Origin of the sequence: Micromonospora sp. WMMA1363, assembly GCF_030345795.1 — a bacterium.
Lineage (GTDB): Bacteria > Actinomycetota > Actinomycetes > Mycobacteriales > Micromonosporaceae > Micromonospora.
On sequence record NZ_JAUALB010000001.1, the window covers coordinates 1,014,866 to 1,072,536 of the forward strand.

General features: G+C 73.0%; 48 protein-coding genes, 3 pseudogenes and 1 riboswitch (2 of these 52 running past the window's edge). Of the genes and pseudogenes, 35 read left to right on the forward strand and 16 right to left on the reverse strand.

The features are described 5' to 3' along the window. From arc to QTQ03_RS04695, 8 genes are all read left to right on the forward strand, one after another. On the forward strand, nucleotides 1-1,754 hold the 3' portion of the coding sequence (gene arc / locus QTQ03_RS04660; RefSeq protein ID WP_289276888.1) for a proteasome ATPase. Its footprint begins 28 nt before the window's first position; 1,754 of the gene's 1,782 nt are visible here — the last part of the coding sequence; its start codon lies off the left edge, out of view; its stop codon occupies nucleotides 1,752-1,754. 140 nt (nucleotides 1,755-1,894) lie between these two features. Continuing rightward, on the forward strand, nucleotides 1,895-3,412 hold the full coding sequence (gene dop / locus QTQ03_RS04665; protein ID WP_353890565.1) for a depupylase/deamidase Dop: 1,518 nt from the start codon (nucleotides 1,895-1,897) through the stop codon (nucleotides 3,410-3,412). Between the two features lie 116 nt (nucleotides 3,413-3,528). After that, the gene (locus tag QTQ03_RS04670) at nucleotides 3,529-3,744 is read left to right on the forward strand and encodes a ubiquitin-like protein Pup (protein WP_289276889.1); all 216 of its coding nucleotides are present in this window, start codon (nucleotides 3,529-3,531) and stop codon (nucleotides 3,742-3,744) included. Between the two features lie 88 nt (nucleotides 3,745-3,832). Further along, a complete protein-coding gene (locus QTQ03_RS04675) occupies nucleotides 3,833-4,060 on the forward strand; it encodes an endonuclease domain-containing protein (protein WP_289276890.1) in 228 nt (75 codons plus the stop codon). Continuing rightward, nucleotides 3,979-4,818, forward strand: a complete 840-nt coding sequence (prcB, locus tag QTQ03_RS04680; protein WP_289276891.1) for a proteasome subunit beta — start codon at nucleotides 3,979-3,981, stop codon at nucleotides 4,816-4,818. Before QTQ03_RS04675 ends, prcB begins: the two co-directional genes overlap by 82 nt. 54 nt (nucleotides 4,819-4,872) lie before the next feature. Continuing rightward, complete coding sequence (prcA, locus tag QTQ03_RS04685; protein WP_289276892.1) at nucleotides 4,873-5,688, forward strand: proteasome subunit alpha; 816 nt, start codon at nucleotides 4,873-4,875, stop codon at nucleotides 5,686-5,688. Nucleotides 5,689-6,023: 335 nt separating this feature from the next. Further along, nucleotides 6,024-7,382: a Pup--protein ligase gene (gene pafA, locus QTQ03_RS04690; RefSeq protein ID WP_289276893.1), complete on the forward strand. Its 1,359-nt coding sequence runs from the start codon at nucleotides 6,024-6,026 to the stop codon at nucleotides 7,380-7,382. A gap of 56 nt (nucleotides 7,383-7,438) precedes the next feature. Further along, a complete protein-coding gene (locus QTQ03_RS04695; RefSeq protein WP_289276894.1) occupies nucleotides 7,439-7,624 on the forward strand; it encodes a hypothetical protein in 186 nt (61 codons plus the stop codon). Nucleotides 7,625-7,736: 112 nt separating this feature from the next. On the opposite strand, the gene QTQ03_RS04700 is transcribed toward QTQ03_RS04695, so the two are convergent. After that, nucleotides 7,737-8,822, reverse strand: a complete 1,086-nt coding sequence (locus QTQ03_RS04700) for a DUF3866 family protein (RefSeq protein WP_289276895.1) — start codon at nucleotides 8,820-8,822, stop codon at nucleotides 7,737-7,739. Between the two features lie 164 nt (nucleotides 8,823-8,986). On the opposite strand from QTQ03_RS04700, the gene QTQ03_RS04705 reads away from it, so the two are divergent. From QTQ03_RS04705 to QTQ03_RS04730, 6 genes are all read left to right on the forward strand, one after another. Next, entirely contained in the window at nucleotides 8,987-9,985 is a 999-nt protein-coding gene (locus QTQ03_RS04705; RefSeq protein ID WP_289276896.1) for a helix-turn-helix transcriptional regulator, read from the forward strand. Continuing rightward, the gene (locus QTQ03_RS04710; protein ID WP_289276897.1) at nucleotides 9,982-11,010 is read left to right on the forward strand and encodes a helix-turn-helix transcriptional regulator; all 1,029 of its coding nucleotides are present in this window, start codon (nucleotides 9,982-9,984) and stop codon (nucleotides 11,008-11,010) included. Before QTQ03_RS04705 ends, QTQ03_RS04710 begins: the two co-directional genes overlap by 4 nt. Before the next feature lie 10 nt (nucleotides 11,011-11,020). After that, the gene (locus tag QTQ03_RS04715) at nucleotides 11,021-11,269 is read left to right on the forward strand and encodes a hypothetical protein (RefSeq protein WP_289276898.1); all 249 of its coding nucleotides are present in this window, start codon (nucleotides 11,021-11,023) and stop codon (nucleotides 11,267-11,269) included. 207 nt (nucleotides 11,270-11,476) lie between these two features. Beyond that, entirely contained in the window at nucleotides 11,477-11,785 is a 309-nt protein-coding gene (gene tatA, locus QTQ03_RS04720; protein ID WP_289276899.1) for a Sec-independent protein translocase subunit TatA, read from the forward strand. Between the two features lie 17 nt (nucleotides 11,786-11,802). Beyond that, the gene (tatC, locus tag QTQ03_RS04725; protein WP_289276900.1) at nucleotides 11,803-12,756 is read left to right on the forward strand and encodes a twin-arginine translocase subunit TatC; all 954 of its coding nucleotides are present in this window, start codon (nucleotides 11,803-11,805) and stop codon (nucleotides 12,754-12,756) included. Between the two features lie 118 nt (nucleotides 12,757-12,874). Continuing rightward, nucleotides 12,875-13,792: a diacylglycerol kinase gene (locus QTQ03_RS04730; protein ID WP_502889690.1), complete on the forward strand. Its 918-nt coding sequence runs from the start codon at nucleotides 12,875-12,877 to the stop codon at nucleotides 13,790-13,792. Here the strand turns inward: QTQ03_RS04730 and QTQ03_RS04735 are convergent. Continuing rightward, nucleotides 13,755-14,669, reverse strand: a complete 915-nt coding sequence (locus QTQ03_RS04735; RefSeq protein ID WP_502889691.1) for an EamA family transporter — start codon at nucleotides 14,667-14,669, stop codon at nucleotides 13,755-13,757. The genes QTQ03_RS04730 and QTQ03_RS04735 overlap by 38 nt on opposite strands. 70 nt (nucleotides 14,670-14,739) lie before the next feature. Between QTQ03_RS04735 and QTQ03_RS04740 the strand changes: the two genes are divergently transcribed. Then, nucleotides 14,740-15,594, forward strand: coding sequence for a LysR family transcriptional regulator (locus tag QTQ03_RS04740; protein ID WP_289276902.1), 855 nt, complete (start codon nucleotides 14,740-14,742; stop codon nucleotides 15,592-15,594). Between the two features lie 7 nt (nucleotides 15,595-15,601). Here the strand turns inward: QTQ03_RS04740 and QTQ03_RS04745 are convergent, their stop codons facing one another. Beyond that, on the reverse strand, nucleotides 15,602-16,372 hold the full coding sequence (locus QTQ03_RS04745) for an HAD family hydrolase (RefSeq protein WP_502889692.1): 771 nt from the start codon (nucleotides 16,370-16,372) through the stop codon (nucleotides 15,602-15,604). Nucleotides 16,373-16,459: 87 nt separating this feature from the next. On the opposite strand from QTQ03_RS04745, the gene QTQ03_RS04750 reads away from it, so the two are divergent. After that, nucleotides 16,460-19,249 (forward strand): DEAD/DEAH box helicase, encoded by a 2,790-nt coding sequence (locus QTQ03_RS04750; protein ID WP_289276903.1) that lies wholly within the window; start codon nucleotides 16,460-16,462, stop codon nucleotides 19,247-19,249. 168 nt (nucleotides 19,250-19,417) lie between these two features. Here QTQ03_RS04750 and QTQ03_RS04755 read toward each other — a convergent pair. The 5 genes and pseudogenes from QTQ03_RS04755 to QTQ03_RS04775 form a co-directional block, all read right to left on the reverse strand. Beyond that, nucleotides 19,418-20,753, reverse strand: a pseudogene (locus QTQ03_RS04755) (chitinase). Nucleotides 20,754-20,936: 183 nt separating this feature from the next. After that, entirely contained in the window at nucleotides 20,937-22,004 is a 1,068-nt protein-coding gene (locus QTQ03_RS04760) for an ABC transporter ATP-binding protein (RefSeq protein ID WP_502889693.1), read from the reverse strand. After that, entirely contained in the window at nucleotides 22,001-22,825 is an 825-nt protein-coding gene (locus QTQ03_RS04765) for an ABC transporter permease (RefSeq protein WP_289276905.1), read from the reverse strand. The genes QTQ03_RS04760 and QTQ03_RS04765 overlap by 4 nt, the downstream gene beginning before the upstream one ends. Further along, the gene (gene modA / locus QTQ03_RS04770; protein WP_502889694.1) at nucleotides 22,822-23,592 is read right to left on the reverse strand and encodes a molybdate ABC transporter substrate-binding protein; all 771 of its coding nucleotides are present in this window, start codon (nucleotides 23,590-23,592) and stop codon (nucleotides 22,822-22,824) included. Before modA ends, QTQ03_RS04765 begins: the two co-directional genes overlap by 4 nt. After that, nucleotides 23,589-24,014 carry a TOBE domain-containing protein gene (locus QTQ03_RS04775; RefSeq protein ID WP_289276906.1) on the reverse strand — a complete coding sequence of 142 codons (426 nt, stop codon included), beginning with the start codon at nucleotides 24,012-24,014 and terminating at the stop codon, nucleotides 23,589-23,591. Before QTQ03_RS04775 ends, modA begins: the two co-directional genes overlap by 4 nt. Nucleotides 24,015-24,220: 206 nt before the next feature. Between QTQ03_RS04775 and QTQ03_RS04780 the strand changes: the two genes are divergently transcribed. Beyond that, on the forward strand, nucleotides 24,221-24,685 hold the full coding sequence (locus QTQ03_RS04780; protein WP_289276907.1) for a Fur family transcriptional regulator: 465 nt from the start codon (nucleotides 24,221-24,223) through the stop codon (nucleotides 24,683-24,685). Nucleotides 24,686-24,737: 52 nt separating this feature from the next. On the opposite strand, the pseudogene smpB reads toward QTQ03_RS04780, so the two are convergent. Together smpB and QTQ03_RS04790 are read right to left on the reverse strand one after the other, a co-directional pair. Continuing rightward, nucleotides 24,738-25,222 (reverse strand): annotated as a pseudogene (smpB, locus tag QTQ03_RS04785) (SsrA-binding protein SmpB). Between the two features lie 104 nt (nucleotides 25,223-25,326). After that, entirely contained in the window at nucleotides 25,327-25,839 is a 513-nt protein-coding gene (locus QTQ03_RS04790; RefSeq protein ID WP_289276908.1) for an NUDIX domain-containing protein, read from the reverse strand. Between the two features lie 350 nt (nucleotides 25,840-26,189). Here QTQ03_RS04790 and QTQ03_RS04795 point away from each other — a divergent pair, with 350 nt between their 5' ends. Further along, nucleotides 26,190-27,332, forward strand: coding sequence for a carboxylate-amine ligase (locus tag QTQ03_RS04795; protein ID WP_289276909.1), 1,143 nt, complete (start codon nucleotides 26,190-26,192; stop codon nucleotides 27,330-27,332). Nucleotides 27,333-27,388: 56 nt separating this feature from the next. Here QTQ03_RS04795 and QTQ03_RS04800 read toward each other — a convergent pair whose 3' ends face one another. Together QTQ03_RS04800 and QTQ03_RS04805 are read right to left on the reverse strand one after the other, a co-directional pair. After that, a complete protein-coding gene (locus QTQ03_RS04800) occupies nucleotides 27,389-29,173 on the reverse strand; it encodes an N-acetylglutaminylglutamine amidotransferase (RefSeq protein ID WP_289276910.1) in 1,785 nt (594 codons plus the stop codon). Nucleotides 29,174-29,370: 197 nt separating this feature from the next. Further along, nucleotides 29,371-30,156, reverse strand: a complete 786-nt coding sequence (locus QTQ03_RS04805) for a TetR family transcriptional regulator (protein WP_289276911.1) — start codon at nucleotides 30,154-30,156, stop codon at nucleotides 29,371-29,373. A 96-nt stretch (nucleotides 30,157-30,252) separates the two neighbouring features. Here QTQ03_RS04805 and QTQ03_RS04810 point away from each other — a divergent pair, with 96 nt between their 5' ends. Both QTQ03_RS04810 and QTQ03_RS04815 read left to right on the forward strand, forming a co-directional pair. Then, entirely contained in the window at nucleotides 30,253-31,176 is a 924-nt protein-coding gene (locus tag QTQ03_RS04810) for an ABC transporter ATP-binding protein (protein ID WP_289276912.1), read from the forward strand. Continuing rightward, nucleotides 31,173-32,792, forward strand: a complete 1,620-nt coding sequence (locus QTQ03_RS04815; protein WP_289276913.1) for an ABC transporter permease — start codon at nucleotides 31,173-31,175, stop codon at nucleotides 32,790-32,792. Before QTQ03_RS04810 ends, QTQ03_RS04815 begins: the two co-directional genes overlap by 4 nt. 51 nt (nucleotides 32,793-32,843) lie before the next feature. On the opposite strand, the gene QTQ03_RS04820 is transcribed toward QTQ03_RS04815, so the two are convergent. Continuing rightward, a complete protein-coding gene (locus tag QTQ03_RS04820) occupies nucleotides 32,844-33,764 on the reverse strand; it encodes an SGNH/GDSL hydrolase family protein (protein WP_289276914.1) in 921 nt (306 codons plus the stop codon). Between the two features lie 444 nt (nucleotides 33,765-34,208). Here QTQ03_RS04820 and QTQ03_RS04825 point away from each other — a divergent pair, with 444 nt between their 5' ends. The 4 genes from QTQ03_RS04825 to QTQ03_RS04840 all read left to right on the forward strand — a co-directional run bounded on the left by QTQ03_RS04825 (nucleotide 34,209) and on the right by QTQ03_RS04840 (nucleotide 39,220). Continuing rightward, nucleotides 34,209-34,739 (forward strand): CPBP family intramembrane glutamic endopeptidase, encoded by a 531-nt coding sequence (locus tag QTQ03_RS04825; RefSeq protein ID WP_289280677.1) that lies wholly within the window; start codon nucleotides 34,209-34,211, stop codon nucleotides 34,737-34,739. Nucleotides 34,740-34,906: 167 nt separating this feature from the next. Beyond that, a complete protein-coding gene (mptB, locus tag QTQ03_RS04830) occupies nucleotides 34,907-36,385 on the forward strand; it encodes a polyprenol phosphomannose-dependent alpha 1,6 mannosyltransferase MptB (RefSeq protein ID WP_289276915.1) in 1,479 nt (492 codons plus the stop codon). After that, on the forward strand, nucleotides 36,382-37,719 hold the full coding sequence (locus tag QTQ03_RS04835) for a glycosyltransferase 87 family protein (RefSeq protein ID WP_289276916.1): 1,338 nt from the start codon (nucleotides 36,382-36,384) through the stop codon (nucleotides 37,717-37,719). Before mptB ends, QTQ03_RS04835 begins: the two co-directional genes overlap by 4 nt. 82 nt (nucleotides 37,720-37,801) lie before the next feature. After that, on the forward strand, nucleotides 37,802-39,220 hold the full coding sequence (locus QTQ03_RS04840) for an MFS transporter (RefSeq protein ID WP_289280678.1): 1,419 nt from the start codon (nucleotides 37,802-37,804) through the stop codon (nucleotides 39,218-39,220). A gap of 108 nt (nucleotides 39,221-39,328) precedes the next feature. Here the strand turns inward: QTQ03_RS04840 and QTQ03_RS04845 are convergent, their stop codons facing one another. Both QTQ03_RS04845 and QTQ03_RS04850 read right to left on the reverse strand, forming a co-directional pair. Next, entirely contained in the window at nucleotides 39,329-39,532 is a 204-nt protein-coding gene (locus tag QTQ03_RS04845) for a type II toxin-antitoxin system RelE family toxin (protein ID WP_289276917.1), read from the reverse strand. A gap of 14 nt (nucleotides 39,533-39,546) precedes the next feature. After that, nucleotides 39,547-40,431, reverse strand: a complete 885-nt coding sequence (locus tag QTQ03_RS04850; protein ID WP_289276918.1) for a LysR family transcriptional regulator — start codon at nucleotides 40,429-40,431, stop codon at nucleotides 39,547-39,549. Between the two features lie 72 nt (nucleotides 40,432-40,503). Between QTQ03_RS04850 and QTQ03_RS04855 the strand changes: the two genes are divergently transcribed. Beyond that, nucleotides 40,504-41,742 carry an MFS transporter gene (locus QTQ03_RS04855; RefSeq protein WP_289276919.1) on the forward strand — a complete coding sequence of 413 codons (1,239 nt, stop codon included), beginning with the start codon at nucleotides 40,504-40,506 and terminating at the stop codon, nucleotides 41,740-41,742. 287 nt (nucleotides 41,743-42,029) lie between these two features. On the opposite strand, the gene QTQ03_RS04860 is transcribed toward QTQ03_RS04855, so the two are convergent. Further along, on the reverse strand, nucleotides 42,030-43,037 hold the full coding sequence (locus tag QTQ03_RS04860) for an ADP-ribosylglycohydrolase family protein (RefSeq protein ID WP_289276920.1): 1,008 nt from the start codon (nucleotides 43,035-43,037) through the stop codon (nucleotides 42,030-42,032). Nucleotides 43,038-43,417: 380 nt separating this feature from the next. On the opposite strand from QTQ03_RS04860, the gene QTQ03_RS04865 reads away from it, so the two are divergent. From QTQ03_RS04865 to QTQ03_RS04910, 10 genes and pseudogenes are all read left to right on the forward strand, one after another. After that, nucleotides 43,418-43,867, forward strand: a complete 450-nt coding sequence (locus tag QTQ03_RS04865) for an NUDIX domain-containing protein (RefSeq protein WP_289276921.1) — start codon at nucleotides 43,418-43,420, stop codon at nucleotides 43,865-43,867. A gap of 468 nt (nucleotides 43,868-44,335) precedes the next feature. Then, nucleotides 44,336-45,649, forward strand: coding sequence for an MFS transporter (locus QTQ03_RS04870; protein ID WP_289276922.1), 1,314 nt, complete (start codon nucleotides 44,336-44,338; stop codon nucleotides 45,647-45,649). Nucleotides 45,650-45,918: 269 nt separating this feature from the next. Then, entirely contained in the window at nucleotides 45,919-46,260 is a 342-nt protein-coding gene (locus QTQ03_RS04875) for a hypothetical protein (RefSeq protein WP_289280679.1), read from the forward strand. 270 nt (nucleotides 46,261-46,530) lie between these two features. Continuing rightward, nucleotides 46,531-46,661, forward strand: a riboswitch (cobalamin riboswitch). Nucleotides 46,662-47,030: 369 nt separating this feature from the next. Further along, nucleotides 47,031-50,699, forward strand: coding sequence for a cobaltochelatase subunit CobN (cobN, locus tag QTQ03_RS04880; protein ID WP_289276923.1), 3,669 nt, complete (start codon nucleotides 47,031-47,033; stop codon nucleotides 50,697-50,699). Nucleotides 50,700-50,779: 80 nt separating this feature from the next. Next, nucleotides 50,780-53,133: pseudogene (locus QTQ03_RS04885) on the forward strand (VWA domain-containing protein); the annotation flags it as partial. An 86-nt stretch (nucleotides 53,134-53,219) separates the two neighbouring features. Beyond that, entirely contained in the window at nucleotides 53,220-53,831 is a 612-nt protein-coding gene (cobO, locus tag QTQ03_RS04890; protein WP_289276925.1) for a cob(I)yrinic acid a,c-diamide adenosyltransferase, read from the forward strand. Between the two features lie 104 nt (nucleotides 53,832-53,935). Beyond that, nucleotides 53,936-55,300 (forward strand): cobyrinic acid a,c-diamide synthase CobB, encoded by a 1,365-nt coding sequence (locus QTQ03_RS04895; RefSeq protein WP_289276926.1) that lies wholly within the window; start codon nucleotides 53,936-53,938, stop codon nucleotides 55,298-55,300. Further along, entirely contained in the window at nucleotides 55,297-56,046 is a 750-nt protein-coding gene (gene cobI, locus QTQ03_RS04900; RefSeq protein ID WP_289276927.1) for a precorrin-2 C(20)-methyltransferase, read from the forward strand. Before QTQ03_RS04895 ends, cobI begins: the two co-directional genes overlap by 4 nt. Continuing rightward, entirely contained in the window at nucleotides 56,043-56,921 is an 879-nt protein-coding gene (gene cobM, locus QTQ03_RS04905; RefSeq protein WP_289276928.1) for a precorrin-4 C(11)-methyltransferase, read from the forward strand. The genes cobI and cobM overlap by 4 nt, the downstream gene beginning before the upstream one ends. Beyond that, nucleotides 56,921-57,671, forward strand: partial view of a cobalt-precorrin-5B (C(1))-methyltransferase gene (locus tag QTQ03_RS04910; protein ID WP_289276929.1) — the 5' portion only. Its footprint extends 404 nt past the window's final position; only the first 751 of its 1,155 coding nucleotides appear in the window; it begins with the start codon at nucleotides 56,921-56,923; its stop codon lies off the right edge, out of view. Before cobM ends, QTQ03_RS04910 begins: the two co-directional genes overlap by 1 nt.

Below are 57,671 nucleotides of genomic sequence, written 5' to 3' on the forward strand. Positions count from 1 at the left end.
GCGCCGCACGGTGGGAGAAGGAGGCCCACGATCTCTCCACGCAGGTCGCGTTCCTGCAAGAGGAACTCGCTCTGGTGCGGCGCAAGTTGACCGAAAGCCCCCGACACGTCCGGCAGCTCGAGGAGCGGCTGGCGGCCACCCAGGCTCAGTTGGCGCGGCTGACCGAGAACAACGACCGGCTCGTGAGCACCTTGAAGGAGGCTCGCGCGCAGATTGTGACGCTCAAGGAGGAGATCGACCGCCTCGCTCAGCCGCCGAGTGGCTATGGGATCTTCCTCGCGCGGCACGACGACGGCACGGTGGACGTGTTCACCGGTGGCCGCAAGCTCCGGGTGGCCGTCTCGCCCTCGCTGGACGCGGGTGAGCTCAGTCGCGGGCAGGAGGTACTGCTCAACGACGCGCTCAACATCGTCGACGCGTTCGGTTACGAGCGGGTCGGCGAGGTCGTGATGCTCAAGGAGGTGCTCGCCGGACCCGGCGGCGCCCCGGGTGACCGTGCCCTGGTGGTGTCCCACTCCGACGAGGAGCGCGTCGTGCACCTCGCGGAGGCCCTGATCGGCAGCCCGATAAGAGCCGGCGACTCGCTCATGATCGAGCCCCGGTCGGCGTACGCGTACGAGCGGATTCCCAAGAGCGAGGTCGAGGAGCTGGTTCTCGAGGAGGTGCCCGACGTCGACTACACCGACATCGGTGGCCTCCACACGCAGATCGAGCAGATCCGAGATGCGGTGGAGTTGCCGTTCCTGCACGCCGACCTGTTCCGCGAGCACCAGCTCCGCCCGCCGAAGGGCATCCTGCTGTACGGCCCGCCCGGCTGCGGCAAGACGCTCATCGCCAAGGCGGTGGCGAACTCACTGGCCAAGAAGATCGCCGAGCGGCGCGGCGAGGAGAAGCACACCAGCTACTTCCTCAACATCAAGGGCCCGGAGCTGCTCAACAAGTACGTCGGCGAGACCGAGCGGCACATCCGGCTGGTGTTCCAGCGGGCTCGGGAGAAGGCGGGTGAGGGCACGCCGGTCATCGTGTTCTTCGATGAGATGGACTCGGTCTTCCGTACCCGCGGTTCCGGCGTCTCCTCCGACGTGGAGAACACGATCGTCCCGCAGCTGCTCAGCGAGATCGACGGCGTCGAGGGTCTGGAGAACGTCATCGTCATCGGCGCCTCCAACCGGGAGGACATGATCGATCCGGCGATTCTGCGTCCCGGTCGGCTCGACGTGAAGATAAAGATCGAGCGGCCGGACGCCGAGGCGGCCAAGGACATCTTCTCCAAGTACATCCTCCCCGGGCTTCCCCTGCACCCGGACGACCTGACCGAGCACGGCGGTGACCCGCAGGCCACGGTGGCTGCCATGATCGACGCGGTGGTCCTGCGGATGTACTCGGAGACCGAGGAGAACCGCTTCCTCGAGGTCACGTACGCCAACGGGGACAAGGAAGTCCTCTACTTCAAGGATTTCAACTCCGGCGCGATGATTCAGAACATCGTCGACCGGGGCAAGAAGATGGCCATCAAGGAGTTCCTCACCTCCGGCCGCAAGGGTATGCGCCTGCAGCACCTCCTCGACGCCTGTGTCGACGAGTTCCGGGAGAACGAGGACCTGCCCAACACCACCAATCCCGACGACTGGGCGCGAATCTCCGGCAAGAAGGGCGAGCGGATCGTCTACATCCGCACGCTCGTCTCCGGCGGCAAGGGCGCCGAGGCGGGCCGGTCCATCGAGACCGCCAGCAACACCGGTCAGTACCTCTGACCGTCGGCGGCGGGGCCCGGGCGCGGAGAGCGACCGGGCCCCGCCGCCCTCCGGCGCGCCGGACGGGCGCGTCACCATCGGTCGTCACCCCGACTACGCTCGACAGCGGGACCGGTCGGGCGAGCGAAGCAGGTAGGTCGATGAGCGTTAGACGGATCATGGGCACCGAGGTCGAGTACGGCATCTCCGTGCCCGGCCAGGCTGGTGCCAATCCCATGGTCACCTCCTCCCAGGTGGTCAACGCCTACGGGGCGCGCCCGGAACTCAACCGTGGCGGCCGGGCCCGGTGGGACTACGAGGAGGAGTCACCGCTGCGGGACGCGCGTGGCTTCACCTACTCCGGTGCCGCCTACGACCCCGCGGAGGCCCTCGCCGACGAGGACCTGGGCCTGGCCAATGTGATACTCACCAACGGCGCGCGACTCTACGTCGACCACGCCCACCCGGAGTACTCCACCCCGGAGGTCACCAACCCTCGCGATCTGGTGCGCTGGGACAAGGCCGGTGAGCGGGTGATGGCCGAGGCCGCGCGGCGCGCCGCCACCATCCCCGGCACCCATCCCATCCACCTGTACAAGAACAACACCGACAACAAGGGCGCCAGCTACGGCGCTCACGAGAACTACCTGATGCGGCGGCAGACCCCGTTCGCCGACATCGTCGCGTATCTGACCCCGTTTTTCGTTACCCGGCAGATCGTCTCCGGCGCCGGCCGGGTCGGCATCGGTCAGGACGGCGGGGGAAGTGGCTTCCAGATCTCCCAGCGTGCCGACTTCTTCGAGGTCGAGGTGGGCCTGGAGACCACCCTCAAGCGGCCCATCATCAACACCCGGGACGAGCCGCACGCCGACGCCGACAAGTACCGACGGCTGCACGTGATCATCGGTGACGCCAACCTGTCGGAGATCTCGACGTACTTGAAGGTCGGCACGACCGCGCTGATCCTTACCATGATCGAGGAGAAGGCCCTCGGCCCCGACCTCGGCATCGCCGATCCGGTCAGCGAACTGCGTGCGGTCAGTCACGACCCGTCGCTCACCCACCTGATGCGGCTGCGTGACGGGCGGCGGCTCACCGCCCTCGACGTGCAGTGGGCCTACTACGAGCGGGTGCGTTCCTTCGTGGACGAACGGTTCGGTGCCGACGCCGACGAGCAGACCGCCGATGTGCTGAACCGTTGGGAGAGCGTCCTGGACCGGCTCGGCCGGGACGCCATGCTTTGCGCCGACGAGCTCGACTGGGTGGCCAAGCTGCGGCTGCTGGAGGGCTACCGGGAGCGGGAGAAGCTCGGCTGGGGATCGCACAAACTGCAACTGGTCGACCTTCAGTATTCGGACGTCCGCCCGGAGAAGGGGCTCTACCACCGGTTGGTCTCCCGGGGTGCGATGAAGACGCTCCTACCGCAGGAGCAGACCCAAACCGCGATGACCGAGCCACCGGAGGACACCCGCGCCTACTTCCGGGGCCGCTGCCTCGCCCAGTACGCCTCCGAGGTGGTCGCCGCCAGTTGGGACTCGGTCATCTTCGACGTCGGCCGTGAGTCGCTGGTGCGGGTGCCGATGATGGAGCCGGAACGCGGTACCCGTACGCACGTCGGCGCGCTCTTCGACCGCTGTGAGAGCGCGAAGGATCTGCTGGAGACCCTGACCGGCGGCTGAGCCGTCCACCACCGGGTGAGGCGGAAGGCCTGTCGTGTGCCGCGAGCGGGCGCGCGGCGGGCTTTGGTCGCCTGCGCGAGGTAAGTTCGTCGCAGACGATCGTGGAGGAGGCAGCCATGGCCACTCGTGACACCGGCGGGCAGTCGCAGTCCGGCCGCTCCCGGCAGGATGAGGAGATCGAAGACGTCGCCACCGAGGCGAACCCGGAGGTCGCCGAACGGCAGGCCGAGATCACCGAGGATGTCGACGACCTGCTCGACGAGATCGACTCCGTTCTCGAGGAGAACGCAGAAGAATTCGTGAGGGGCTATGTCCAGAAGGGTGGGGAATAGGCATCACCTCCGGCGTCGCTGCGGCGCCGGGTAGCGGGAGTTCGCCGCCCTGCTCGCGGAGCAGGGCGGGGTCTGCGCCAGCTACGGCGTGGAAGATCCGCAACACCTGGACCACGATCAGCGCGCCGGATGGGTGCGCGGGATAATCTGCTTCAACTGCAACGGTGGTCTTGGCTGGTTCCGTGACGACGTGTCGCGATTGGCCAGGGCGATCACGTACCTGAGAGGAACCACGTGGCAGCGGGTTTTGATCCATCCGGGCGTCTTCCCGATGTGTTCACCAACGCGGGGACGTCCTCCTTCACAACGTTCCTGAGCAAGGCGGCTCCCGAGATGCTGCCCGGTCGCCGGCCGCTGCCACCGGGCATGGCGGCCGACCTGGCACCGCACGCCACCACCATCGTGGCGCTCTCGACGGCCGGCGGCGTCGTGATGGCTGGTGACCGGCGGGCCACGATGGGCAACCTCATCGCCCAGCGGGACATCGAGAAGGTGCACCCGGCTGACGCGTACTCACTGGTGGGCATGGCCGGTACCGCGGGCATCGGCATCGAGCTGATGCGACTGTTCCAGGTGGAGCTGGAGCACTACGAGAAGATCGAGGGCGCGATGCTCTCACTCGACGGCAAGGCCAACCGGCTCGCGTCGATGATCCGGGGCAACCTGGGGGCTGCGATGCAGGGCCTGGCCGTGGTTCCGCTGTTCGCCGGGTTCGACCTGGCCGCGAGCGACCCGGCGCGGGCCGGCCGGATCTTCAGCTTCGACGTGACCGGCGGCCCGTACGAGGAGACCGGGTACGACGCGGTCGGCTCGGGCTCGCTGTTCGCGAAGTCGGCCCTGAAGAAGCGGTTCCGGGTCGGGCTGTCCGTCGACGACGCCGTCCGCCTGGCGGTGGAGGCACTGTACGACGCCGCCGACGAAGACACCGCGACCGGCGGCCCGGACCTTACCCGGCGGATCTTCCCGGTGTTGATGACCGCGACGGCGGAGGGCACGCACCGGCTCACCGACGCCGAGGCCGCGGCGATCGCCGAGAGCGTCGTCGCCGCCCGGATGGAGACCCCGGGCGGCTGACGCCGCCCCATCTGACAGCAGTCCCCGCACAGCGCCGTAAGGAGAACCGCCGCCGTGGCCATGCAGTTCTACGCCTCGCCCGAGCAGATCATGCGCGACCGTTCCGAGTTGGCCCGCAAGGGCATCGCCCGGGGGCGTAGCGCGGTGGTCGTTAGTTACGCCGGCGGGGTGCTCTTCGTCGCGGAGAACCTGTCCAGCGCCCTGCACAAGGTCAGCGAGATCTACGACCGGATCGGCTTCGCCGCCGTCGGGCGGTACAACGAATTCGAGAATCTGCGGCGGGCCGGGGTGCGGATGGCGGACCTGAACGGTCTGAGCTACGACCGTCGGGACGTGACCGGTCGGGCCCTCGCGAACGCGTTCGCCCAGACCCTCGGGGCGATTTTCACCGAGCAGTCGAAGCCGTTCGAGGTGGAGATCTGCGTGGCCCAGGTCGGAGCCACGCCCGGCGACGACGAGCTGTACCGGCTGACCTACGACGGGTCGGTCACGGACGAGCCGGGCCGGATGGCGATGGGTGGCCAGGCCGAGGCGATCGCCGGTGCGCTCAAGTCGAACCACCGCTCGGACATGTCACTTGCCGACGCGGTGAAGGTGGCGGTGCAGGCGTTGGGCAGCGTCGGCGGGGAGGGTGGGGCCTCGCGGACGATCGCCGCGGACCAACTGGAGGTGGCGATCCTGGATCGCTCCCGGTTGGGCCGCACCTTCCGGCGGATCACCGGCGCCGCGCTGACCGCGTTGCTGGACGGCGGAAAGGCCGAGGAGCCGCCGACGCGGCCGGAGACACCGACGGAGGCGGCGCACAAGCCGACCACGTCGGCGGGGTCGGCCGACCTGGAGGGCCAGGAGCCCGAGCACCCCGAGTCCTGAGTCCCGGCCGGGACTGGCGCGACTCGATCCGCGGGACCACGCCCCGCGCCCCGGCATCGGGATCCCACCCGACGCCGGGGCAGCCGGTGCCGGCCCACCTTGACGACGGGTGGGCCCGCGGGCCCTGCTGTCCCCCTATCAGGGGACGGGGACGGTTGCGGCGAGGCCGCGTCCGAAGCCCAGCGGCAGCGGGCCGACCGTCGATGACCTGAGGGGCGGGCTCACACCGTACCGCCGGTGGCCGGGCCGAAGCCGGCGGAGGTGGGCGGGCACCGCGCGGGAACGGGCACGGCGAGCGTTGCCCAACGGGGGCTCCGGGCGGCTAATGTCTCATCATGGAGCGGCGAATCTTCGGCCTCGAAACCGAGTACGGCGTCACCTGCACCTATCGCGGTCAGCGCCGGCTTTCCCCCGACGAGGTCGCACGGTACCTGTTCCGGCGGGTGGTCTCGTGGGGCCGGTCGAGCAACGTGTTCCTGCGCAACGGCGCCCGGCTGTACCTGGACGTCGGGTCCCATCCGGAGTACGCGACGCCGGAGTGTGACTCGGTTGCGGACTTGGTCGCGCACGACCGGGCCGGCGAGCGGATCCTCGAGGGGCTGCTGGTCGACGCGGAGAAGCGGCTGCACGACGAGGGCATCGCGGGCGAGATCTACCTGTTCAAGAACAACACCGACTCGGCCGGGAACTCGTACGGCTGCCACGAGAACTACCTCGTCTCTCGGCACGGCGAGTTCGGCCGGTTGGCCGACGTGCTGATCCCGTTCCTGGTCACCCGGCAGCTGATCTGCGGCGCGGGGAAGGTGCTGCAGACGCCGCGTGGTGCGGTCTACTGCCTGTCGCAGCGGGCGGAGCACATCTGGGAGGGTGTCTCGTCGGCGACCACCCGGAGCCGGCCGATCATCAATACCCGGGACGAGCCGCACGCGGACGCGGAGCGGTACCGCCGGCTGCACGTGATCGTCGGCGACTCGAACATGAACGAGGTCACCACGCTGCTGAAGGTCGGTACGGCGGACATCGTGCTGCGGATGATCGAGGCGGGCGTGGTGATGCGCGACCTGACGCTGGAGAACCCGATCCGAGCGATCCGCGAGGTGTCGCACGACATCACGGGCCGGCGGAAGGTGCGCCTGGCCTCCGGCAAGGAGGTCAGCGCGCTGGAAATCCAGCAGGAGTACCTGGCGAAGGCGACGGAGTTCGTGGAGCGGCGCGGCGGCGACCAGACGGCGAAGCGGGTGGTGGAGCTGTGGGGTCGGGTGCTGCGGGCGGTGGAGACCGGTGACCTGGAGCCGGTGGCCCGGGAGATCGACTGGGTGACGAAGCTGCGGCTGATCGAGCGCTACCAGCGCAAGCACGACCTGCCGCTGTCGCATCCGCGGGTGGCCCAGATGGACCTCGCGTACCACGACCTGCGCCGGGGTCGAGGTCTGTACGGCCTGCTGGAGCGGCGGGGCACGGTGGACCGGGTGGCGACCGACCCGGAGATCTTCGAGGCGAAGGAGACACCGCCGCAGACGACACGCGCACGGCTGCGGGGTGAGTTCATCCGGCATGCCCAGGAGAAGCGGCGGGACTTCACGGTGGACTGGGTGCACCTGAAGCTGAACGATCAGGCGCAGCGCACGGTGTTGTGCAAGGATCCGTTCCGGGCGTACGACGAGCGGGTGGAGCGGCTGATCGCCAGCATGTGAGGGGCGGCGCGGGTGTGCGCGGTCCCCCCTCCGGGCCCGGGTAGGCTGGCGGCGCCATGATGCCTACCGAACCGACCGGCCGGGGCTCCGAGAAGCAGAACTGGGCCGAACGCCGCCGGCAGAAGATCCGCGACGAGATCGAGCGCAACCGTCGCGGCGAGTACACCGTGCCCACCTGGGTGCTCGCGCTCGCGCTCGCGCTGATCGTGGGTGCCTGGGCCGCCTTGGCCATCTTCGCCTGATTCGTTGCGCGACGCGGTCGCGCGTGTCTGGTGCGGGGCGTCGGGTCGATCCGGTCCGCGACCGGCGGATCGGCCTACCCGGCGCGGGACGGTGCCATGCGGGCGTCGCCGGTCAGCTGAGCAGGCGGGCGGCGTGCCGGCCGGCCGCCGCGGCGGCGAGGAAGTAGACGTGGTCGGCGGCCAGACCCCGACCCATCGTCGACAGCGGCACCGGGCTGGCCCGCAGGGCGGCGTCGAGGCCGTCGACCGGCACCCGGACCACGTCGTGCCGGGCCGCGAGCGGCGCGAGCGCCGCGTCGACCGCGTCGGCGAGCGCCGGGTCGAGGCCCTCGGGCACCGCCAGCTCCGCGCGGGCCAGGGCGATCCGGCCGTACGCGGTGAGGCTGTGGTGGGACACGCCGCGGTGCCGGGGGCGGGGGTCGGCGGCGGAGATACGCAGCGACCCGACCGGCCGCCCGCCCAGCACGGCGACCGCGTTGACCGCCTCGCCGACCGCCACCCCGGAGAAGCCCCACCGGGTGCCGGTGCCGAGGTTGCCCGGTCCCTGGGCGACGACCGCGAGGTCCGCGTGCAGCACGTGCCGGGCGGCGAGCAGCCCGCTGTAGAGCGTGCTGGCCTCCAGGTCTCCGCCGAAAGCCTGTCCGACGCTGATCGTGCCGGCCAGGTGGCCGCGCAGCCCGGCGAGGGTACGGGAGAACCAGGCGGGTAGCGCGGCGCCGTCGGTGAGCAGGTAGGCCACCCGGGCGCCGGGGGCGTCCGCGCGGATCCCGGCGAGGATCGCCGGCAGCGCGGAGTGCAGGTCGGCGGTGACCACCGGCAGCCCGGCCAGGTCGTCGGCCCCGGCCAGGGCCGCCCGGTGTGGGGAGGACTCCTCGTCGACACCGAGCAGGATCGGCTGCAACGGGGTGTAGCGGGCCTTGACCAGGTGGCCCGCGTCACGGCTGTCGGCCGGCGCGGGCGGGTCCGGCGGTAGCCGGTCCGGCAGGGCCACGACGAGGGCGTACCCGCCGGTGCCGAGGCCCATCAGCAGGGCGCCGGCATTGAGCAGCACCCGGTCACCGACCTCGGGCCGGCCCACGAGGCCGGGGTAGGCGAGGGCGCGCAGCACCGTACCGTCCGCTAGTGCGACGTCCAACTCGACCGCGCCGGTCCACTCCCGCCGCACCGTCGTCACCGTTCCCGACCGCCATCGCACCATGCGGCGACGCTAGCGGTCGCAGGTGTCGGCGAGCACGTCCGGGTGGCTCCAGGCGTACGGTGAGCGGAGGTTTCCGGGCCGCCGGTGACCACGGCCCGGTGACGGTCGTGACGCGCGGTGCGATGGGTACACATGTTCGGCCGGCCGGCTGCTAGCGTCGTACCGTGTCGCGGACCCGCACCGAACGCCTGGTCAACCTGGTGATCTGCCTGCTGTCCACGCGGCGGTTCCTGACCGCCGCGCAGATCGCCGCGACCGTGCCCGGCTACGAGCACGATCCGCACGACGCGCGTGACCACGAGGCGTTCCAGCGCAAGTTCGAACGGGACAAGGCTGAGCTGCGTGAGCTGGGTGTCCCGCTGGAGACCGGGACGGCCAGTGTGTTCGACGTCGAGCCGGGTTACCGGATCGCCCGGCGGGAGTACGCGCTGCCCGACATCCCGCTCGAGCCGGATGAGGCCGCCGCGGTGGGCATCGCCGCCCGGTTGTGGCAGCATGCCGGCCTGGCTGCCGCCGCCTCCTCGGGGTTGGCGAAGCTGCGGGCCGCCGGCGTGGACGTGGACCCACAGGCCACTCTCGGGTTGGAGCCGATGGTGACGGTCGACCCGGCGTTCGCTCCGCTGACCGCCGCGGCCCGGGACCGCTGCGAGGTGACGTTCGCCTACCGGGTCCCGGACCGGGACGAGCCGTCCCGTCGCCGCCTTCAGCCGTGGGGCGTGGTCTGCTGGCGGGGCCGGTGGTATGTGGTCGGCCACGACCTGGACCGGGCCGCCACCCGCTGCTTCCGGCTCTCCCGGGTGGTGGGCGCGGTCCGGGTGACCGGCCGGCCGGGCGCCTACGATCCACCTCACGGGGTGGATCTGATCAGCCACGTCGCCCGCTGGTCCGGCCCGGTGGAGCGCACCGGCCGGGCCACGGTCCTTGCCGCTCCCGGCCGGGCAGCCGGGTTGCGCCGCTGGGCGGTGGAGACGGCTGCGGGGTTGGACGGTGACCGGCTGGTTTTGCCCTACTCCGATCCGGAGGCCCTCGCCGGCAAGCTCGTCGGCTACGGCCCGGACGTGCGGGTGCTCGACCCGCCGGAGGTGCGGGAGGCGGTCATCCAGCGGCTCAAGGAGATCGCCACCCGCCACGAGGACCTGGCCGGCACCGGGGGTGCCCGGTGACCCGGCCGGCCGCCCGCGGCGGCTCCCGCACCTCCGCCGACCGGCTGGCCCGGCTGCTCAACCTCGTGCCGTACCTGCTGGCCCGGCCCGGTATCGAGATCGCCGAGGCGGCGGCCGACCTGGGTGTCACCGAGCGGCAGCTGCGGGAGGACCTGGAGCTGCTGTGGGTGTGCGGGCTGCCCGGGTACGGCCCGGGCGATCTGATCGACATGGCGTTCGACGGCGACCGGGTGACGATCATCTACGACGCGGGAATCGACCGGCCGCTGCGGCTCACCCAGGATGAGGCGCTCGCCCTGGTGGTGGCGCTGCGGATGCTGGCCGAGACGCCCGGGGTGGCCAACCGGGAGGCCGTGGAGCGGGCCCTCGCCAAGATCGAGCATGCGGCGGGTGACCTGATGGGCGCGCCGGTCGCGGTGCGGTTGCCGGCCGACACCCGCCGGGTGGCGGAGCTGCGGACGGCCGTGGAGAGCGGCCGGGCGCTGCGGATCACCTACTACACGGCCGCCCGGGATGAGACGACCGAGCGGGTGGTCGACCCGCTGCGGATGCTGATGGTCGGCGGCCGGGCGTACGTGGAGGCGTGGTGCCGCCGCGCCGAGGGGGTGCGACTGTTCCGGGCCGACCGGATCGACGCGGTGACGCCGTTGGACGAGCCGGCACGGATACCGCCGCAGGCCCGCCCGCACGACCTCACCGACGGGGTGTTCCGGCCCTCGCCGGACCTGCCGCTGCTCACCCTGAGGATCGGTCGGGGCGAGCGGTGGATCACCGAGTACTACCCGTGCGAGCGGGTCGAGGAGGGCGACGGCGACCAGTGGCTGGTGTCGCTGCGCGTCACCGACCTGGGCTGGGCCCGCCGGTTCGTGCTGGGGCTCGGGCCCGACGTCACCGTGGTCGCACCGGTGGAACTTGCCGGGCGGGTGCACGCGGCGGCGGCCGCGGCCCTGGACGCCTACGCGACGCCGCTGCCGCCACGCGTCCCGGCTGCGGCCGATCCGACGGTGGCGGCGCCCACGCAGTAGGCTGACCGCCGTGGTGACGTGGATCGTGGTGGCGTTGGTGCTGGTCCCGCTCGGGCTGCTCGGGCTGGCCGGGCGTGCGGTGCTGGTGCGGCTGCCCCAGCTGCGCCGAGCCGCCGTGGCGCTCCAGCGGCGGGCCGTCGAGGCCGAGGCACTCCAGGAGGCCGCCGAGACCCTCCAGGCCCGTGTCGAGGCGCTGCAGCGACGGCTGGACGCCACCCAGCGGCGGCTCGCCGTCATCAAGACGAAGCGTGGCGACTGATCGATCCTCGTCGCACGTCCGCGCGGTCACGCCGCGTTCCGCGTGGGCGCTGACACGACCCCGTGGTTGACGGAACATCGGCGGTTGGTCAAGACTTCACCGGCCGGGCCGATCTGTCTCCCGCCCGGCGGGTGGCAACGACCCACGACGCACGTACGATGGGCTGCGGTACCACCCCTGCCCGACACAGAGCGACTGGAGCTTCCCATGGGTGCCCTCAAGCCGTGGCACATCGCCGTACTCGTGGTCGTGCTGATCCTGCTCTTCGGCGCGAAGCGGCTCCCCGACGCGGCCCGGTCGCTGGGCCGATCGCTGCGGATCATCAAGGCTGAGACGCGGAGCCTGCAGGACGACGATCGTGACCTGGCCGAGAAGGCCGACGCGCAGGCCGGCTACCAGCCGCTGCCGCCGCAGGCCCAGCAGGCCGCGCAGCAGCCGTACGGCCAGCAGTCGCCCCAGCAGGCCCCGCCGCAGCAGCCGGTCGTCGACCCGGTGCAGCGCGTCCGCGACAACTGACCAAGGTCCCGACCACCGTGGCCTTCGCCCTGCGCAAGCGCGGCCCCAGCAAGTTCCAGCAGGCCGTGGACGGCTCGATGACGCTGGTCGAGCACATCCGTGAGCTACGCGACCGGCTGTTCCGCGCGTCGCTGGCCGTCGTCGCCGGCCTGATCGTTGGTTTCGTTCTCGCGCAGCCGGCCTTCGACCTGCTGAAGGAGCCCTACTGCGACCTACCGGGCGCCACCAACGCGCTCGGCGAGTGCCAGCAGTTCCTCCAGCTGTCCCCGGCGGACGGGTTCATCCTCAAGCTCAAACTGGCTTTGTGGATCGGTCTGATCGTCGCGGCCCCGGTCTGGCTCTACCAGCTTTGGGCGTTCATCGCGCCCGGTCTGCACCGGCACGAGCGCAAGTGGGCGTATGTGTTCGTCTCCATCGCCTTCCCACTGTTCGTCGGTGGGGCGGTCCTCGCCTACCTGGTCGTGGACAAGGGCCTGGCGTTCCTCATGGAGTCCGGTGTCACCGGGCTGTCCACGCAACTCGAGGTGACGCGGTACATCTCCTTCGTCACGAACATGATCCTGCTGTTCGGGGTGGCGTTCGAGTTTCCCCTGATCCTGCTGATGTTGAACTTCACCGGGGTGGCCACCGCGCGGCGGCTGCTCAGCTGGTGGCGCGCGGTGATCTTCATATGTTTCGCCTTCGCCGCCGTTGCGACCCCGGATCCTGGACCCTTCGGGATGACGCTGCTCGCCCTGTCGCTGTCGCTGCTGTACTTCATCGCTGTCGGCGTCGCCTTCCTCAACGACAAGCGCCGGGGCCGGGGCCGGGACGTCTACGCCGGCGTCGCCGACGACGAGGCCTCGCCGCTGGAGGTCGACCGGGAACCGGTCGAGGCCGCTGCTCCGGTCGACGTGGTCAAGCCGATCGGGTCGCCGGAGCCGATCGCCAAGCCCGTCCCGATCGAGCGTCGCTACGACGACATGACCTGATCGATCCGCGCCGGGTGGGCACGGCAGCCCGTGATCGGCGTGGCGTGCTGGGCACCGGCACCGGCGGCATCGTGGCCTGGGGAACCCGCCCCAGGGGGCGGCGGGTACGGTGCTCGCCGTGACCGCAGACGATCGACGGCCCACCGGCCCGGTCGCCGTTCTGGCCAATCCGACCGCAGGCCGGGGACGCCAGCGAGGATTGCTGCCCCAGCTGGTGGACCGGCTCGCCGCGGGCGGACGGCCGGTGCGGGTGCTGGAGGCACGGACCGCGGCGCGGGCGCAGGCGGCCTGCCACGAGGCTGTCGCGGAGGGCGCGTCGGCCCTGGTCGCCGTCGGCGGCGACGGCACCGTGCACCTTGCCCTGCAGGCGGTGGCGGGCACGTCGGTGCCGTTCGGACCGGTGCCGGTGGGAACCGGCAACGACTTCGCGGTCGAGACCGGGTTCCCGGCGGACCCCCTCGCGGCCGCGGACGTGATCGCGGCGGCGCTGCGCGACGGACGGTCCCACTCGGTCGACCTGGGGCGGATCACCGCGGGGGACGGCAGCCAGCGGTGGTACGGTGCGGTGCTCGCCGCCGGCTTCGACGCGATCGTCAACGAGCGGGCGAACCGGATGCACTGGCCGCGTGGTCCGCGCCGCTACGACCTGGCGATCCTGGTGGAGCTGGCCCGGCTGCGGCACCGCCGCTACACCCTGCGCCTGGACGGGGAGACGCACGCGGCGGACGCCGTCCTGGTCGCCGTTGGAAACTGTCCCAGCTACGGCGGCGGCATGCGGATCTGCCCGGACGCCGATCCGGGCGACGGGCTGCTCGACGTCGTGGTGGGTGGGCGGTTCGACCGGTGCACGCTGATCCGGGTGAAGCCGCACATCTACCAGGGCACGCACGTCGGGCACCCGTTGGTGCGCAGCTACCGGGCACGGACCGTGGAACTGGCCGCGACGGGCATCACCACGTACGCCGACGGCGAGCGGGCGGCCGACCTACCAGTGACGATCACCGCCGTCCCGGGCGCGGTGCGGCTGCTGCGTTGATCCGGACCGCGCCGACGCTGGCGGCGATCACCAGCCCGATCGCGAGCACCTCGCCGGCGCTGAGCCGCTGCCGCAGCACCAGCCAGCCGGCGAGGGCGGCGATGGCCGGACCGAGGCTCGTCAGGACCGCGAAGGTGGCGGTGGGCAGCCGGCGCAGGGCGAGCAGTTCCATGGTGTAGGGGGCCACCGAGGAGAGGACGGCGACCGCACCGCCCAGCGCCAGCACAGTCGGGTCCAGCAGCGCGGTGCCGGACTCGGCCAAACCCGGTGGCAGGGTGAGCAACGCGGCGGCGGCCATCGCCAGGGCGAGCCCATCGGCACCGGGGAAGCGGCGGCCGACCCGGGCGCTGAACACGATGTAGCCCGCCCACATCACTCCGGCCGCCAGAGCCAGGCCGGTGCCGACCGGGTCCAGCCGGTCGAAGCCGCCCCGGCCGAGCAGCGCCACCCCGGCGAGCGCGAGCAGTGCACAGCACCAACTGGCGGTGCGGTGCGTGGTGATCACCGACAGCGCCAGCGGACCGAGCACCTCCAGGGTCACCGCCGGTCCCAGCGGAACGCGCTCGATGGCCTGGTAGAACAGCGAGTTCATGCCGGCCAGCGCGACACCGAACGCGCCGACGGCCGCCCAGTCGCTGCGGCCGTGCCCACGGAGCCGGGGCCGGCAGACCGCCAGCAGCAGCACGGCGGCCACGGTCAGCCGCAGCGTCACCGCCCCGGCGACTCCGGACCGGGGGAAGAGCAGGGCGGCTATCGCCGACCCGAACTGCACCGACAGCGCCCCGCCGAGCACGAGGCCCACCGGGCCGAGGCCGCCGCGGGGCCGTCGGGTCGGTGCAGAACCGGGTGTCGGTCGGTCGAGCCGGGTGTCGGTCACACCCTCGACGCTAGGAGCTGCCGTCGGCGGGCGGAAATGCCGGTTCCGCCGGTGCCTATGCTTTCCACGTATGACCGTGGAACTACGCCACCTGCGTGCCCTCCTCGCCATCGCCGAGGAGGGCAGCATCACCCGCGCGGCGGTCCGGCTCCGGCTGACTCAGCCCGCGGTGTCCCGAACGCTGCGCCAACTCGAGACGCATCTTGGCCTACGGCTGGTCGACCGGTCCACCCACCACCTGGAACTCACCAGCGTGGGCCGGGCGTACCGGGACCGGGCCGCCGCCGCCGTGGCCGCGGTCGACGACGTGCTCGACCCGGAGCACGCGGGCGGGCGGCCGATCCGGCTCGGGCACGCCTGGTCGGCGCTGGGCGAGCACACCGTCAGCCTGCTGCGCCGCTGGCGTCGGGTGCGCCCGGAGACGCCGCTGGAGCTGCTGCGCATCGACGAGCGTAGCGCCGGGCTGGCCCAGGGCCGGGTCGACGTCGCCGTCCTGCGGCAACCGGTCGACCTGCCCGGGGTGCGGGCGCACCGCCTGCGCACCGAACCGCGGCTCGCCACCGTGCCGGTGGACAGCCCACTGGCCCAGCGAGCCAGCCTGGCACTCGCCGACCTGGCAGACCAGCCGATCGCCGTGAACGCCGGGACCGGTACCACCACGCTGGACCTGTGGCCGGCCGGGTGCGCCCCCGCCGTCGTGGTGCACGTCGCCAACACCGACGATTGGCTGGCGGCGATCAGCGCTGGTCGCGCGGTGGGGGTCACCACCTCGGCGACCGCCGCCATGCATCCGAGTCCGGCGGTGGTCTACCTGCCGCTGACGGACGCCCCCGCGGTGACCGTCCTGCTGGCCTGGCGCCACCCGCCTGGTCATCCGGCACTCGCCGACCTGGTCGCGTTGGCCCGGGAGGTCGTCTCCGGGTGATTACCGCTCAGCCGGGCCGGGTCAGGTCGAGCACCGCGCCGAGGCCGTTCGGGCAGCCGGCGTCGGCGGCGGGCAGCACCAGCACCGCGCAGCCGGCGGCCACCGCGCCCGCGTCGGCGGGGGTGTCCCCGACCATGAGCGCGTGCTCCGGGTCGACCCCCAGCATTCCGCAGGCACGCAGGAAGATGCCCGGGTCGGGCTTGCACCGGCCGACCTCGTACGACAGGACGAACGCGTCCACCAGGTCGGTGAACCCCCAGGCGGCGAAGAGTGGCCGGATGTCGAAGCCGATGTTGCTGACCACGCCGACGCGGATCCCGGCGGCGCGCAGCGCGCCCAGGGTGGGGGCGGTGTCCGGGTAGGGCACCCAGCCCGCGGGCACCAGCAGCCGCTCGTAGAGCGCCTCGGCCAGTCCTTCGATGCCGGCGTCGACGGTCGACGCGAGGCCGGTGTACGCGCCGCGGTGGGCGTGCGGGTACAGGTCCCGGGCCGCCCACAGCTCGGCCAGCGCGGGCGGGACCCGGGCTGGCAGCGGGCCGCCCGCCCGCCCGGCGGTGAGCAGCCGGTCGGCCAGCGCGGTCGCCCGGACCCGGTCGAGCGTGACACCGCAGGACTCGGCCGCCCCGGTTACCCATGCGCCTGCCTCTTCCACCTGGGCGAGCGTGCCGTGGAAGTCGAAAAGCACCCCCGCCACCGGCCGGCGGGGCGCCTCTCGGGCGGCGGTCTCGGCGGGGTTGTCCGGGGCGGGCGGGTGGGTGGGTTCGGTACGGTCCGGCACGTCGTGCACCCTACCGATCGCCCCGGACGGGCCCGGACCGGACGGCCTGGTCGGTGTCGGGGGACAGCACGCACTAACCTTGGTCACATGTCGAGCCCCGCCGAGCGGTACGCCGCGGCGCGCCGCCGGGCCGCGCAGGCCTCCCACTTCCCGGCGCTGGACGAGTTCGCCTTCGATCTTGGGTTCGACCTCGACGACTTCCAGCGGGAGGCGTGCCAGGCGCTGGAGCGGGGTAGCGGCGTTTTGGTGTGCGCCCCCACCGGGGCCGGCAAGACCGTGGTCGGCGAGTTCGCCGTCCACCTGGCGCTGCGCGGCGCATCCGGCGCGCCGGCCGCCGCCGACGCCCCCGCCCGGCGTAAGTGCTTCTACACGACTCCCATCAAGGCGCTGTCGAACCAGAAGTACCACGACCTGGTCGACCGCTACGGCGCAGCGCAGGTCGGGCTGCTCACCGGCGACAACGCCATCAACGGCGACGCCCCCGTGGTGGTGATGACCACCGAGGTGCTGCGCAACATGCTCTACGCCGGCTCGGCCACGCTGGAGGGCCTGGCGTACGTGGTGATGGACGAGGTGCACTACCTCGCCGACCGGTTCCGGGGCGGTGTGTGGGAAGAGGTGATCATCCATCTTCCCGCCTCGGTCACCCTGGTCTCCCTCTCGGCGACGGTGTCCAACGCCGAGGAATTCGCCGACTGGCTGGTGACCGTGCGGGGCGAGACCGCGGTGGTGGTCAGCGAGCACCGACCGGTGCCGCTGTGGCAGCACATGCTCGTCGGCCGGCGGATGTTCGATCTGTTCCACGACGCCGACGCGGCCCGCAAGCACGACGTACACCCGGAACTGCTGCGCTACACCCGGGACACCTTGCGTCGCCTGGAACTGGGCGAGGGGCGCGGCGCGGGGCCGGGCGGCGGCCGGCGCGGACCGCGCTGGCGGGGGCCGCTGCGGCCGGACATCGTCGACCGGCTCGACCGGGAGGGGCTGCTGCCGGCGATCCTGTTCATCTTCAGTCGGGCCGGCTGCGACGCCGCGGTGCAGCAGTGCCTCGCCGCCGGGCTGCGGCTCACCAGCCCGGAGGAGCGGGCGGAGATCCGGCGGGTGGTGGAGAGCCGGGTCACCGCGATTCCCGGCGAGGACCTGTCGGTGCTCGGGTACTGGGAATGGCTCGATGGGCTGGAGCGGGGGCTGGCCGCGCACCACGCGGGCATGCTGCCGGCGTTCAAGGAGGTCGTCGAGGAACTGTTCGTACGGGGCCTGGTGAAGGCGGTGTTCGCCACCGAGACACTGGCGTTGGGAATCAACATGCCGGCCCGTTGCGTGGTCCTGGAACGCCTGGTGAAGTACAACGGCGAGGCTCATGTCGACCTCACGCCAGGGGAGTACACGCAGCTCACCGGCCGGGCCGGCCGGCGGGGTATCGACGTGGAGGGGCACGCCGTCGTGGTGTGGTCGCCGGAGACGGATCCGCGGCACGTGGCCGGCCTGGCGTCGACCCGCACGTACCCGCTGCGGTCCAGCTTCCGGCCGTCGTACAACATGGCCGTCAACCTGGTCGGCACGGTCGGCGCGGAGCCGGCTCGGGCGCTGCTCGAGGCGAGCTTCGCGCAGTTCCAGGCGGACCGGTCGGTGGTCGGCCTGGCCCGGCAGGTCCAGCGCAACACCGAGACGATCGAGGCGTACGGGGCGGAGGCGGCCTGCCAACACGGGGACTTCGACGCGTATTTCGCGCTGCGGGTGGCGATCGCCGACCGGGAGCGGTCCCTCGCCCGGCAGGGGCAGAGCCAGCGCAAGGCGGCGGCGATCGCGTCCCTGGAGCGGTTACGGATCGGCGACGTGATCCGGGTGCCGTCCGGGCGGCGGGCTGGCCTCGCGGTGGTGCTCGATCCCGCCACCGGCGGCTTCGGCGAGCCGCGCCCGCTGGTGCTCACCCAGGATCGGTGGGCCGGTCGGGTCAGCCCGGGTGACTTCACCACACCTGCCGAGGTGCTCGCCCGGATCCGGGTGCCGAAGCACTTCAACCACCGTTCCCCGGCCGCCCGGCGGGACTTGGCCGCCGAGGTCAGCGGCACCGGCCTGGACCGGCACGGCGGTCGCCGGGGCAGCCGGTCCCGGCAGACGACGGGGGAGGACCACCGGCTCTCCCAGCTCCGCACCGAGCTGCGCCGGCACCCGTGCCACGCCTGCCCGGACCGGGACGAGCACGCCCGCTGGGCCGAGCGCCGCCGCCGGCTGGAGAAGGACACCGAGGAGCTCCGGCAGCGGGTGGCCGGCCGGACCGGCTCACTCGCCCGGACGTTCGACCGGATCGTCGCCCTGCTGACCGCCCGCGGCTACCTCGCGCCCGACGGGGCGGTCACCGACGCCGGGCGGACGCTGGGCCGGATCTGGACCGAGGCGGACCTGCTGGTCGCGGAGTGCCTGCGGCGCGGCGTCTGGGACGGGCTCAGCCCGGCCGAGCTGGCAGCGGCGGTGTCGGTGGTGGTTTTCGAGGCCCGCCGCGACGTCGACGAACGGGCGTCGCTGCCGCGGGGTGCTGCGGCGGAGGCGGTCGACGCGACCCTGAAGCTGTGGAGTGAGATCGAGGCCGACGAGGCGGCCCGGGGCCTGGGGGGCACCCGCGAGCCGGATCTCGGCTTCGCCTGGCCGATCTACCGCTGGGCGCGTGGGGAAGCTCTCGCGAAGGTACTTGCCAGCGGTCACGAGATCGACGGGGAGATGCCGGCCGGCGACTTCGTCCGTTGGGCCCGGCAGGTGGTCGACCTACTCGGTCAGCTCGCCGATTCCGGAGGGGCTTCGGCCGAGCTGCGGTCCACCGCCCGGCTGGCCATCGCCGCCGTGAACCGTGGCGTACTGGCGTATCAGGCCGCCGCCTGACATCACTCAGAGTCGCTGTCGGTCCCCGGTCGGTCGCCTCGCTCGGTCACCGCGGCGCCGCCAGATCATCCACCTCGGGTACCGGTCTGGTCGATGCTGGCCGACGGAGCCCGGTACCGCCCACCGGTTTGTGGGGCGAGGACGGCCGGTCGTCCCCGCCCCGTCGGGTCAGGGCAGTGCCTTCAGAAACGGCCCGTGGTGGAGCCGGAACTCCCAGTCGTAGTACCGATCCCAGTTGATCGACCAGGTCATCAGGCCCCGGAGGTTCGGGTTGGTGCCGCTGCGCGGCGTGTACGAGCCGCAGCTGTGGCCGTGTACCAGGCAGGTGACGGCCGTCTGCACCCCGGCCGGCGAAACGTAACCGTTGCCGGCGCTGACGGAGGACGGCGCGCCGACGGCAACCTGGTCCTCCCGCAGGGCGGCAAAGACGCGGTCCGGGTTCCCGGCCACCGGGAAGCCGGCAAGGAGCATGTCGGTCATCGCGATGTGGAAGTCCGCTCCGCCCATCGTGTGGTACTGATTGTCCAGTCCGACGATCGGCCCGGAGTTGTCGTCCTGCACGTGCACGGTGATGTCGTTGCGCAGGGCGTGGATGACCGGCAGGTACGATCCGGCGCGTGGGTCCTGCAAAAGCCCCACGGTCCGGGTCCGTAGAACTGGTAGCCGAGCTGCACGAAGAACGTCTCCGGCGCCATGGTGAGCATGAAGTCGGCCCCGTGCCGCTGCTTGAGACTGCGGATCGCGGAGATCAGGTTGACGATCACCGGCGTGGTGGGGTTGCGGAAATCGGTGTCACCGGCGTTCAGATGGAGTGAATGCCCCTCGAAGTCGATGTCCAGACCGTCGAGGCCGTACCGGTCGATGATCGCCGAAACCGACTGGACGAACGTGTCCCGCGCGCCGGCCGTGGTGAGCTGGACCTGACCGTTCTGCCCGCCGATCGAGAGCAGCACCTTCTTGCCCTGCCGCTGCTTGGCGCGGATCGCGGCGATGAATTCGGCCTCGCTTTCGACGCCCGGGCACTCGGTGGGCGGGCAGAGCTGGAAGCGGATGTCGCCGGAGGTCACGCTCGTCGGCTCGCCGAAGGCAAGGTTGATGACGTCCCAGTCGGCCGGCACGTCGGCCATCCGGAGGTAGCCGGAACCGTTGGCGAAGCTTGCGTGTAGGTAGCCGATCCGGGCGTGCTTCGGCAGTTCGCCCGTCGGCGGCGTGGTCGCTGGCGGTGTGGTGGGTGGTGCGGTCGTGGGCGGGGGCGTGGTGGTCGGCGGACCGGTCGGGGTCGTCCCGCCGCCGCACGGCACGCCGTTCAGGGTGCAGTCGGTGGGGGAGCCGGAGCCGGTGGCGAGGAAGCCGAAGGAGACCGAGGCGCCCTCCCCTCCCATCCGGTGTCCCAGTCGGCGGTCTTGACGAAGGTGGCGGTGGGGCCGGCGGCCCGGGCCGGCACGGCCAGGACGAGCGTGGTGCCGACGACGGTGACAACGGCCGAGATCACGGCCAGTAACAGGTTGCGGGCGGGCTGACGCATCCGGACCTCCCGGCACAAGGAGCCGTCGGATCGACGGATGTTTAATTAGTAAGATTGTTAACTATCGTTGTCCAGTCGCGTGGACGCGACGGTGGTTCACGGTTGTCGTCCCCGCCGGCCGGCTCGGGCACCGCGTGTCCGCCGCCGGGGCGACGGCCGGAGTCACACCGCCGGGTACGCGTGTGTCTCGGCTGCCTCGACCGCGGCCCAGACCGGCTGCCCGGGCACCAGGCGCAGTGCCGCCGCGTCGGTCGGCGTGACGTCGGCGGCGACCGCGATCGGCCCGTCCAGCTGCACGCGCACGTTGTCGCCGTACCGCTGCACGCCCGCGACCGTCGCCAGCCAGGTGTTGCGCGGGCTACCGGTGGGCCGGTCGGGGTGCAGGGCCACCGCCGACGGCCGGAACGCCACGAAGGCGTCTCCGTGGAGCCGGTCGGCGACGGTGAGCACGAGTCCGGCCGCGATCCGGACGCTCTGCCCCTCGGCCTGTCCCCGGTGCAGGTTCAGACCGACCAGCCGGGCTACGTAGTCGGTGCGTGGCCGGGCGGTGACAGTCGCCGCGTCGCCCTCCTGCGCCACTCGGCCACCCTCCACGACGACCAGCCGGTCGGCGAGCACCAGAGCGTCCAACGGGTCGTGCGTGACCAGCACGGTGGCACCCGGGTGGGCGGCCAGGTGCCGGTGCAGTGCGGCGCGGGTGTCCAGCCGGGTCCGGGCGTCCAGGGCGGCGAGCGGCTCGTCCAGAAGCAGCAGCGCCGGCGCGACGGCGAGGGCGCGGGCCAGGGCTACCCGCTGCGCCTGCCCGCCGGAGAGCTGCCGGGGCCGTCGGTGGGTGTGCTCGGCCAGCCCCACCCGGGTCAGCCAGTCCTGCGCCGTCGCCCGTGCGGCGCGTCGGGCGGCACCATGCCGGCGCGGCCCGAACGCCACGTTGTCCAGCGCGCTCAGGTGTGGGAAGAGCAGATAGTCCTGAAAGACGACTCCGACCGAGCGGCGTTCGGTGCGGACGAACGTGCGCCGGCCCGGACGGTCCAGGTCGGCGCCGTCCACGGTGACGTGACCGGCGGTCAACGGATGCAGCCCGGCCAGTGCCCGCAACGCGGTGGTCTTGCCGGCGCCGTTAGGGCCGAGCAGCGCCACCACCTCGCCAGCGGCCACCTCTAACGGCACATCCAGGCGGAACTGGCCCCGGTCCACCACGAGGCGCGCGTCGAGCAGTGGTGCGGCGGTCACGGGCTGGTGATCCACCGGTCGCGCAGGCTGGTCAGGATGGCGACCGAGACCACGAGCAGGATCAGGCTGAGCACCACCGCGGCCTGCACGTCCGTCTCCAACGTCAGGTAGACCGCGAGCGGCATGGTCCGCGTCCGGCCCGGATAGTTGCCGGCGAAGGTGATGGTGGCGCCGAATTCGCCCAACGCCCGTGCCCAGCACAGCACCGCCCCGGCGGCCAGGCCCGGGGCCACCAGAGGCACGGTCACGTGCGTGAACGTCGTCCAACGTCCGGCGCCGAGGGCCGCTGCCGCCTCCTCGTACCGGCGGTCCGCGCCGCGCAACGCTCCCTCCACCGCGATGACCAGGAAGGGCATCGCGACGAACGCCTCGGCGAGCACCACCCCGGCGGTGGTGAACGGCAGGGCGATCCCGAAGGTCGAGTCGAGCCAGCCGCCGAGCAGACCACGCCGACCGAACACGAGCAGCAGCGCGACCCCGCCGACCACCGGCGGCAGCACCAACGGCACGGTGACCAGCGCGCGCACCAGACGTCGGCCGGGGAACTCGACCCGGGCGAGCAGCCAGGCCAGCGGCACCCCGAGCAGCAGGCAGAGCAGGGTCGCCAGGGTGGCGGTGAGCAGCGACAGCCGCAGCGCGGCGAGCACCGCGGGCTCGGTCAGCCGCTGTGGCAGCGTGCTCCACGGCGTCCGGGCCAGCAGGCCGGCCAGGGGCAGAACCAAAAAGGTCAGGCCGAGCACCGCCGGCAGCAGCAGCGCCAGTGGTATCCCGCCCACCCGTCGCCGGGCCGGTCGCCGGGGCGCCGGGTAGGTCGTCGTCATGGCCCCTGGAACCCGGCTTCGATGAGGACCGCCCGCGCCGGGGCGGACCGGACGTACGCGACGAAGGCACGCGCCCCCTCGGGGTTCGGGGCATCGGCGAGGACGGCGATCGGGTAGGCGTTCACGGCCGCGGCGGAATCGGGGAACTCGACGGCCGTCACGTCCGCCCCGGCGGCGTGGACGTCGGTGCGGTAGACGAGTGCGGCGTCCACCTCGCCCAGCGTCAGCTTCGACAACGCGCCCTTCACGTTCTGTTCGAGGGTGACGGGGGTCAGGGTGATCCCCGCCGCGTCCAGAGCCGTGCGGGCGGCCGCCCCACAGGGCACCTGCTGGGCGCAGAGCGCCACCTTCAGGTTCCGCCGGGCCAGGTGGGCCGGACCGCGTACGCCTTGCGGGTTGCCGGACGCGACGGCGATGACGAGCTGATTGCGGGCGAAGACGGCCGGCTCGCCGTCGAGGGCGCCGGCCTCGGCGACGGTGGCCATGTTCTGCGGCGCGGCGGCGGCGAAGACGTCCGCGGGGGCGCCGACGGTGACCTGGGTGGCGAGGGCGGAACTGCCGGCGAAGTTGAACACCACGGTCACACCGGGGTTGGCCGCCTCGAAGTCCCGCCCGATCCGGGTGAACGACTCGGTCAGCGACGCGGCGGCGAAGACCGTGACCGTCCCGTCGTCGCCGGCCGGTCCCGCACCTGATCCGCCGCAGCCGCCCAGGGCAAGCGCGGCGGTGGTGGCCACAGCGACGGCACGCACGGCGTGCGCTCTCACGGCACCTGCCTTGCCCCGGAGCCGGCCGCCGGCCCGGCCCGTTCCACCACCACGGTCGTCGACTTGATCACGGCGACCGCGAGCGAGCCGATCCGCAGGTCCACGTCGTCGACCGCCTCCCGGCTCATCAGCGAGACGATCCGGAACGGGCCGGCCTGGATGTCGACCTGCGCCATCACGGTGTCCTTGACGACGTTCACCACGATGCCGCGCAGCCGGTTGCGGGCCGAGGAGGCGTCCGCCCGGTCATCCGGCTCGGCGGACTGGGCGCGGGCGAACGCGGCCAGGTCCACCCCGTCGACCATCCGGTGCCCGTGCTCGTCCCGGGTGGCGCGGAGTCGGCCCGCGTCGATCCACCGGCGGACGGTGTCGGCACTCACGCCGAGCAGCTCGGCCGCCTCCCCGATCCGGAACATCGCCACAGCCGACACCCTAGCCCCTCGCATCCGCGAGTAAGAAGCACGGTCTGGCTGGTCTCTGCCCCATTATCCCGCCGAATCCACCCGCATTCGCGCGGCGCACCGACAGCGCCCTCGCGGCGTGCCCGACGGGGTACCGGGCGAGGACGAGCGCACCGCGGTGACGGTGCGGATCAGGCCGCGCGGCCCGCGACGGCCGGACACGCATAATGGAGTCGGCCGGCGCGGGGTCGCCGGCCGACGGTTGGAACAGCGGACGGAGTACGGTGACCCAGGCGATGCCGAACGTGACCCGGAACACTCGGCAGCGTGCCGAGGTGCTGGCCCTGCTCCGCCAGGTCGAGGGCTTCCACACCGCGCAGCAGCTGCACCGAATGCTCTGCGACCGCGGTGCCAGGGTCGGCCTGACCACGGTCTACCGGACGCTCCAGCTCCTGGTCGGCGCCGGAGAGATCGACTCCACCCGGCTACCCGGCGGCGAACAGCTGTTCCGTCGGTGCAGCGAGAGCCGCCACCACCATCATCTGGTCTGCCGCCCCTGCGGCCGGACGGTCGAGGTGGCCGGCCCGGCCGTCGAGCGCTGGGCCGACCAGGTGGCGGCCGAGCACGGCTTCACCGATGTCGGTCACACCCTGGAGATCTTCGGCACCTGTGCCGGCTGCGCCGCCTCCTGACGGACCGTCCGCCGTCCGGTGGCCGCGGTCCGCCCCGTCCCACCCGCCGGGGTCAACTCCCACGTCGTGGGCGGCCCTTGAGCCGCCGGCCCAGCTCCCGGGCGATCTCTCGGTCGGCGTCGCGTTCTGCGAGCACCTGCCGCTTGTCGTACGACTTCCGCCCCTGGGCCAACGCCAGCTCGACCTTCGCCCAGCCGTTCGCGAAGTACATCGACAGGGGGACCAGGGTCAGGCCGCCGTCGCGCAGCCTATCCCGGATCCGGTCGATTTCCACCCGGTGCAGCAGCAGCTTCCGGGTGCGCCTGGGCGCGTGGTTGGTCCAGCTTCCGTAGCCGTACTCGGTGATGTGCAGCCCGTGCAGCATCAGCTCGCCGTCGCGTTCCTGCGCGAAAGCGTCCACCAGGGACACCCGTCCCTCGCGCAGCGACTTCACCTCGGTGCCGGCCAGCACGATCCCCGCCTCGTACGCGCGTAATCGTGCCGGGCCCTACGATTCGAGGCGATCAGCGTGCGTGGGTGCTGCCGGGTGGTGCTCACCGGGTGCAGGATACGCCGGCGGGCCGCCAACGGGTGCGGCGCACTGAGCCGTCCGGCTCGGCCCGTCTGCCGCGATGTCGGTAGTCCTGCCGAGGGTGGCGAACTCAGGGGGAGTGCCGGGCGAGGAAATCGGCGAGCACCCGGGTGTGGGTGGAGAACGCCAGCTCGACCGGTTCGGTGAGCACCAGCCACTCGGTGGCCTCCGCGGTGGGCGCGGAGGGCGGAAGCGACGCGGCTCCCCGCGCCGGCAGCTCTCCGAAGATCATCATCGTGCCGGCGGTCGGGGCGCTGTGCACCGCGAACAACGCCGCGTCGGCTGGTTCGGCGAGTAGGCCGGTCTCCTCGCGTAGCTCCCGGACCAGCGCCTCCTGCCACTGCTCGCCGTACTCGATGAAACCGCCGGGTAACGCGAGCAGCCCGCGCGCCGGTTCGATGTCCCGGCGGACGACCACCACGCCCAGGCCGATGTCCGTGCGCACCGGCAGCACCGCCACCGCGACCGGCAGCGGGTTGCGCCAGACGGTCTGGCCGCAGGCCGTGCAGACCCGGGGCCACGCAACCGCCGGTGGGTACGCCATGCCGCAGTAGGAGCAGTGCGAGTACGCCGCGCCGGTCATGCCGCCGCACGTTACCCGCACGCTCGCCGGTGCTGGGATCGGCTCCGGGCTCGCCGGCCGGGCGGCGCCCCGGCGGGCCATCCTGGCCCCCACCGCCAGCCGTTCGAAGTGTTTGGCTTCGCAGGACGCGTTCGGGCTTCCGTCAAATAATCGGCATTCCCCGCGGCATTCTGTGGCCCGGCTCACCCCGGGAGGAGTCGTCTATGTCGGTGCGATTCGTCCTCGTGCCTGAGGGTCCGCACGCCCCAGTGCCGCCGGCCCGGCGTTTCCCGCTCCCCTGGCCGGGAACCCGGAGAACATCCGGCAGTGCGGCGCCCGGCGCGCCGCCCGACGAACGGACGGCACCGCCCATGACATACCGTCCGGTACCGGCCGCCACCCTGCCCGACCTCAGCAGACTCACCCTCGGTGTGGAGGAGGAGTACCTGCTGCTGCACTCCGGGACGGGGGAGAGCCTGCCGGTCGCCGGCCGGGTACTCGACAGTCTGGCACAGACCGCCCGCGGCCAGAGCCGGCGGGAGTTCCGGCACAGCATGGTCGAGATGGTCACGCCGGTCAGCGCAGACCTGACCGAGCTGCGGGAGCAGCTGATCGCACTGCGTGAAGCCGCCGCCGACGCGGCCGAGGCCGCTGGCGCCCGTCTCGTCGCGGTGGGCGCCACACCGGTGCGCGAGCCGCACCGGACCGTGCCCGACGAACCGCGCTACCACGCGATGTCCCGGCGGTTCGGGCCGGTCGCGCACGACCCGGCCGTCTGCGGCTGTCACGTGCACGTCGGGGTGCCGGATCGGGAACTTGCTGTGCAGGTCTGCAACAACCTGCGTCCGTGGCTACCGGTGGTGCAGGCGATCACCGCCAACTCGCCGTTGCACGACGGCCGCGACACCGGGCACGCGAGCTGGCGGTCGATGCAGCTGGAACGCTGGCCGAGCATCGGCCCCACCCCGTACTTCGATTCGCTCGCCGACTACGAGGCGACCGTGGCTGACCTGATCAACGCCGGCATCATGCTGGACGCGGCGATGGTCTACTGGTATGCCCGGCCGTCCGTGGCGTACCCCACCGTGGAGGTCCGGGTCGGCGACGTCTGCCCGACGGTCGACGACACGGTGCTGGTAGCCGGGATGGTCCGGGCGCTCGTGGCGACCGCGGCCGACGACGTCCGCGTCGGCGCCGACACCCCACGGATCCGGGACTGTCTGGTCGCGGCCGCGCACTGGCGCGCCGCCCACGACGGGCTCGACGGTGACCTCATCGACCTGCGCTCCGGCCGCGCCCGGCCCGCCTGGGAACTGGTAGACGACCTGTTCGCCACGGTCGCGCCCGCGCTGGAGCGTCACGGTGACCTGCCGTACGTCCGCGAGCAGCTGAACCGGGTCCGCCGGGACGGCAACGGCGCGGCCCGGCAACGCCGCATCCTCGCCCGTACCGACGGCGACGTACGTGCCGTCCTCGAGCACCTGGCCGCCGAGACCCGTCCCTGCCCGTCGTGATCGCGGCACCCCTTCTCCCACGACACCCGCCGTGGCCAGGAGGCTCCTCCCACTCCTCAGCGGATGTGGTGCGTCTGGAGCCACAGCTCCAGCAGGCCGAGCTGCCACAGCTTGTTGCTGCCGGCCGAGGTCCGCGCCGCCGCGGGATCGGCGAGCAGTTCCTCGACGTACTCGGGCCGGAACAGGCCCCGCTCCCGGGCCGCCGGTGCCCGCAGCGCCGCCACGACCTGTTCCCGCACCTTGCCGTCCACGTTGCGCAACGCCGGCACCGGGAAGTAGCCCTTCGGTCGGTCGATCACCGCGGCTGGTAGCACCTCCCGGGCGATCTCCTTGAGTATTCCCTTGCCGCCCTGCGCCGCCTTGTGCTCCGGCGGACAGGCCGCCGCGAGCGCCACCAGGTCCTGGTCGAGGAACGGGGTACGCACCTCCAGCCCCCACGCCATGCTCATGCTGTCCACCCGTTTCACCGGGTCGTCGGGGAGCATCCGGTGGGTGTCCAGGCGCAGCACCGCGTCCAGCGCGGTCTCCGCGCCAGGCGCGGCCAGCTCGGCAGCGAGTAACTCCCGGCTGGCGTCCCGGTCGCCGGCGTACGCCGGACCGACCACCCGGGTCAGCTCGGCGTGGTCGCGGTCGAAGAAGGCCGCCGCGAACGCCTCCGCCGCGCCGTCGCGGTGCATCGCGACCAGTGGCTGGTGGTAGCCGTACCCGGCGAACACCTCGTCGGCGCCCTGCCCGGACTGGGCCACCTTCACGTGTTTCGCCACCTGCTCGGACAACAGGTGGAAGGCGACCACGTCGTGACTGCCCATCGGCTCGGTCATCGCGGCCACCGTCGCCCGGATCGCCGGCACGAGATCGTCGTTGGCGAGCCGGATCCGGTGGTGGTCGGTGTCGTACGCGCGGGCCACCAGGTCGGAGTAGCGGAACTCGTCGCCGGCCTCGCCGTCCCGGCTGTCGAACCCGATGCTGAACGTCCGGAGGTGCTGTTGGCCGGCTTCGGCGAGCAGCGCCACGATGAGGCTGGAGTCCAGCCCGCCGGAGAGCAACACGCCGACCGGAACGTCGGCGACCAGCCGTCGCCGGACCGCCGTGCGCAACGCGCCCCCGACCGCCGCCCGCCAGTCCCGGTGGTCCATGCCGGCGTAGTCGGGGTCGCGGACGTACTCCGGACGCCAGTAGACGCGTTCCCGGCTGCGTCCGTCCGCCTCGACCACCCGCAGCGTCGCCGGGGGCAGCTTGCGGACACCGCGCAGGACGGTTCGCGGTGCCGGCACGATCGAGTGCCAGGACAGGTAGTGGTGCAGAGCCACCGGATCGATGCCGGTGTCGACATCGCCGCCGCGAAGCAGGGCCGGCAGGGTCGAGGCGAACCGCAGCCGGCCGGGGGACTCGGCGAGGTACAGCGGTTTGATGCCGAGCCGGTCCCGGGCCAGCAGCAGTCGCCGCCGAGCCCGGTCGACCAGCCCGATCGCGAACATGCCGACGAGATGCTCGACGAAGGCCTCTCCCCACTCGGCGTACGCCACCAGGATCACCTCGGTATCGCTGGTGGATCGGAAGGTGTGCCCCGCGGCACTCAGCCGTTCGCGCAGCTCCGGGTAGTTGTAGACACAGCCGTTGAAGACGAGGGCGAGTCCCAGGTCCTCGCGCACCATCGGCTGGGCGCCGGCGTCCGACAGGTCGATGATGGTGAGTCGCCGGTGGCCGAGGGCTACCCAGGCCGCACACCACGAGCCCTGGCCGTCGGGCCCGCGGGAGGACATCGCGTCGGTCATCCGGGCCACCGCGTCCGCGTCCGGCGTCGTCCCGTCGAACCGGGCCTCACCACTGATGCCGCACATGGTCAGCGCTCACCGGCCCGCTGTCGGGCCGCCCGGTCGAGGCGGCCGTCAACCACCGGACCCATCCGCCACCGTCCCGTCGCGCCGGCCGCGGACCACTTCCTGCGGCCCGCTCCCGTCCACCGGACGGGAGCCTCGGCTACCCGCTGTCCGGCCAGCCAAACGAGCGTCTCAAAAGAGTCGCGAAAAATGACCCGCTAGTCCGCGTCGGACCGGTCCAGATGCCGGTAGACCGTCGCTCGGGACACCCCGAGCACGGTGGCGATCTCGTCCACCGAGTGGGTGCCGGCCGCGTGCAGCCGCCGCGCCGTGCGGACCTGCTCCGGACCCATCGACCGGGGGCGCCCCGGCTGCCGCCGGCCGGCCGTGCGCCTGGTGCCCGCGCTCGCGCCGTCCAGCGGTTCGGCACCGGCCGGCGGTCCGGCGTCGCCCGCGCCTCCCGCGCCTCCCAGCAGCCGGTGTACGCCGTCGAGCATGTCAGCGCGCAGGGTCTCCTCGGGGACGTCGTCGATCAAGACGATCGGGTCGCTGCACATCGCGATGGCCTGCACGGCGCGCACCCGCTCCCGGCGTCGGGCGTCCGGGCCGGCGACGATCTCGTTGGCGCGCCTGGCAATCTGCATGATCCGGTGATAGGTCACCCCGCGGGAGAGCATGGCGATGTCGTGGAAGAGCACGCGGAGCGGGCGGCGGTGGCGCAGCAGCGTGTCGATCCAGCCCGCGAGCAGTGCCTCGCGGGCCCGCGGGGGCGGCAGCGCGGCGGTGGCGTCCAGGAGCGACTCCAGGTCCACCAGCAGCGGCTCGGTCAAGGCGGAGAGCAGGTCCTCCTTGGCGGGAAAGTGGTACAAGACGCCTGCCTTGGTCAGCCGCAGCCGCTCGGCGATCTGCCGCAGCGAGGTGCGCTGGTAGCCGTACCGGGCGAACAGGTCCAACGCGACCCGCAGGATCTGGGTGCGGGTGTCGTCGGGCGCCTCGGCGGTCATGTCGCTGAGCGTAGCCGCGGTCCTGATCGGTGGGTTGAAACCACTGACCGTCGGTCAGTAGGCTGGGGTGTCGAACCGGCTGCGGCAGGAGGAGCCATGCCCGTCATCGCGATCGCCGGCCTGGTCAAGAACTTCGGTACGGTCCGCGCTCTCGACGGCCTCGACCTGTTGGTCGAGGCCGGGGAGGTACACGGGTTCCTGGGGCCCAACGGCTCCGGCAAGTCCACCACCATTCGGATCCTGCTCGGCCTGCTGCGCCGCGACGTCGGCGACGTGCGGCTGCTCGACGCGGATCCCTGGCGCGACGCGGTGGCGCTGCACCGCCGACTCGCGTACGTGCCCGGCGACGTGAACCTGTGGCCCAACCTGTCCGGTGGCGAGGCGATCGATCTGTTCGGCGCGCTGCGCGGCGGGCTGGACCGGCGTCGCCGCGACGAACTGCTGAGGCGCTTCGATCTGGACCCGACGAAGAAGTGCCGCTCGTACTCCAAGGGCAACCGGCAGAAGGTCGCGATCGTCGCCGCGTTCGCCTCCGACGTGGAGCTGTATGTGCTCGACGAGCCGACCTCCGGGCTCGACCCGCTGATGGAGGCGGTGTTCCAGGAGGAGGTCCGCCGGCTCACCCGTGACGGTGCCACCGTGCTGCTCTCCAGCCACGTCCTCGCCGAGGTCGAGGCGCTCTGTGACCGGGTCAGCATCATCCGCGCCGGCCGCACCGTGGAATCCGGCACACTGACTCGACTGCGGCACCTGGCCCGGACCACGGTCACCGTCGAGACGGCGCGCCCGCTGGTCGGCGTCGCGGAGCTGCCCGGCGTGCACGAGGTGCGTGCCGTGGACGGCCGCACGCGGCTGGAGGTGGAGCCGGAGCACCTCGACGAGCTGCTGGCGCACCTGGTCCGCTTCGGGGTGCGAGCGCTCACCAGCGCCCCACCGACCCTCGAAGAACTGTTCCTGCGGCACTACGACGGCGCCGCGGGCGACGGCCGGGTCGCCGCCGGCGCGGAGCGGGTCCGATGAGCGCGTTCACCGGCACCGGCCGGCTGGCCCGGCTCGCCCTGCGACGCGACCGGACCAAACTCGGAATCTGGGTGCTCGGCACCCCGCTGCTCGGCGTCGGCCTGGCCGGCAGCGTCACCGGCGTCTACCCGGACGAGCCGGCGCGGATCCAATACGCCGAGACCGCCGCCACCAGCGTCGTCGCGCGCGCGTTCAACGGCCCGATAGTCGGGCCTGACCTCGGCGCGGTGGTGGTCGCCGAAACCCACCTCACGCTTGCCGTGCTCGCTGCGCTGATCAGTACATTCGCCGTCGTCCGGCACACACGGCAGAACGAGGAGACCGGTCGGGCGGAGCTGCTCGGCGCCGTCGCCGTCGGCCGGTACGCGCTGCTCACCGCCGCCCTGCTCGTCGTCGTCGGGGCGAACCTGGTGCTCGGTGTGCTCCTCGGGTCGGCCTTCGCCGTCACCGGTCTGCCGCTCGCCGGGTCGTTCGCCGCCGCCGGAGCGCTCGCCGGGGTCGGTGTCGCCTTCACCGCCGTCGCCGCCGTCGCCGCCCAGCTCTCGGTCACCTCGCGCGGCGCGAACGCGCTCGCCGCAGCCGCCGCCGGCGTGGCGTTCCTGCTCCGCGCCGCCGGGGATGTCCTCGGCGAACGGGACGGCCTGCGGGTGGAGAGTGCCTGGCCGTCCTGGCTGTCGCCGCTCGGCTGGGGCAACCAGGTGCGGGCGTTCGGCGGGGAGCGCTGGTGGGTGCTGCTGCTGCCCGGGGCGCTTCTGGTGGGCGGGGCCGCGCTCGCGTTCCTACTCGCCGGCCGACGCGATCTCGGCGCCGGGCTGCTCGCCACCCGCCGGGGCCCGGCCCACGCCGTCGCCGGGCTGCTCAGCCCCGCCGGTCTGCTCTGGCGGCTGCACCGGGGCGCCCTGGTCGGCTGGGCGGTCGCGGTGGTGATCCTGGGGTTCTCGATGGGAGTCGCCGCCGACGAGGTCAACGACATGATCGCGGAGAATCCCGCGGCGGCCGAGGCGATCGCGGCGCTCGGCGGCGGAACGAACCTGGTCGACGCGTTCCTCGCCGCGATGCTCGGACTGTTCGCGCTGACCATCGGCGCGTACGTCGTGCAGGCGCTGCTGCGCACCCGCTCGGACGAGGCCGACGGGACGCTGGAGTCGGTGCTCGCGACCGCGGTGAGCCGCCACCGCTGGCTCGGGACACAGGTGGCCGGCGCGGTGCTCGGCGCGGCCGTGCTGGTGCTGCTCGCGGGCCTGTCGACGGGCTTCGGGTACGGCGTGGTGGCCGGGAACGCGATGGGACGGACAGCCGAGCTGGGTGTGGCGGCGCTGCTGTGGCTGCCGGCGCTGCTCGTCGTGGCCGGTGTGGTGACCGCGCTGTTCGGGCTGCTGCCCCGTTGGTCGGTGGCGTTGTCCTGGGTGTCGTTGATCGGGTTCCTGCTGCTCGGGCAGCTCGGCGCCGCGCTTGACCTGCCGCAGGCGGCGCTCAACCTGTCTCCGTACACCCATGTTCCGTCGGTGCCGCCGGTCGACCCGACGGCGCTGCCCCTGCTGGTGCTCACCGGTGTGGGGATGCTGCTGCTGGCCGCCGGCCTGGCCGGCTTCCGCCGCCGCGATGTGCCGAGCTGAGGCGGGCAAGGGCGCCTTGCCGCTGGCCAAGCGTAGCGGAGGGAACCCTGGTTAGCGTGCGGCGTGCGGACCGAACCGGCCAGCCGGGTCAGCCTCCCCGGTCGGGTCGGGGGTGCAGGCGGCGAGGGCGGCGGCCAGGTCGCGGCCGAGACGGTCGTCGAGGCGACGGGCCTCGCCCCGCAGCGTGTACCAGGACTCGGCGGCGGCCAGCCAGACCAGCTGCGGCAGCAAGTCGGTGCACCGGTCCCGCACCCACCGGGTGCCCTTGACCGCCAGCCAGGTCAGCTGGGCGGCCCTGGTCGGCGGCGGGTTTCCCGGCCGCGGGTCGGGGTGGTGGTGCACCGGGACGCCACGCTCGCGCAGCAGGTCGGCGTACGCGCTGGCGAGCAGCCGGTGCCCCCGCTCACTCGGGTGCAGGCGGTCGACGCTCCACATGTCCCGGCGGTAGGTGTCCGGATGGTTGGCGATGTCGAAGTGGACGGTGCCGTGCAGCGCTGCCGCATGATCGGTGACCGCGTTCACCGCGGCGATCCGCCGGGCGAGTGGCCGGGCCAGCCCGGACGGCAGCCCGAGCATCCGGCCCGGTTCCGGCAGCCGCGCGGTGAGCACCAGCGCCCCGGTGCGGCGCAGCGCGCCGATCGTGCCCAGCAGCGCCGCGCCGATCGCGGACACGTCGAAGCGGGCGCGCAGCGTGTCGTTGACCCCGACTATCACGGCGGCCACCGTCGGCCGCAGGTCGAGGGCGGCGGGGAGCTGGTCGCGGAGCACGTCGGCGGTGAGCGCGCCGGTGTGGGCGAGATTGTGGAACTCCACACCGGACGGCCCCGCCGGGTCCGGCGGGGCCAGTCCGTCCGCGAGTAGCGCGGCCCATCCGCGCCACGTCCCGTCGGGCATCGGATCGCCGAGACCGACCGTGATCGAGTCACCGAGCGCCGCGAATCGCACCGGTGTCGGAGCGTCCGGAGTAGGCACGATCGTACGGTGGGGATCCGTCGTACCCGGCAGGCCACATCCAGCCGACAGGAGAGCGAACTCCGGCGGAAGATCCAGGCGGCGTCGCCGTCCGTCTCGCCGGGAGTCGTAGCGTGAGGACGTGGAAACGACCACGAGCGGCGCTTCCGGGGAGCGACCGGCCGACGGTGGGACTGTCGGCGTGGGCCCACCCGCCCGCCGCGCGGCGGACGGGCCTGCCGCCGACGGCGCCCGGCGGGGCCCCGCGCGGCGTCGACCCGGCTGGCTCGGAGGCGCCCATGGTAGGCGGCGTCCGTCGACGGCGGCGACGGGCACCTCACCGACGCCGCCCGGCGCCGGGCGGGCACGCCGGGTGTGGTTGGCCGTCGAGCACGTGGCGCTGTTCTACGGCGCGGTCGCCGCGTACACGACTGTGGATCTCCCGGGCGGCCCATTCCCCCGTTGGTGCTCCTCGGGCTGCTCACCGGGTGGTGGCTGCGCCGGCAGCCGGGATTCGACCGCGGCGACCTGGGCAGACCGGCGGCGCTGTGGGCCGCGGTGCCGAGCATCGCGCGGCTCTGGGCCGGCATGGCGGTGGTCGCCGTCACCGGGATCGCCGTGCTCGCCCCGGACCGCCTGTTCGACCTGCCCCGCCAGACCCCGCTGATCTGGGTCGCCGTGGTCGTGCTGTACCCGCTGCTCTCCGTCTATCCGCAGGAGCTGGTCTTCCGCGCCTTCCTGTTTCACCGGTACGCGCCCCTGTTCGGCACCGGCACGGTGCTCGTGGCGGCGAGCGCGACGGCGTTCGGCGTCGCGCACGTGATCTTCGGCAGCATCTGGTCGGTGTTGCTCACCCTCGCCGGCGGCGCGCTGTTCGCCTGGCGGTACCGGCGAACCCGGTCCCTGCTGGCCGCTTCGGTCGAGCACGCCCTCTACGGGATCCTGGCCTTCACCGTCGGCCTGGGTGACCTCTTCTACCACGGCGTGACGCGGTGAGCCGATGTCGCCGACTCCTCCGCCGGGTGCGCACCCGGCGCCGCTCGATGGTGCCGGCATCGAGATGGGCAGGGCCGGACGACCGAGCGCTGAGCGGACACTCAGGGGTCGCCTGCTGATCGACAGGCGGCCGTCTGGCGGTCAGGTCGTCCCGGCATCCTGCCCGCGTGCTGTCACCGCCGAGCGTCTCCGCCTACCGCCTTCTCGGCGCGGTGGGCGCCACCCTGCTGGCGGTCGCGGGCTGCGGCGCCGGTGCGTTGCCAGAACGGGGCGCACTCTGGTGGACGAGCCTGCGCCACCTCGACCGGCCGGCACTGCTCTGCGGATACGCGGGGTTGACCCTGCTCACGGTCGCCTGGTGGTGGGCCGGGAGCGATCTGCGGCGGCCCGCGGCCGGGACGGCCGTGGGCCATCCGAGGTTCCCGGGCGTCCCCTCCGCGCAGCTGGGAAATCCCTGGTCCGGGCGAACCGACCGCAGGGGCGCCGCGATCACCCTGGCCTGCTGGGCGGGGCCGCTGCTGCTCGCGCCGCCGCTGTTCTCCCGGGACGCCTACAGCTACCTGGCGCAGGGCGCGATGGTCCTGGCCGACCTGGATGTCTACCAGTTCGGGGTGGCCCACCTCGGCGGGCGGCTTGCCGCTGAGGTACCGCAGATGTGGCAGCACACGCCGGCGCCGTACGGTCCGGTCTTCCTGGTCCTGGCCGCCGGGGTGTCCGCGCTCACCGGTGGGCACCTGGCGCTGGGCGTGCTCGCGCTGCGCGTCGTGGCCCTCGCCGGAGTGGCGCTGCTCGTAGCGAATCTGCCCCGGCTGGCCCGGCACGGCGGCGTCGATCCGGCCGCCGCGCTCTGGCTGGGCGTGCTCAACCCACTCGTACCGCTGCACCTGGTCGCCGGCGCACACAACGAGGCGGTGATGCTCGGGCTGCTCGTGGTGGGACTGCGGCTGGCGGTGGCGCGTCGGTTCGCCGCGGCCACCGTGCTGGTCACCCTCGCCGCGCTGGTGAAGGTGCCGGCACTGCTGGGACTGTTGGTGGTGGGCGCGCTCGCCGTCCGGCGGGTCGGCGTCCGCGTCGCGGTGGCGCGTGTCGCCGGCGTCGCGGTCGCCACCGGCACCGCTGTCACCTGGGCCACCGGCATCGGGTACGGCTGGATCGGTGCCCTCGGCGCACCGGCCTACCGGCACAGCTGGTCGATCTCCACGGCGCTCGGCCGGGTGGCACGGCGTTCGACCGAGGCGCTTGGGCTGGACCTCGGCGCCGCGCCGATGCGGGCTGGTGTCGCACTCGGGTTGCTCGGCGTGCTCGCCGCCGCCGGGGCCGTCTGGCGGTACCGGCACCGGCTCGGCCCGGCCTACGCGGTGAGCCTGGTCCTGCTGGCGGTTGCGCTGCTCGGCCCGGCGACCCGGCCCTGGTACGCCCTGTGGGGCCTGGTCCTGCTCGCGGCGGCGGCACCACCCGGGCGGGCCCGGCACGTGGCCGCGCTCGGCGCGGCGGTGTTGGCGTTCGTGACGCTGCCCAGCGGCTTCGGTCCCGACGCCGGGCAACTGTTGCTGGCGACGGCCGGTGTGCTCGCCGGGCTGGTGGCGGTGGCCGTGCTACGTCTGCTCACCCCGCCGCCCCGGCTCGCCCTGGCGGTTCCCCGATGACGGCGGCTGCCCCGGGTGCCCGGCTCGACGCCGGTGGCGCTGCCGGCGGGTCGGAGCACCCGAGCCGGGGGCAGCTCCTCCGGCGGGTGCTGCTGGTGTCCGGCCTGGCCACCACGATCGGGGTGGCGATAGCGTTGCTGCCCGGGCACCGGGGCTGGTTCGACATCGGGGTGTATCACGGCGCGGTGCGGCACTGGGTGGCCGGCGGCGCGCTCTACGAGTGGACGACCTGGAACGGCTATGGCTTCACGTATCCGCCGTTCGCTGCGATCGTCATGTTGCCGATGGCGGCCGTGTCGTGGTATCCGACGATCGCCATGAACCTGGCGCTCACCGTGCTGGCCGCCGGGTTGCTGCTGCACCTGCTGGTGGCCCCGCTTGCCCGCCGTGCGAACTGGTCCCGGTGGTACGCGTTCGCGTTGGCCGCCTGCCTGCTTGCCGGGCTCAACCCGGTGCGCGACACGGTCAGTTTCGGCCAGGTGAACCTGCTGCTGATGGCGCTGGTCTACGCCGACCTGTGGCAGCTGGAACGGGGACGCCGGCTGGCCGGAATCGGGATCGGGCTGGCGGCGGCGATCAAGCTGACCCCGGCGGTGTTCGTCGGGTATCTGCTGGTGACCCGCCGCTGGCGGGCCGCCGGCGCGGCCGTCGGAACCGCGGTGGCGGCGACCCTGCTCGCGTTGGCCGTGGCTCCGCACGCCACCCGCACCTTTTTCACCGAGGCGCTGTGGGACACCGGGCGGGTCGGAAAGCTCGAGTACGTGTCCAACCAGTCGCTGCTCGGGCTCGTCGCCCGGCTCGATCCGGCACACCCCGACCGGCTGCTCTGGCTCGCCCTGGTCGCCGTGGCCCTGACGGCGTGGTGGGTTCGCGTCGGGCGGGCCGCCCGCGCCGGCGACGAGCGGGCCGGGTTCGCCCTGACCGGGGTGCTGGCCTGTCTGGTCAGCCCGGTCACCTGGGTGCACCACCTGGTCTGGTTGGTGCCCGGCCTGGTGGTGGTCGCCGCGGCGACGCTGCCGTGGCCACCGGCCATTCCGGCCGCCCGGCGTCGACTGCGCGCCGGCATCGGGGCGTACGCGGTGCTGTGCAGCGGCGTGGTCTGGGTCTTCGCCAACGGATCCGCCGGCCCGCATGGGTTCCTCGGCGGCAACGCGTACCTGCTGGTCGCGGTCGGGATGCTGGCCCTGATTCCGATCAGCCCGCGGCCCGGGGCGGCACCGCCCGACGCACCCCGGTCCGGGGGCACGCAGACCGTCGGTGGCCCCGGGCTGGCCAGCGGGGACGAGGCCACCGGGGTCAGCTCGGGAACGCCGGGGCCTCGGGGATCGCGCTGAAGCGTTCCGTGGCGCGGCGAGCGACCAGAGCGGCAAAGCGGGCATAAGTTACAGTTCGCTCGTGTCCGCTCGCCCGCCTCGCATCGGCGCATCCACCCCCGCCGCAGCTGCTTCGGGCCGGTCGACGCTACTAGCGGCCTCGGCGTGCATCTCCATCATCCAGCTCGACGTCTATGCGCTGAACCTCGCTCTGCCGACGATGGCATCGGAACTGGACACGTCCGTAACGAACCTGCATTGGGTGATCAGCGGCTTCCTTCTCGCGGAGGCGGCGTTTCTCGTGCCCGGCGGGCGGCTCGGCGACCTGGTCGGTCGCAAACGCATGCTCGTCGCCGGACTGGCGGTCATCGGCCTGGGCTCCCTGGGTGCTGGACTGGCGCCCACCGCCGCCAGCCTGATCGCTTTCCGTATTGTCGGGGGGATCGGCGCCGGCATCGTGTTTCCCCTCGCCTTCGCGGTCATCACCCACGCGTTCCCTGGGGGGCGGGCGAAACGCGCCATCGGCAGCGCCTACGGCGTCGGAGCCATCGCGCTGGCGCTCGGGCCCCTGTTCGGCGGTGGGATCACCGAGCTGGTGAGTTGGCGGACGGTGCTTCTGGTGGACGCTGCTCTGTGCGTCGCCGCCACAGCGGTCGTCGCAACGGGGTTGCGGGAGTCGCGGGATCCCACCGCCCCTCCTGCGATCGACCTGCCTGGTCTGTTCACGGTGGTGCTCGCGGTCGCCGCGGTCACCCTCGCGGTCGATCGAACGAATGCCGGGTCGCCTGTCGCGACCGTGGGCCTCGTCGTGGTCGGACTTCTGGCGATGGCGGCGTTCGTGCTACGCGAGCGGGTGGCGAGATACCCGCTGGTCGAACTCGATCTGTTCCACAACAGCCGCTACGTGATTATGACGCTGATGGGGATGGTTGCTCACGTCGCGTTCACGGTCGCGGTGTTCGCGGCCACGATCTACACCCAGCAGGTCAGGGGCTACTCGCCGTTCGTCGCGGGCATGATCGTCCTCGCTCTCTGCGTTAGCGGGGGAATCGCCGGCCCAATCGCGGGACGCCTCAGTGAACGCTGTGACCCGCCACGGGCCATCGCCCTCGTCACGATCGTCGGCGCGATCGGCCTGCTGACGGCTTCCGCCGGCGGTCACCTCGCGTGGTATTTGCTGGGCCTGGCGGTGACCGGGCTCGGATACCGGACCGCATACGCGATGACGAATCTGGGAACGCAGGCCATCACTCGGGCCGAGCGAGTGGGACAGGCCTCCGGCGTCACCCAGGCGGCGCTTCTCGGGGCTGCCGGCATAGCGGTCGCGGCCACCGGCAGCCTGATCGAGACCGGGGAGCTGCAGGCGAACCTCGCCCAAGCCCTCAGCCAAGCCCTGCGGTGGCTGGCCGCCGGCAGCGTCGCGGCCGCGGCACTGCTCGCCTGGCGATCCGGTGTCACCGCTGACACCAGTGCGGATTCCGCGCAAGCGCGGCTCCGTCGACGCGGAACATGGGCCGGGTAGTCGGCGTGGCAGGATGGCTGCCACCGGCGCGCGCCGCAATCACCTTCACGTTCGACATCGCCGGACCGGCACTGTGGGTGGCATGGGAGGTGCGCTGCCCGGACGAACCTACGAACGGTAGGAGTCGCGCCGATGGCGGATCGAGTGGATCTCCACGACCCGCTTGGCCTCGTTGATCCGGTAGATGATCCGGCACGTGCCGCGGCGGGCGGAGTGGAAGCCGTCAAGGGGTTCGTCGAGTGGCCTGCCAACTTCGCCAATATGATCGATTGCCGACGGGCGGTGGCTTCTCCACCACCGGCTGGTCAGCACGAAGGGCGGGGAACTCAGGTGTCACCGGTCGACGTCGATGCGGGCTCCAGACCGAGACGAGCGGGCAGGCTGGTGACGGTTGCCACCAATTCGATCGGTGTCGGGCGGCGGGTCACCATGAACAGGGTGAGCCGGCCCGGAATCGCCACGGTCGAGACTCGCTCCTGCGGCTCTGCGTAGGAGGTGGCCAGGCCGCGTGGTAGGACGATCGGCCACCCGAGCAGGCGACCCATCCGTACGGCCGTTTCGGCCGTGGCCGCCGCCCGGGGCCGCGCACCCAGCTCGGACAGCCGCCGGTGTAGCGTCGCGGCGGACATGTCGTAGGTGTACGTGATCACGTCGAGTCCCGCGAACGGCTTGCGCCGGGAGCCGAGCGGTACGTCGGGCGCGCTGAGGACGGCAAGTCGGTCGCGTGCCACAGCCATCGCCGTCGCCGTGCTTGGCAGCCGCATCTGGTTGGCGATCGCGACGAAGGCCACGTCCAACGAGCCCTCACCGACCCACTCCACAAGCCGGTCGCCATGGTCGGTGACCTGGTGCACCGCAACGCCGCCCAGCAACTCTTCCAAGGCGGGAAACAGCCATGGGGCGAGGCTGCCGAAGGTGCCGACGGTGAGGATCGTCGCACGCGCCGCCGCCCGGGTCCGATCGTAGATCGCCGCCAGGTGTTCAAGGACGTGCGCCGCCTCCACGGCGAGCGCCCGCCCGGCCGGCGTCGGTCGGGCTCCGGTCGTGTCCCTCTCGAAGAGCCGTTCGCCGATCCGCCGCTCCAGCGCGGCCAGCCGGTTACTCGCGGCCGGCTGACTGATCAGCAGCTCCCGACCGGCCGCGCCGAGTGAGCCGTGTCGGGCGAGCGCCTCGACGAGCCGCAGATCCTCGACCGTGGGCAGTGAGCTCATAAGCCAACGTTATGACGTGCCGGGGCGATCCACGAGCTACCGAGGATGCCCACCCGGTTCCAGGATCGGTTCGTGACCACTCGCCGTGCCATCGCCGCCATGCTGACCACGACGTTTCTCACCTGGATGGGGCAGCGTACGACCGCGGTTGCGCTTCCCCTCGTCGCACTCGCCGAGAGCGGATCCGCCTGGACCACCGGGCTGGTCGGCGGAGCGGCGGGGCTGCCCGTGCTCACCTCGGCCTGGTGGGCCCGGGGGCTACGGCAGGGACTGACGACCGGCCGCGCACTCGCCGGCGTGCTCGCCGTCCAGGTGGTGGGGTTGCTCGTCGTCCCGATCGGCGCCGCCCTTGGGACCGTCGGCCCGGTCCACCTGGCCGCCGCCGGGCTGATCACCGGCTGCGCCACCGCTGTGAGCGCACCGGCCCAGCGGGCGCTGCTCGCCGACATCTGCGACAGGCTGGGCTCGGGCATCTCCGCCCGGATGCTCGCCTGGCAGGACTTCGCGCAGCGGAGCACGATGATACTAGCGCCACCGCTGGCCGGTTGGGCGGTGACAGTCGGTGGCCCGTTCCATCTGCTGTGGGCGGAGGCGACGGGCGTCGGCCTCGGCGCGGCGGTGCTGCTGACGGTGAGCGGGAGTGCCGCGGGCGCCGCGACCGACGGCGGGACGGCGGGCGCGCCGAAACTCCGACACGTCCTTGCGAGCCACCCGGAGGTACGCCGCGCCGTGGCCATGGCCGGCGTCGGTGGCCTCACCTGGTTCGCCTTCACCCTCGGGCTCGCGATCCTCGGCGCCCAGACCGGTCGGCCCGGGTTGCTCATCTCGGCCGGCATGACCGGCTACGGCGCGGGTTCCGTCCTCGGCGCACTCACGGCGCCGGTGCTCGTACCCAGACTGCCGTCACTGGGCACCGCGGCCGTCGGATGGATCATCCTCGGTCTGGCCTTCGTCACTCTGCCCGCAGTCACCTCGTCGCTCGCATCGATCGCCTGCCTGGCCGCGGTCGGCGGATTCGCGATGCCGCTTGGTATCGGGGCGGCGAACCGGTTGATCAGCGTTCGCACCCAGGGTGCGGAACGGCGCGCCGCCTTCGCCGCCGCGAGCCTGGTGCACGACGGCGCCGTGTCCCTCGGCCTGCTCGCCGGCGGGGCAGTCATCGGCGTGGCCGGCGCGGGGCCGACGCTGGTCGTCGCCGGTACCGTGCAGGTGGTCGCGGCCCTCCTCGCCGGGCCCTGGCTGATCCCGGTGCCCACGGCGCGGGACGGATCCGCCCGTCAGCCGTTGGACCGAGAAGGCGTGCACGCCTGATCGATGCAACCGCATCCGGTCACCCCTCCTCGCCGACCACGGCACCGCCCACATCGCCCGCGACAACCCACTGCCGCTGTCACGATAGGGCGGCCAGCCTCGACCCGCTCGACCCCGGCACAGTTTGAAAGAATGTCCTGCACAAGGCCGCGATCGGCTCAGGCCCACGCGTCCGGTAAGCGTCACCACCGCGAACGAGTCACCGTTCGCCGGTCCTACCGGGATGTCGAGGAACGTCGAGTACCCAACCCACCATTCGGGTCTGCTGGTGACGGCGAGTCCGGGTTTCAGTTCCAGGCTTCGCCCATCGTGGTGAGTTCGTCAACGTACTCGATTCGATCACGCCATGACGCCGGCCAGGCGGGCATACCCAGCGCGGCGCCGAGGAATGCGCCGGTCAGGCAGGCGATGGAATCGGAGTCGCCGGAGGTGGTGGCGGCGCGGGCAAGGGCGGATACCGGATCGTCGGCATGCCTGATCGCGCACAGCAGTCCGGTGGCCAGGGCCTCCTCGGCGATCCAACCCGCGCCGGTGATCCGGCAGGCGTCCTCGCCGTCGTCGATCAGAGTGAGGGCGAGATCGAGTCGGTCCAGTGCGTGCAGGCACTCGTCCCAGCCTCGGGCGATGTAGTCGGCGGGGCTGGGGATGCCGGGCTGCTGCCACAGCACGCCCAGCCACTCGTCGCGGTAGCTGGTGCGTTGGCCGTGGCATCGGGTACGCAGCAGGGTGGGCAAGGATGCCAACTCTGCGCCGCCGCGCAGGAGCCGTACGGCGTACGCGGTCAGTTCGCTGGCCGCGAGCGCGGTCGGGTGTCCGTGGGTCATCGCCGCCTGTAGCTGCGCCGCGCCGGCAAGGGTGTCCAGGTCGTAGCCGGCGACCAGCCCGACCGGGGCGACGCGCATGTTCGCGCCGCAGCCCTTGGAACCGATCACCGTGGCTTGTGTCCACGGTAGCCCGAGTGCGAGGTCGCCACAGGCCCGCAGACAGGTCATGCCGGGTGCCCGGTTGTTGTCGGGGCTGGCGGCCCACCGCGAGAACCGCTGGCGGAACAGCGGCTCCAGCACCTCGGGGGTCGGTGTGGGCGCGTCCAACAGTGCCATGCCGACCGCCAGGGTCATCTGGGTGTCGTCGGTAACCAGGGCGGGATCGCCCTCCAACTCGTGCGGACCGTCGGGCCCGTACCGCCCGTGGATGTCGGCGACCGACATGAACTCGGTCGGTCCGCCCAGCGCGTCGCCGTATGCCAGTCCGAACAGACACCCCGCTGCCGCAGTCGACACAGTCACCTCTCGCACACCAGGGGGATGGTGGTCCGACCGAGCAGCCACGCCAGCAGAATACCGTGGACGGCCACGAGACCAGTCGCCCACAGCCCTCGCGACAGGGAGCACGGCCGGCTGACCACGGTGGCGATGCGCAGGCGTGCGGATGACGGTGAACTGCGGCCATGGTGTTTCGTGCTGCCAACGGCAGACCGCGCGACGGTACCTCAGCAGTACACGGTGGCGAAGGCGTCGAAAAGTTCGCCGAGGCGCTGCCGTACCGCAGCGCGGATACGCTCTTGGTGACTGACCGGAGATCGCGCAGCGTCTCGGGACCGAACTCGACGAGGCGGCGCCGCGTACGGCAGTTCGACGGGGCGTCGGTGTCCAACGCGGCGGTTAGGCTTCCTGGCATGATCCCGATCTCCTGTGTGCTGTTGGTCGATCCGCGCGGCCGGCTGCTGATGCAGCTGCGCGACGGCAGGGCGTCGTTCTATCCGCACACGTGGGGCCTGCCCGGTGGGCACGGTGAGCCGGGGGAGAGTCCGGAGGAGACCGCTCGGCGGGAGCTGTACGAGGAGACCGGGCTGGCCCCGACCGGGCCGCTCGCCCTCTTCGCCCGGCAGGACCTGCCCGCGCAGGGCCTGGCCAAGCACTACTTCTGCGCCGCCACCCGTGCCCGGCAGGAGGACGTGGTGCTCGGTGAGGGTGCCGCCATCGTCTTCCTCACCGCCGAAGAGGTGCGGGACGGTCGCCCCTACACGCCGGGCACCGTCGAGACGCTGACCCGGTTCCTGGCCTCACCTGAGTATGCCGAGCTGACCGCCCGCGCCGCCGGCAGCAGTGCCGGGAGCGTCCGCTGAACCCGACCCACCGGGCGTCCTTGGTGCCCTGGACCGGCGCGCCGCCCGCCTTCGGGGTGCCGCTCACGGTCCTGTTGGGCTGGCCGGCTCGACGCCGATCCCTGCCGGACCTCGTACCCGCCGGTGGACTCGTGGTAGGTCATGTCGTGGCCGAGCCTGTGGCCCGGATCGACGGCGGTTCGGGCGGCGCGGTGGTCGCCCATGCCGGGGGTGCTTCTCCGGCGCCCGGTGCGGCGACGTGGGTTCGGCCACGGGCTCGTGGTTCCTTCGTCGGCGGGCGAATGGCCGGCGCTTTCCCGCCAGCGGCGGCTACTCCGGCGGGTCTGGCGATCATCTGGGGCCAGCCGGGACGGGGAAGGTGGTCGGTGGGCGTAGGGTCACGCAACAGGGGTGAATCCGGCTGGTGGGAGCGATCTCAGATGTGCGATCGTGCAGCGGTCCCCGGCACCCGAGGAGAGGTTCCCGCCCGTGAGCAGCGTTGCCGCCCCGGCCGCCCCGGCCGTCGTACCCCGGTCGGTGCTGGTCGCCCGCAACGGGGTCGCGGTGGTCTTCGCCCTCAACGGCCTGGCCGTCGCGACGTGGTTCGGCCGGGTTCCGGCGGCCCGCGAGGCGCTCGACCTCAGCGCCGGACGCCTCGGCCTGCTCCTGCTCGCCATGTCGGCGGGGGCAATCCTGGCGATGCCCACCGCCGGCCTGGTCGGCCAGCGCCTCGGCACCGCGCGCACCTCAGCCCTGGCCACCCTGCTTCTCACGCTCGGCCTGACGATGGTCGGCGTCAGCGCCGGCGTGGTCAGCTCACAGGCCGGCGTGGCGGTCGGCCTGCTTGCCGTCGGCTACGGTGCGGGCACCTGCGACGTCGCGATGAACATCGAGGGTGCTGCCGTCGAGCGACGCCTCGGTCGCACGATCATGCCCCGGTTCCACGCCGCGTGGAGCCTCGGCTCGGTGGCCGGGGCGGGCCTCGGCGCCGGAGCCGCCCGGGTCGGCCTGCCGGTCACCCTCCACCTCCCACTGATCGCGGCGGTGGTGGTGGCCGGGACGCTGCTCGGCACCCGGATGTTCCTGCCGGCCGGCGACACGACACCGGCCGGCGACACCACCTCCCCGGCGACCCGCCGCCGCGCGCTGCTGGCCGCGTGGCGCGAGCCGCGGACCCTGCTCATCGGCCTGTTCGTGCTGGTGATGGCGTTCGCGGAGGGCAGTGCCAACGACTGGGTCGCGGTCGCGTTCGTCGACGGTTACGACCTGAGCGAGGCGGCCGGCGCCGCCGTGTTCGGGGTGTTCGTGGTGGGTATGACCCTCGGCCGTACCGTCGGCACGGTGGCCCTGGATCGGTGGGGACGGGTGTGGGCGCTTGCCGGCACGATCCTGCTTGCCGTGCTCGGCGCGGGCGTGGCGGTCCTGGCCGGCTCCGGGCCGGTGGCCGTCGCCGGGGTGGCCCTGTGGGGACTCGGCGCCTCCCTCGGCTTCCCGGTCGGGATGAGTGCGGCAGCTGACGAGGAGGATCGTGCTCCCGCCCGGGTGAGCGTGGTCGCCGTGATCGGTTACACCGCGTTCCTGGGCGGCCCCCCGTTGCTCGGCCTGCTCGGTGACCGGGTCGGCACCCTGCACGCCCTGCTCGTCGTGCCGATCCTGCTGCTGCCGACCCTCGCGCTGGTCCCCGCCACCCGCCCGCCGACCGGCGGGACGCCTCGTCAACCGCATGGCCGGACTGGGAGCGGGCCGGCGGGGCGGAAAGCGGACATCCGCTCCGCCGCCATCAGGCCGTCGCCGGACTCGTGACCGACCACCGGGATGGTCGCCGGTAGTGCGGACCAGATCCTGCCTGACGGAACGGCCCGGGGTCGAGCCAAGGGGTCCGCACATCCCGGCCATCCCGGGCGCCGGTGACGTCCGGCATCGGACGGAGAACACGCCGCCTGGGGCAACCGGCCGACCGCCGCCGCCGGGCCGCGCTGGGATGATCCGTACAGGTCGCGATCATCCTCCTCACAGCATCCTGTCAGGTGACGGTGCTGCACTGGAGGTCAGGCCGAGGAGAGGAGGCGGGAATGGGCTGGTTCAGCCGGCGGTCCCGGAGCCGGGAATGGGACGGGATCCCGACCAAGCTCGACCGTGAGGCCACCCGGGAGGACCTGGCGGCGCTGGAGGCGTTCGTCGCCAGTCGGGCCGGGGTGGAGTTCTACCTGGAGCCGGAGACCACGGCGACCGATACGACGGTGGTGGCGATCGCCCACGACGGCGAGTGGATCCGTCGCCGCACCGGGTCGCCCCGGGCCGCGGCGGCGCTGGCGCACCGGCATGCCCTGCCGCTGTACGAGGCGGCGAAGACCGGCTACCCGGAGCGCATGCGGGCCTGGAACCGGGCCCACCCGGAGCGCCGCGCCCGTTAGCGGGGCAGCCGCCGAGAGTCCCGGAAGCCGTCGGCATCGGGCTGCCCGGTGCCCCGGGAACCGCGATGCCGGCGGCAGCGGGTCCGCCCCTGCGCCCCCGGACTCATTCCGTGTCCCGGATCCGTCCGGCAGGGAGCGCAACTCGATGCCGCCGATGGCTACTTCGTCGATGTCGCCATCAGGCCGATGCCGGCTGGACCTGACCAGGCAGTGTGGGCGCGTTGACCGGGGCGCCGGAAGTGTGGCAGCATTCGCGGCCGGACGGCAGTGAAGGAAGCCGGTGCGATTCCGGCGCGGTCCCGCCACTGTCACCGGGGAGCGATCCCCCCTTGTGAGTCACGGCTGCGGTGTGCGCGGTTGGAAGGCCGGGGGTGAGCGTCGATCCGGGAGCCAGGATACTTCGGCCGTCGGTGCACCCCAGGGCGTGGACACCCGAGGAGGACCCGATGACACATAGCGTCTCCCCCATCGACGGCGATCGTCGAACCTGGTCCGTGTGGGCCGGCACGCGCACGACCGGCCACCGGACCGGGGCTTGCGCTGACCGCACCGCCGGCCGGGCCGGCGTGGCCGCAGCCCCCGCCGCCGCACCGGCCGCTCGCCTCGTCGACCGCTGACGTCTTCGCCTGCGTCGTCCCGCCTGCCGGACGACCGTCGGCTGCGGTGACGCGCCGCCGTAGCGCGCCCGCTGACCACTTGCTCTTCGGCCCGGCCGGTTGCTCTTCGCCCGGCCGGCTCGCCGACCGGGCCGCTACCCTCCGGAGCCTCTAGTGCGCATCCTGTTGCTGTCCACCGCCGACACCGACCTGCTCGCCGCGCGGGCGAGCGGCGCCGACTATCGCCTCGCCAACCCCACCCGGGTCGCCGTCGATGCCGTACCCGGCCTGCTCGACGGCGTCGACCTGGCCGTGGTACGCCTGCTCGGCGGGCGGCAGGCGTGGCCCGACGGGCTGGCCGCGGTGCTCGCCTCCGGGGTGCCGACGGTCGCCCTGGGCGGTGAGAGCGTGCCGGACGCGGAGTTGACGGCGGCCTCCACGGTGCCCTCCGGGGTGGCCACCCAGGCCTTGTCGTACCTGGTCGAAGGAGGCCCGGCGAACCTGGCCCAGCTGGCCCGCTTCCTCTCCGACACGGTACTGCTGACCGGCGAGGGGTTCGCCCCACCCGCGTCGACCCCGGCGTACGGGATCCACGGTGACCGGCCGGCCGACCCGGACCGGCCCACGGTGGGCATCGTCTTCTACCGGGCACACGCACTGGCCGGCAACACCGCGTTCGTCGACACCCTCGCCGCCGCTGTCGAGGCGGCCGGCGGCAACGCGTCGCCGATCTTCTGCGGCTCGCTGCGCGGGCTGGCCGCCGGCACCGGCCCGCTGGGACTGTTCGCCCGTTGCGACGCGCTGCTGGTCACCGTGCTCGCCGCCGGCGGCACGGTGGCGGCCGACGCCGCCGGCGGTGGCGACGAGGACGCCTGGGACGTGGGTGCGCTCGCCGTCCTCGACGTGCCGGTGATCCAGGCGCTCTGCCTCACCAGCACCCGCGAGCAGTGGGCCGGCAGCGACGCCGGACTGTCCCCACTGGACGCGGCGATGCAGGTGGCCATCCCTGAGTTCGACGGGCGAATCGTCACCGTTCCGTTCTCGTTCAAGCAGATCGACGCCGACGGGCTGTCGGGATACGAGCCGGACCTGGAACGGGCCGCCCGGGTGGCTGGCATCGCGGTGCGGCACGCCCGGCTGCGGCGGCTGCCGAACGCCGGCAAGCGGGTCGCCGTCGTGCTCAGCTCGTACCCGACGAAACACTCCCGGGTCGGCAACGCCGTCGGCCTGGACACGCCGGCGAGCGCGGTACGGCTGCTCGCCGCGCTCTCCGCCGCCGGGTACGACCTGGGGGAGGCACCGGCACCCGACGACGGGGACGAGCTCATCCACGCACTCATCGCCGCCGGGGGACACGACGTCGAGTGGCTCACCCCGGAGCAGCTCACCACCGCGTCCGCGCGGGTGCCGGGGGAGACGTACCGGCGCTGGTTCGACGACGTGCCGGCGGAGCTGCGCGAGGCGATGCGGGACCATTGGGGTGAACCGCCCGGCGAGTTGTACACCGACGGCGGTGACCTCGTGCTGGCCGGTCTGCGCTTCGGCAACGTGGCCCTGCTGATCCAGCCGCCGCGTGGCTTCGGGGAGAACCCGGTCGCCATCTACCACGACCCGGACCTGCCGCCGAGCCACCACTACCTGGCCGCGTACCGGTGGCTGGCGGCACCGGCGGCGGACGGTGGCTTCGGCGCGGACGCCGTGCTGCACCTGGGCAAGCACGGCACCCTGGAGTGGCTGCCCGGTAAGGGCCTCGGACTGGCCGCCGACTGCGCCCCGGACGCGGTGCTGGGCGACCTGCCCCTGGTCTATCCGTTCATCGTCAACGACCCTGGGGAGGGGACGCAGGCCAAGCGCCGCGCCCACGCCATCGTCGTCGATCACCTCGTGCCACCGATGGCGCGCGCCGAGACGTACGGCGACCTGGCCAAGGTGGAACAGCTCCTGGACGAGTACGCGACCGTGCAGGCCCTCGACCCGACCAAGGTTCCCACCGTGCAGCGCCAGATCTGGCAGCTGGTCCGGGCCGCCGAGCTGCACCACGACCTGCACCAGGCCGAGATGCCGGCCGCCGACGACTTCGACGACTTCGTGCTGCACCTCGACGGCTACCTGTGCGAGGTCAAGGACGTGCAGATTCGCGACGGCCTGCACGTGTTGGCCGCCGCGCCCACTGGGGAGGCGCGGGTCAACCTCGTGCTCGCCGTGCTGCGCGCCCCACAGGTGTGGGGTGGCGTCCGTGCCCTGCCCGGCCTGCGCCAGGCGCTCGCCGCGAGCCACGGTCTGGACGAGGCCGCGTTACTCGCCGCGCCGGGGCGGCGGGTGACCGTGCCGGAGGCGTTGACCGACATCGTCGACGGACCGGCCGCCACCGCCGCCGACGCTGTCGACCTCATCGAGGCGCTGGCTCGGCGGCTCGTCCTCGGGATGGAGACGCTCGGCTGGGACCCGGCCGCGGCCGAGGCGGTCGTCGCCGAGGTTACCGGCGGGTCGGTGCCGGACGCGACCGCCGTGCTGCGGTTCGCCGCCACCGAAGTCGTGCCGCGGCTGGACCGCACCACCGACGAGATCGATCGGGTGCTCGCCGCGCTCGACGGGCGGTTCGTGCCGCCCGGTCCGTCCGGCTCGCCGACCCGTGGTCTGGTCAACGTGCTCCCCACCGGGCGCAACTTCTACTCCGTCGACCCGAAAGCGATCCCCAGTCGCAACGCCTGGGAGGTGGGGGTGGCGTTGGCCGACTCGCTGCTCGCCCGGTACCTCGCGGACACTGGCGGATACCCAGAATCGGTGGGCCTCACGGTCTGGGGCACCAGCGCCATGCGGACCCAGGGTGACGACATCGCCGAGGTGCTCGCGTTGCTCGGCTGCCGACCGGTCTGGGACGACCGCTCCCGTCGGGTCACCGGTGTCGAGGTGGTGCCCCTCGCCGAGCTCGGCCGGCCCCGCATCGACGTCAGCGTGCGGATCTCCGGGTTCTTCCGGGACGCCTTCCCACACGTCGTGGCGCTCATCGACGACGCGGTGCGGCAGGTGGCCGCGCTGGAGGAGCCCGCCACCGACAACTTCGTCCGCGCTCACGTGACGGAGGACGTCGCCGAGCACGGTGACGAGCGCCGGGCCACTGCCCGCATCTTCGGCTCCAAGCCGGGGGCGTACGGGGCCGGGCTGCTGCCGCTCATCGACGCCCGGAACTGGCGCAGCGACGCCGACCTCGCCGAGGTGTACGCGGTCTGGGGCGGCTACGCGTACGGGCGGGGGCTGAACGGGCGGGAGGCACGGGTCGACATGGAACGTTCCTTCGGGCGTATCGCCGTCGCGGTGAAGAACCAGGACACCCGCGAGCACGACATCGTGGACTCCGACGACTACTTCCAGTACCACGGCGGGATGGTGGCGATGGTCCGCCACCTCACCGGCGCCTCACCGGCCGCGTACGTGGGTGACTCGGCGATGCCGCACGACGTGCGTACCCGCACGCTCGGCGAGGAGACCCGGCGGGTGTTCCGGGCCCGGGTGGTCAACCCGCGCTGGATCGCCGCGATGCGCCGCCACGGCTACAAGGGCGCCTTCGAGCTGGCGGCCACCGTGGACTACCTGTTCGGCTACGACGCCACCGCCGGCGTGGTCGACGACTGGATGTACGAGCGCCTCGCCGAGGCGTACCTGTTCGACCGCGGGACGCGGGACTTCCTCGGTGAGTCGAACCCGTGGGCCCTGCGCGGCATCACCGAGCGGCTCCTGGAGGCCGCCGACCGCGGTCTGTGGGCCGAGCCGAACCCGGACACCCTGGACCGGCTCCGCGAGATGTACCTGGCCAGCGAGGGCGACCTGGAGGACCGGCGGTGAGCGCGAGGAGTGAGCGGGGTTTGCGAGCCCCGCAGTCGCGATCGGTGGGTGGTGCGGTGAGCGCGAGGAGTGAGCGGGGTTTGCGAGCCCCGCAGTCGCGATCGGAGACGACGCAGTGACCGTGTTCCCGTTCTCCGCTGTCCTCGGGATGGCCGACATGGGCCTCGCGCTGCTGCTCAACGCGGTCAGCCCGGCGATCGGCGGGGTGCTCGTCCGGGGCGAGAAGGGCACCGCGAAGTCCACCGCCGTCCGCGCCCTTGCTGCCCTGCTGCCGCCGGTGGACCGGGTTGTCGGCTGCCGATTCGGCTGCGATCCGGCCCTGCCGGACCTCCGTTGCCCGGATGGTCCGCACCCGGACGGGCCGGCGGCGGAGCGTCGCCCGGCCGCGTTGGTCGAGTTGCCCGTCGGCGCCGCCGAGGACCGGGTGGTCGGCGCGCTCGATCTGGAGCGGGTCCTCGCCGAGGGGGTACGCGCGTACGAGCCCGGCCTGCTCGCCGCCGCCCACCGTGGAGTGCTCTACGTTGACGAGGTCAACCTGCTCCACGACCACCTGGTCGACCTGTTGCTGGACGCCGCGGCCATGGGCCGCTGCCACGTCGAGCGGGAGGGCGTCTCGGTCAGCCACGCCGCCCGGTTCCTGCTCGTCGGCACGATGAACCCGGAGGAGGGGGAGCTGCGGCCGCAACTGCTCGACCGGTTCGGGCTCACCGTCGAGGTGACGGCCAGCCGGGACCCGGCCGTGCGGGTGGAGGTGGTCCGCCGCCGGCTCGCCGCTGACGCCGATCCCGCCGGCTTCGCCGCCCGGTGGGCCGAGCCGGATGCGGCCGTCGCCCGCCGGGTGGCCGACGCCCGGGCCCGGCTCGACCGGGTAGCGCTGACCGATGCCGCGCTGCGGCAGATCGCCGAGGTCTGCGCGGCGTTCGACGTGGACGGGATGCGCGCCGACATCGTCACCGCCCGCACCGCCGTCGCCCACGCCGCCTGGCAGGGCCGCGACCGGGTCGGTGTGGAGGACGTCCGGGTGGCGGCCCGGCTCGCCCTGCCACACCGCCGCCGCCGTGACCCGTTCGACACCCCGGGCCTGGACGAGAAGCGCCTCGACGAGACGTTGCGCCGGGCCGCGGAGGAGTACCCCGATGACCCGGAGGACGGTGGGTCGAGCTCCGGCGGGCCGGACGGCGACCCCGGGCCGGACGGTGGTCCCCCCGACGGTGTGGGCCCGACCGGTGGCTCCGGCGGGGACGGTCCCCGTCCCGACGGTGATGTCGGCGCCGGCGGGTGGTCCGGCGTCGGCGGGTCGAGTGTCCACGACCAGCCCGGTACCGGTGGGTCCGCTCGGGGTGAAGGCCGTGCCGAGGACGGCGGTCGGCCACAGCTTGACCGGGGCGGCCGGTGGGAACCGCCGCTCTCCCGTGCGGGCTGGCCCGGCGGGTCGGCCGGGAGCGTACCGGCTGACCATGCCGACGGGGACGCCGACGGCGGGGGGATCGGCGACGACCGCGTCGACGGTGGACCGTCCGGCGGGATCGGGCGCCGGCGCGGGCCGGCCGGGGAGCGCCGGTCGGGGCGGTCCGACGGCCAGTGCCCGGACGAGAGCAGCGCAGCGGTGGCCGTACCGCAGGGTGGGCTGCGGGCCCGGTTGTTCACCGCGTCCGGAGTGGGCGAGGGGGTGCCCGGCCGGCGGTCGCGGGCGCGGACCGGGCAGGGGCGCACGACCGGTGCGCGGGTGCCGGCCGGCCGGTCTTCGGGGCTGCACCTGCCGGCCACGGTTCGGGCCGCCGCACCGCAGCAGGCCGCCCGGGGACGGCTCGGTGGGCCGCTGCGGCTGCGCCCGGCGGACGTGCGGGAGGCGGTCCGCGAGGGGCGCGAGGGAAACCTGGTGCTGTTCGTCGTGGACGCCAGCGGCTCGATGGGCGCGCGGCAGCGGATGAGCGCGGTCAAGGGCGCGGTGCTCGCCTTGCTCACCGACGCGTACCAGCGCCGGGACAAGGTCGCCGTGATCGCCTTCCGGGGTACCGGCGCGCAGGTCCTGCTGCCGGCCACGTCGTCGGTGCTCGCGGCGTCGACCCGGCTGGCCGAGTTACCCACCGGCGGGCGAACGCCGCTCGCGGAGGGCCTGCTCGCCGCCGCCGATCTGCTCCGCGTGCAGCGCCTGCGGGACCCGCGGCGCCGTCCCCTGGTCCTCGTCGTCACCGACGGCCGCGCCACCGCCGGCGCCGACCCGTTGCACCGGGCCGAGCGGGCGGCGACCGTGCTGCGCGCCACGGGCGCCCCGTGCGTCGTCGTCGACTGCGAGTCGGGCCCTGTCCGCCTGAACCTGGCGGCCCGCCTCGCCACCCACCTGGCCGCCTCGCACCACCCCCTACCCCAGGTCACCACCACCCCGCTCACCACCATCGCCACCGCCCCGTCGCCACGATCACGCGCGTTCCGCCCCGGGGCGTCGGACGACGGCGGAGAACGGTGGGACCAAGACCACAGGATCGCCGCGACGGCGGCGGCGGGAAGGAGCGCCGTCTGATGCCGCAGGGGAAGCCCTCGCACGTGCCCGCGGACGGGTTGACCACCCGGCAGCGGCGGAACCGGCCGCTACTGATCGTCCACACCGGGCAGATGAAGGGGAAGTCGACCGCCGCGTTCGGGCTGGCGTTGCGGGCGTGGACCGCAGGGCTCCCGATCGGGGTGTTCCAGTTCGTCAAGAGCGCCAAGTGGCGGGTGGGGGAGGAGAACGCCTTCCGCGCGCTCGGCGAGGTCCACACGCGTACCGGCCAGGGCGCCCCGGTCAGCTGGCACAAGATGGGTGAGGGCTGGTCGTGGATCCAACGTGGCGGCGAGGCCGACCATGCGGCCGACGCCCGCGAGGGGTGGCGGCAGATCCAGCGTGACCTGGCCGCCGAGCGGTACGGCCTGTACGTGCTCGACGAGTTCACCTACCCCATGGCGTGGGGTTGGGTGGACGTGGCCGAGGTGGTCGCCACCCTCGCCACCCGTCCCGGTTTCCAGCACGTCGTCATCACCGGCCGCGATGCCGACCCGCGCCTGGTCGCCGCCGCCGACCTGGTTGCCGAGCTGACGAAGGTCAAGCATCCGATGGACACCGGCCAGAAGGGCCAGAAAGGCATCGAGTGGTGAGCATCGCGGGCTTTGCTCCGAGCCCCGGAGTCGCCGGCGGGTCGGGCGGGACCACGCCGGACCAGGCCCGTGCGGGAGCGGATCCGGCCGCGCCGGCTTCCGCGGTGACCGGCGCTCCGGCTACGCCGTGGGCGTTGCCCCGGGTGGTGGTCGCCGCGCCGGCCAGTGGGCACGGCAAGACCACGGTCGCCACCGGGCTGCTCGCCGCGCTGCGCCGCCGAGGCCTCGCGGTCAGTCCGCACAAGGTCGGCCCGGACTACATCGACCCCGGCTACCACGCGCTCGCCGCCGGCCGGCCCGGTCGTAACCTCGACCCCTGGCTGGTCGGCCCGGAACGGATCGCCCCGCTGCTGCGGCACGCCGCGAGCGCGCCCACGCCGGCCGACATCGCGGTGATCGAGGGGGTCATGGGACTGCACGACGGTGCCGTCGGCCGTCGCGGCTTCGCCTCCACCGCCCACGTCGCCCGGTTGGTCGGTGCGCCCGTACTGCTGGTGCTGGATACCACCGCGCAGGGGCGCAGCGCCGCCGCCCTGGTACTCGGGATGCGGGCGTTCGATCCGGGCGTGCGGACCGGCGGGGTGATCCTCAACCGGGTCGGCTCGCCCCGGCACGAGTCGCTGCTGCGCGATGCGCTCGCCGAGGTCGGCGTACCGGTGCTGGGCGCGATCAGCCGGGTCGCCGAGGTGGCCGCCCCGTCCCGGCACCTCGGACTGGTGCCGGTCGCCGAGCGGGCCCCCGAGGCAATCGCCATGGTCGACGCGTTGGCCGCGCTGGTCGAGTCCGCCGTGGACCTTGACGGTGTGTTCGACCTGGCCCGCAGCGCTCCGCCGCTGACCACCCCGGAGTGGGATCCGGCCGTGGCCGTTGGGGGCCCCGCGGGGGCCGTGCGTCCAGTGGTCGCGGTCGCCGCCGGCCCGGCCTTCACCTTCGGGTACGCCGAGACGAGCGAGTTGCTCGCCGCCGCCGGCGCGGTTGTCGTCCCGTTCGACCCGCTGCGCGACCCGGCGCTGCCGACCGGCACCCGTGCGATCGTGATCGGCGGCGGTTTCCCCGAGTTGCACGTCGAAGCCCTCGCCGCCAACACCGGGCTGCGCGCCGACCTCGCCGCGTTCGACGGGCCGGTGGTGGCCGAGTGCGCCGGCCTGCTTTATCTGGGGCGCGAGTTGGACGGCGTGCCGATGTGCGGCCGGCTCGCGCTGACCGCCCGGATGACCGGCCGGCTCACCGTCGGCTATCGGGACGCCGTCGCCGCCGCCGACTCCCCGGTGCACACCGAGGGCGAACCGGTACGCGGCCACGAGTTCCATCGCACGGTCACCGACCCCGGCCACGGCGACCGGCCGGCGTGGCGCTGGACCGGCGCCGAGCACGGCTTCGTCTCCGGCCCGGTGCACGCCTCCTATCTGCACACCCACTGGGCGGGGCGACCCCAGGTGGCCCGGCGGCTGGTCGAGGCGGCCGGGTGACCGCCACGCTGATCGGGATCGGGGTGGGCCCCGGCGACCCGGAACTACTCACCCTGCGCGCGGTACGGGTGCTGCGCGAGGCGGAGCTGGTGTTCGTCCCGGTGCTGGACCGGTACGGCGCCGACGGCGCCGCCGCTCCCGGCCGGGCCGAGTCCACCGTCACCCCGCACGTCCCGCCGGATCGACTGCGCCGGCTGCCGTTCGCCCTCGACGATCGGGGCGGGGTGACCGCCCGCCGGGAACGAGCCTGGGACGGCGCCGCCCGGGCGGTGGTCGCCGCCGTCGACGGCGGCGCCCAGACGATGGCCTTCGCCACGATCGGCGACCCCAACGTGTACTCCACCTTCGGATACCTGGCGCAGACCATTCAGGCCTGGCGGGCCGACATCACCGTCCGGACCGTCCCGGGCATCACCGCGATGCAGGAACTCGCGGCCCGCAGCGGCGTGCCGCTCTGCGAGGGGCGGGAACCGCTCACGCTGCTGCCGGCCACCGCCGGCCTGGCGCTCTTCGCCGACGCGGTGTCCGGTCCGGGCACCGTTGTCGCCTACAAGGGCTGGCGCCGTCACCCCGAGCTGCTCGCCGAGCTGCGCCGACAGGGCCGGCTCGGCGACGCGGTGCTCGGCCGGGGGCTCGGCCTGCCCGGCGAGCACGTCGGGCCGGCCGCCGAGGCCGCCGACGACCTGCCGTACCTGTCGACGCTGTTGGTCCCGGCCCGCCGGGACCAGCGGGGAGGGAAGCTGTGACCAGCGGAACCGTGTGGTTCGTCGGCGCCGGACCCGGCGCGGCCGACCTGCTGACCCTGCGCGCCGCCCGGGTGATCGCCGCCGCCGACGTGGTGGTGTGGGCGGCCAGCCTGGTACACGCCGACGTGCTTGCCCACGCCCGGCCGGACGCCGAGATCGTCGACTCCTCGCAGTTGCCGATCGAGGGGGTGTTGCCGCTGTACCGGCGGGCCGCCGACGCGGGGCTGACCGTGGCCCGGATCCACTCCGGGGACCCGGCCCTGTGGGGGGCGATGCAGGAACAGCTCGACCTGTGCCGGGCGCTCGGCCTGGCGGTGGAGGTGGTACCCGGCGTCTCCGCGTTCACCGCAGTCGCCGCGCTTGTCGGCCGGGAGCTGACCATCCCTGAGGTCGCCCAGTCGGTGATCCTCACCCGACTGGAGGGTGGGCGGACGCCGATGCCGCCGGGTGAGCGGGTCCGCGAGTTCGCCCGGCACGGCACCACGATGGCGCTGTTCCTCTCCGCCGCCCGCTCCTCGCAGGTGCAGGCCGAGCTGCTGGCTGGAGGGTATCCGGCGGACACCCCGGCGGTCGTCGCGTATCAGGCGACCTGGCCGGACGAGGTGGTGGTGCGCTGCACCGTCGGCACGCTGGCCGCCACGGTCAAGGAACGCCGCCTGTGGAAGCACACGCTCTTCTTGGTCGGGCCGGCCCTGGCCGCGTCCGGTACCCGCTCGCATCTGTACCACCCCGGGCACTTCCACACCTACCGCCGGGCCGAGCCGGCTGCCCGGGCCGCACTGCGTCGGTCCCGCGCCGGGGGCGTCGCGCCGCCGGCCGCCGCCGACGCGTTCGATGCGGACGGCGAGGTGCGCGGCGGGGGCGGGGCGACGTGATGGCTGACCACCTGCCACCGTTGCGGGAACCGGACCTTCCGCGCACCGCGAAGGTCCGGCCGACCGCGCTGCGCACCGGCTGGACCACCGGCGCCTGCGCGGCGGCGGCGGCGAAGGCCGCGCTGACCGCGCTGGTCACCGGTGTGCCGGCGGTGGAGGTGGAGATCGGGCTGCCGGCCGGCCGGCGGGTGCGCTTCCCGGTGGCCCGCTGCGACCTGGACGCGGTTGTCCGGCCGGCACAGGCCGAGGCGGTGGTGGTCAAGGACGCCGGTGACGACCCGGACGTCACGCACGGTGCGGAACTGACCGCCACCGTGGCCTGGTGTGAGGTCCCCGGTCTGGCGCTGGAGGGCGGGCCCGGGGTCGGCACCGTGACGAAGCCGGGGCTGGGACTGCCGGTCGGCGGCCCGGCGATCAACGACACTCCGCGCCGGATGATCGGAGAGGCGGTCGGCGAGGTGGTCGATGTGGCAACGGTCGGCGTCCGTGTGGTGATCAGCGTGCCCGGCGGCGAGATCATGGCGCGCCGGACCACCAATCGCCGGCTCGGCATCCTCGGCGGCATCTCCATCCTCGGCACGACCGGGATCGTCCGCCCCTTCTCCACCGCTTCCTGGCGGGCGAGCGTCGTGCAGGCGGTGCGGGTGACGGCGGCCCAGGGCGAGCGGACGGTGGTGCTGTGCACGGGGGGTCGGACCGAGCGGGCCGCACGGACGCTGCTGCCGACGTTGCCCGAGGTGTGCTTCGTGG

Excerpts from the sequence above, each read along its gene's own strand:
- QTQ03_RS04750 (WP_289276903.1), top strand. The coding sequence starts at position 16,460 with ATGTCGAGCCCCGCCGAGCGGTACGCCGCGGCGCGCCGCCGGGCCGCG.
- pafA (WP_289276893.1), top strand. The coding sequence starts at position 6,024 with ATGGAGCGGCGAATCTTCGGCCTCGAAACCGAGTACGGCGTCACCTGC.
- tatA (WP_289276899.1), top strand. The coding sequence starts at position 11,477 with ATGGGTGCCCTCAAGCCGTGGCACATCGCCGTACTCGTGGTCGTGCTG.
- QTQ03_RS04780 (WP_289276907.1), top strand. The coding sequence starts at position 24,221 with ATGGAGTCGGCCGGCGCGGGGTCGCCGGCCGACGGTTGGAACAGCGGA.
- QTQ03_RS04695 (WP_289276894.1), top strand. The coding sequence starts at position 7,439 with ATGATGCCTACCGAACCGACCGGCCGGGGCTCCGAGAAGCAGAACTGG.
- QTQ03_RS04800 (WP_289276910.1), bottom strand. The coding sequence starts at position 29,173 with ATGTGCGGCATCAGTGGTGAGGCCCGGTTCGACGGGACGACGCCGGAC.
- QTQ03_RS04700 (WP_289276895.1), bottom strand. The coding sequence starts at position 8,822 with ATGGTGCGATGGCGGTCGGGAACGGTGACGACGGTGCGGCGGGAGTGG.
- QTQ03_RS04865 (WP_289276921.1), top strand. The coding sequence starts at position 43,418 with ATGATCCCGATCTCCTGTGTGCTGTTGGTCGATCCGCGCGGCCGGCTG.
- QTQ03_RS04850 (WP_289276918.1), bottom strand. The coding sequence starts at position 40,431 with ATGAGCTCACTGCCCACGGTCGAGGATCTGCGGCTCGTCGAGGCGCTC.
- QTQ03_RS04805 (WP_289276911.1), bottom strand. The coding sequence starts at position 30,156 with ATGACCGCCGAGGCGCCCGACGACACCCGCACCCAGATCCTGCGGGTC.
- dop (WP_353890565.1), top strand. The coding sequence starts at position 1,895 with ATGAGCGTTAGACGGATCATGGGCACCGAGGTCGAGTACGGCATCTCC.
- QTQ03_RS04875 (WP_289280679.1), top strand. The coding sequence starts at position 45,919 with ATGGGCTGGTTCAGCCGGCGGTCCCGGAGCCGGGAATGGGACGGGATC.
- QTQ03_RS04815 (WP_289276913.1), top strand. The coding sequence starts at position 31,173 with ATGAGCGCGTTCACCGGCACCGGCCGGCTGGCCCGGCTCGCCCTGCGA.
- QTQ03_RS04740 (WP_289276902.1), top strand. The coding sequence starts at position 14,740 with ATGACCGTGGAACTACGCCACCTGCGTGCCCTCCTCGCCATCGCCGAG.
- QTQ03_RS04810 (WP_289276912.1), top strand. The coding sequence starts at position 30,253 with ATGCCCGTCATCGCGATCGCCGGCCTGGTCAAGAACTTCGGTACGGTC.
- QTQ03_RS04795 (WP_289276909.1), top strand. The coding sequence starts at position 26,190 with ATGACATACCGTCCGGTACCGGCCGCCACCCTGCCCGACCTCAGCAGA.
- QTQ03_RS04670 (WP_289276889.1), top strand. The coding sequence starts at position 3,529 with ATGGCCACTCGTGACACCGGCGGGCAGTCGCAGTCCGGCCGCTCCCGG.
- QTQ03_RS04835 (WP_289276916.1), top strand. The coding sequence starts at position 36,382 with ATGACGGCGGCTGCCCCGGGTGCCCGGCTCGACGCCGGTGGCGCTGCC.
- QTQ03_RS04790 (WP_289276908.1), bottom strand. The coding sequence starts at position 25,839 with ATGACCGGCGCGGCGTACTCGCACTGCTCCTACTGCGGCATGGCGTAC.
- cobO (WP_289276925.1), top strand. The coding sequence starts at position 53,220 with ATGCCGCAGGGGAAGCCCTCGCACGTGCCCGCGGACGGGTTGACCACC.
- QTQ03_RS04765 (WP_289276905.1), bottom strand. The coding sequence starts at position 22,825 with ATGACGACGACCTACCCGGCGCCCCGGCGACCGGCCCGGCGACGGGTG.